Genomic DNA, 56,541 nt, shown 5'->3' with positions numbered 1-56,541 from the left:
AGAATTATTTAAAAATGCTAGATTTATAGAATCTCAAGAGCCAAGACACAAAAAGCCACATATAAAAAATTATCGCATTTATGAAAGCGATTTTGAAAAAGCAAAGGCGATTTTAAGCGTTCAAGAGAGAAAAGTAGGAGATGATATTGTTTATAATTGAAATCTTTGCAGCCTAGCGACAAAAGCACTTCAGCGATAGGCAAGTCGCAAGACCTAGATTTAGCAGTGGATAACCGAGCTTCCGCTGACACACTCCCGAGTGCTAAAACTGCTGACATTATACCACAAAAATAGCAAAAGCACAGAGAATCGCAAATATTTCAATGAAACAAGCCCAAACATTTACGAATCTAACGCACACATAGGAAGCGGAATCTTAGGGGGAAGCATAGCGGGATTTAGCCAGAACGAAAAAGGCGAGTTAGAATTTAATCCGCAAAACTTCCTCTTAGGACTTACAGGAGGAGCGATAGGAAGCAAGGCAATCGCACAATTCAAGGCAAAGCAAGAATCCCGAGTTTAAAGAGAAAGTTACAAAAGAGTTAGCCAATACTCTAAGCAAGGGTTGGGATTCTGCAAGTAAAGCTTACCCTATTTATCCACACTAGAGCCAAGATTGTGAAAAATGAAAGAGGTAGAAATTAAACCAATTCAAAATACTTTAGAAAGTTTGGAATCCACGCCGACACCGCAAAAATTGACAGAAGCACAAATACAAAAATTGCTTAAGGAAAAACCGCAAATCCAATACAAAAAGGATTCAAAGGATAAGTATTTGAAGAAGTATAAAAGCACAGGTAAAGAGCCTTACTTTTACTTGCTTGTAACACAAGATAGAGATAAAACATTTATCACACATTTCACAACTAGAGAATAAAGTATTCACGTAAGGAGATTGCAGATAGTGATGAGATTGTAAAAGGTGCTGATATTATAGAGGAGCTTAATCAGCGGACAGGCGACATTAAATCCTCAGCCTCCACAGATATTATAATAAACAAATCATTTAATATATTTTAAATATTTTTATAATTATTGAAATTTTATTTTAAAAGCAAATAAGAATGAAATCAAATGAAGTTTTAAAAATTCTAAAAATTAGTAGAGTAACACTTTGGAAATATGTTAAAAGATGTAGCACATTTATCGGGGAAATAGAGGCGGTTGTTGAGTATCAGATTTTACCAGCCTATATTGCAAATTTATAAACAAATGCAGTCTGAAAAACCTACAACAACGCAAACCCCCACTACATTGCGAGGAACAAGCGCAGTCAGAGACGAAGCAATCTATAAGTCAATGCAGACAAAAGAACCTGCGATGACAGAAAAAGCAACCCAAAAACCTACAAGACCGCCAAGCCTACAACAAGATTCCGCGCGAAAAATTTTGAAATTCAAATAAAAGTCATTTTTTAGCTTTTAGAAAAACTTGTTTTTTTGTTTTTGTTTGATAAATTGCTTTGTTTTTCTTGTTTTTTATAGGAATTGCCATAGGCAAAAATGGTAAAAGGGTAACAAATATCTTGCATTTTCAAAAGAATCTGAAATATTGTGTGCAAAAATCAATCGTGAATACGATGTGCGGGGATTTACAAGAGTTTGGAATTTATGATTTTTTGCTTGACAAATTTTCTAAAAAAGCTTAAAATTCTCTGATTCTTAGGTAAAGTCTAAGTGTTTTTTAAGGCTAAAATCAAGCGAAAAATAAAAGTTTGGGTTTTTTAACAATTTTTGACAAGCTTCAAATTCCTATTTTTAGGGCTACATACTGATTTTTTAGGGACATTTTTTAATGCAATCATAAAGAAGAGATGTAAAAACAATGTGAATAATGGATTAAAATCTTGTAAAATTACCAAAAATTAACCCTTGCATTCTCAAACTTTAATGCGCTAAAATTCCACCAAAAAAGGCAAAAAATGTCTAAGATTCCTTATGATTTTACTAACAAAAACACTACTTTAGTGCATATTTGCTGTAGCGTAGATAGCCACCATTTCTTAACACAACTGCAAGAAAAATACCCCACTAAAAACTTTTGTGGCTTTTTTTATAATCCCAATATTCACCCCTTTGAAGAATACCAAATGCGCTTACTTGATGTGGAACGCAGTTGCAAACAACTAGGGATTCCACTCATTGAAGGGGAATACAATCTTACAGAATGGCTAGAAGGAAGCAAGGGCTTAGAAGATGCTCCAGAAAAGGGTGAGAGATGTAGTTATTGCTTTGATTTTAGATTAGAAAGAAGCGCGCAAATTGCGCTAGATACGCATTGCGTGGAATTTACAAGCACCTTACTTGCAAGCCCTATGAAGTCCCAAAATGAGCTTTTTGCACAAGGTGAAAAAATCGCTACTAAGCACAACCTAGCCTTTTTGCCCATTGATGTGCGCAGTAACGGAGGCACACAAATCCAAAATCAACTTGCAAAAGAAGCAAATCTCTACCGCCAAAATTATTGTGGCTGCCTTTATGCCCTAAAAGCCCAGCGCGAAAAATCCCATAAAAATCCTTTAGAATTAATCTCTAGCTTAAGTCTCCCAAAAGAAGTGCGTAATCTCCCAGCCTTGCGTCTTAAAAACTTTCAAACACGCACACAACTAGAACAAGCACAAAAGCCCTACCAAATCATCAAGCGCAAAGTCTTGCAATACCGCCTATTAAAAGGCTTACTAAGCATAAAGGATTCCACAATTCCTAGCTTTATTTGTAGCTACTCAATGCTCAACAAACCCACAAAGGCAAAAATAGAATTTTGGGAAAAAGGAATTGGATATGGCAGCAAAGATGGAATCGTATTTTTAGAATTTCACACTTTTAAAGCTATGCTAGGGGTAACAGATTTTAAGAGTCTTTTAGAAGAAGGCTTAAGCGAAGAGATACAACTTGCCTTGCGCTATAAACTCTATCCTAGCGGATTTTTCACTTCGCCTATTGTGATTATAGAACATCCCTTTAATACAAACTTCACGCTAGAAATTACTTACATTATGCAAGAAGAAATCTTAGAAGATTTTATCCCAACCCAAATCCCTACATCCAATCAATGATTTTTGTAACTTCTTGTGCCTCATAACACTTAATTGCTAAGCTTTGCTTAAGTCTATTAGGCACGATGGCGTGCGTGATTCCAAGCGAAATTGCCTCTTTTAATCTTTGTTCTATATTTGACACATCACGCACATCACCCACTAAGCTCACCTCTCCAATAAACACGCTAGAATTTGACAAAGCACGATTCCTAAAACTTGATAAAATTGCTGCTACAACTGCTAAATCCGCCGCTGTTTCAATAATCTTAATCCCACCTGTAATATTAATGAACACATCATAACGATTTAATGGAATCTCTAATTTACGCTCTAAAAGTGCTAAAAGCATATTTAAGCGACTTTGATCAAACCCCGTGCAAGCACGCTTTGGCACACCATAAGCGCAATCACTAACTAAAGCTTGCACTTCAAGCACAAGTGCGCGCGACCCTTCCATCACCACGCTTAACGCACTCCCTGGACTTGAAGTTTTTTGTGAGAAAAAAATCTTAGAAGCCTCCTTTGCCCCCACCAAACCCTTGCTTTGCATTTCAAAAATTCCAATCTCACTTGTGTTTCCAAAACGATTCTTAAATCCACGCAAAAAGCGCAGCTCCCTACTTGAATCCCCTTCAAAATACAGCACGCAATCTACCATATGCTCTAAAATCCTAGGTCCAGCAATCGCCCCATCTTTTGTGATATGCCCAATGATAAACACACAAATCCCATATTCTTTTGCAAGACGCATTAGCTCAAATGTTACCTCACGCACTTGTGAAACGCTTCCCGGACTTGAAGCAATCCCATCACTATAAAGCGTTTGAATGCTATCAATCACAACTAAATGATAAGAATGCTCCCTAATCGCCGCTAAAATCTCTTCTAATTTAATAGCATTTAATAAATACAAATTCTTATCTAGCGCGTTTAATCGCTCCGCCCTTAGTTTAATCTGTGAAGCACTTTCCTCCCCGCTAACATATAAAATCTCTTTACCACTTTTTGCTAAATTGCTAGCGATTTTTAACAGCAGTGTGGATTTCCCAACGCCCGGACTCCCACCAACAAGATACATTCCTCCAAGCACAATCCCCCCACCTAGCACAATATCAAACTCACTCTCCCCTGAGCTAAAGCGCACAAACTCTTCTCTCTCCACTTCCGTAATGCGCTTAACTTTCACACTTTGAGATTCTAATCCCTTAAAAGCCTTAATTTGCTCCTCTTTTAACTCTAAAAAACTCTCCCAAGCCCCACAATTTGAACACTTTCCAAGCCATTTAAAACTTTGAAAACCACAATGTTGGCACTCAAAAACTTGCGCTTTTTTCTTCGCCATTTATCTACCCCTTATGTTTTGCCAAAAATCTTTATCGCACTTGCATTGCTAATTCCAACTAAACTTCACATTTCCAAGGCTTTTGGGTGGATTTTTAGCATTATAGATAAAATGCAATCCCTCATTAAAAGAAAAAACATTAAAATCCCTATCAATTCTTTTACACAATTTTCTCAACGCTTCTTGCGTAAAAATTGAAATATGCCCATTGCGCGGCATAATATACCACCACTTTACACCAAGCTCCCTTATGTTTTGGGGCTGCAAAAGTGTAGAAAACAAAAAGATTCCACCTTCTTGCAACATCCCTAAAATCTCTGTAAAAGCCCCATACACATCACTTAAATGCTCCACCACTTCAAACGCCACAATTAAAGGGAACTTCTCCTCTGACTTTTGACTAAACTCTGGCACAAAGGCGTCATAGCCTGTGATTGCATAGCCAAGATTCCGTAATGTTGCACACATTTTGCCATTCCCACAGCCCCAATCCAAAATACGCATTTCCTTTGGAATGCTAAAAGTCTGTGCAATAAGCATCGCATTTGCCCTTGGGCGAACTTCCACAAAATCCGTATCAAAATGCACATAATCGGAATTATAAATATGCTTAGAAAACCATACGCTATCAAGCTTGTAAAAATCCTGTGCGAAAATAAATCCACAACTTTCACAGCGATGGTAATACACAGGGATTCCACAAAGCACAGCTTCCACACCACCTTGATTAAAATCACAAACGCCAAAAATACCCCCCCCCAGCAACAACAAGGACAAATCGCTTTAGACTTTGGAAATGTTGCAAATGCCTTGCATAAAGCTTGTAAATCCTGTTTTTGTGTCATTTTAGATTCCAACTTTTCTAACCTTACTCGCTAAATATGGAATCCAAAAGTGTTTGGATATAATTATTCTCATCAAAAGCAATTAAATCCTCAGCTCCCTCACCCACACCAATGTATAAAATTGGCACACGCAGTGCATAAATCACACTAAAAATTGCCCCACCTTTGCTTGTGCCATCAAGCTTGGTAATAATCACGCCATCTATACCACCTAGTGTTTGGCTAAAAATCCTAGCTTGCTCCAAACTTGAACTCCCCTGTGTGCCATCTAAAATCAAAATTTTACGATGGGGAGCACCCTCTTTTGCCTTATTGCAAATGCGCACAATCTTTTCTAGCTCTTGCTGTAAATTGCTTTGATTATGCAAACGCCCAGCTGTGTCAATGATTGCTACATCTAAATTTTTTGCCACAGCAGAAGTGATTGTATCAAACGCCACAGCAGAAGGATCGTGCCCAGTTTGCGAAGCAATCACTGGAATTTTAAGCTTCTCTCCCCATAATTTAAGTTGTTCAATTGCTGCTGCCCTAAAAGTATCCCCAGCACCCAAAATTACACTTTTACCCTGCTTTTGATACAAATTTGCAAGCTTTGCAATGGTCGTTGTTTTGCCTGCCCCATTAACGCCCACAATCAAATCCACACAAGGCTTTGCACTCACTTCCTTAGCTTGCACCTTATCATAATAACTTTCCCCCCGAAACAAGCGTAGCAAAGCAACTTCTAACTCATTTTTGCTAATCTCATCACCTAAGGGTGATAAAATTAACTCCGCTAAATCATAATCCATATCTGTTGCAATCAAAATCTCTTCTAATGCTTCTTTGGGTAGCTTTTTTTGCGCCTTTGGGAGCAAATCGCGAATGTTTTGTGTGGTTTTTTCTAGCGTTTTTTTAAAGATTTGAAACATTACAGCCCCTTTTGCTCTAAATTTTGTGTCAAATCAAACTCAATCATTTCCTCTGGAATCGCCCCTAAGTAATGGATAATATACTCTCCGTTTTCCCCATATAACGCAATAAGCGGCACACCTTCAATCCCGCCAAGTGCTTTAAAAAGCTCCGTGCGATTCTCATCTAATATAAGGGGCATATTTAATAAATTTTCCACATTAAAAACCTGCACAGCACCTTTAAAATTTTCCACATCACCCACTAAATCATCAATAGGAATCCCAAAAAATGCAATTTTATCGCCAAATTGATTTTTTAAATTATCTAAATGCGGTAAAATCCCTTTACAAGGATCACACCAAGTGGTAAAAAATACTAAAATTTTAATATTTCTCATTCCGCTTGTAATACTCAAATTCTCTAAAATGCTTGGTTTTGACTCCAATAAAGCAAACTCTCCTTTCTCTTGCCTTTTTTGGTTAATGACTAGAACTTCTCCATTATTTGCTTGCAATGTCAAATTCTCTAAAAACTCTTGCTTTTTTTTCAATGGCATTGCTTCTTGTGTCTTTTCTTCACAGCCAGAAAACATCAGCAAACACATCAATAAGATTCCAAACCCAACTAATTGCATCATTATCCTTGCATCATTAAAAATTGGCAATTATAGCAAATTTTCTGACAATTTTCTCTACTTATGCTATGCTTTTAGATTCCATATCAGCACTGCAAAACTTATAAAAACCCTTGATTTTTTATTAAAGCAACGCTATAATTACACTCTCACTTTTATGCGGGAGTAGCTCAGTGGTAGAGCATAACCTTGCCAAGGTTGGGGCCGCGGGTTCGATCCCCGTCTCCCGCTCCATTTAAAAAATCATAAAAGTAACTTTCTAGCAATATGCCCGGGTGGTGAAATGGTAGACACAAGGGACTTAAAATCCCTCGGACATTGCGTCTGTGCCGGTTCAAGTCCGGCCCCGGGCACCATAAGTGGCGACATAGCCAAGTGGTAAGGCAGGAGCCTGCAAAGCTCTGATTCCCCAGTTCAAATCTGGGTGTCGCCTCCAAAATTTTTTGAAATTTACAGAGTTGCTTTAATTTAAGTGATGATTAATTTTAACTTCACAGAGCAAGTTAAGTTTTTTATCTGTCGGGAGATGGCTGAGTGGTCGAAAGCGGCGGTCTTGAAAACCGTTGAGGGTCACACCTCCGGGGGTTCGAATCCCTCTCTCCCGGCCAGCAAAAAAAGAAATTCCGATTCATTTTAAGAGACCCACAATAACTTCAAGCTACTTTAAGCTTAAAAAATATGATACAGAAAATGTCTTTTGCTTTTATTTCATCTTTTAATATTTACTTATTTTGCAGGAACAATGTATTGCAAAATTGGACTATCCTCCACAATGCAAAGTAAATTCATTCCAAAGTCAAAAAATTTGTAGCCTTTTAAAAAACTCTTAATCTTTTCCTTATCGCTTTTTATTATTTCAATGATGAGCAAGGGTTTGTGGCTTTTTATAGTCTTTTTAGCACCCTCTAAAACCTCCAACTCCATCTTTTCTACATCGATTTTTATCAAATCTACGCGTTGCAAGCCTAAGCTATCAATACTGATTAAAGGAACTTTTTGAGTATCTTGATAGTTTACTTTTTGTCCAATGAATTCATTTTGTGCATCAAATTTTAATTCCAAAGAGCCAAAAGAAGCCGCCTTTGTATAATCCACACTTGGAATCTCTAGCATTTCACCTTGCTTTTTAGCATTGCCCAAAGCCCCAAAGATAGCTTTCACATTAAAGCAATTATTTAATGCGATATTGCCACATAAGGCATAATAAATATATTCTTGTGCTTCAAAAGCAATCACTCTGCCTGCATATTGTCCAGAATCACCCCCCCCCCAACCTAACATTTCTAAACCCCATTCAATCGTGTGCGCACCAATATTTGCTCCACAATCTAATGCCACAACTCCATCACCAAAACGCTCTCTACACAATCCAAGCAGCTTTATAACACTAGAAATTTCATCCATATCAAAACCACCGGTTTGCAAAAATTGATAGCCCACACCATAACTTCCCATTGGCGTTTTGTGACAATCAAGATGGTTTAAAATCATCGCCCCAGTGTTTGTAGAAACTAAGACAAATGGATTTGGTTTATAAACTTTGCGCATTTGATTCCTTGTTATACCATATTACATAATTCTTACTCCATCCCCTTAGGAAAAAACCTAAAGAGAATAAAAAAGCAATGCGATGGCATAAGGTTAAAAGAAACTAGCCGTTGCGTTTTTCCATAATTTCTTTAGAAATATTATTTGGGACTTCACCATAGTGGTCAAATTCCATTGTGTATGTTCCACGCCCTTGTGTTGCAGAACGCAAATCTGTGGAGTAACCAAACATCTCTGCCAAAGGAACAAAGGCATTGACAATCTTTAATCCCATTCTATCATCCATAGAGTTGATTTGCCCACGCCTTCTGTTTAAATCTCCAATCACATCACCCATATACTCTTCTGGAACTTCTACTTCCACTTTCATCATAGGCTCTAATAAAACTGCCCCGGCTTTTCTACACGCATCTTTAAACGCCATAGAACCAGCAATCTTAAACGCCATCTCTGAAGAATCCACATCGTGGTAGCTTCCATCATAAAGCGTAACTTTGAAATCCACAACAGGATAACCCGCAAGCACACCATTTTGCATCGCCTCTTGGATTCCTTTATCCACTGCTGGGATATATTCTTTTGGAATCACACCACCACTAATGTTATTCACAAACTCATACCCCTTGCCCGGTTCTTGTGGTTCAAGCTTGATAAAGACATGTCCGTATTGCCCACGCCCACCAGATTGCTTAGCATATTTACATTCTTGCTCTACGCTTTGGCGGATTGTTTCACGGAATGCAACTTGCGGTTGTCCCACTTCCGCCTCCACTTTAAATTCACGCTTTAATCTATCCACGATGATTTCTAAGTGCAACTCACCCATACCTGAGATGATTGTTTGCCCTGATTCTTCATCTGTATGCACTCTAAAGCTTGGATCCTCTTCAGCAAGCTTTGCAAGGGCTAATGCCATTTTTTCTTGATCTGCCTTTGTTTTTGGCTCAACTGCGATAGAAATAACAGGCTCTGGGAATTCCATTCTCTCTAAAATCACAGAATCTTTTTCAGAACAGAGTGTATCCCCTGTTAGCGTTTCTTTTAAACCTACAAATGCGCAAATCTCGCCCGCATAAACTTCTTTAATATCTTCTCTTTTGTTAGAGTGCATTTTAAGCAATCTTCCCACACGCTCTTTTTTACACTTTGTAGAGTTAAGCACATAGCTACCAGATTCCAAACTTCCACGATACACACGCACAAATGTTAACTGCCCAACAAAAGGATCTGTCATAATCTTAAACGCAAGCCCTGCAAACTCACCATCATCAGTAGATTTTACACTAATTTCTTTTTCCTCATCTTTTGGATCCACACCACGAATGTCTGCAACTTCTGTTGGAGCAGGCAAATACTCCACAACTGCGTCTAATAGAGTCTGCACACCTTTATTTTTAAAGCTTGAACCACAAAGCATAGGAATCATTTCCATTGCTAAACAAGCTTTTTTGATTCCAGCTTTGATTTCTGTAATACTTAGTTCTTCTCCTCCTAAGTATTTTTCCATCATCACTTCATCTTGTTCTGCAACAGCTTCTAGCAATTTTTCTCTGTATTCTTGTGCTTTTTCCATTAATTCTGCTGGAATCTCTTCAATATCGTATTTTGCCCCCATAGACTCATCATTCCAAACAATCGCTTTCATTTGAATTAAATCCACAACACCCTTAAAGCTATCTTCTGCACCAATAGGAATAACAATAGGAACAGGCTTTGCCTTTAATCTTGTTGCAATTTGCGATTCCACATTATAGAAATTTGCACCAATTCTATCCATTTTATTTACAAAAACAATTCTAGGAACGCCGTATTTATTTGCTTGTCGCCATACCGTTTCACTCTGTGGTTGCACACCACCTACTGAACAAAACACTGCAACAGCACCATCTAAAACACGCATTGAACGCTCCACTTCAATGGTAAAATCCACATGCCCGGGGGTGTCAATCAGATTAATTTGGTAATCCTTCCAAAAACAAGTTGTTGCCGCTGAAGTAATTGTGATTCCACGCTCTTTTTCCTGCTCCATCCAATCCATTGTCGCAGCACCATCATGCACTTCTCCAATTTTGTGACTCACACCAGTATAAAATAAAATCCGTTCAGAAGTTGTTGTTTTTCCTGCATCAATATGTGCTGCGATTCCAATATTTCTAATCTTATTTAATGGAGTTTTTCTTGCCATTTTTTAATCCTTTGGGATAAGTAATTTGAGATTTTGTGAGTAGAGAGCATTTTAGGGAAGTTTTGAAAAATCCCTAAACGCATAAATTACCAACGATAATGTGCAAACGCCTTGTTAGCTTCCGCCATCTTATGCACATCTTCTTTTTTCTTAAAAGCTGCACCACGCTCATTTGCAGCATCAATGAGTTCATTTGCTAATCTTTCAATCATTGTGCGTTCATTCCTTTTTCTAGCAGAATCCAATAACCAACGAATGGATAAAGATTGCTGTCTTGCAGGACGCACTTCAACAGGCACTTGGTAAGTTGCTCCACCTACCCTTCTGCTTCTTACCTCCACAAGCGGTTTAACTTTTTCTAAAGCTTTTTCAAAGGTTTCAATGCCCTTTTCTTTTGTTTTCTCTTCAATTTTGTCAAATGTTGCGTAAATAATTTTTTCTGCAACACTTTTTTTGCCATCATACATCATTTTGTTAATGAATTTTGTTACAACAATGTTATTATAAATAGGATCTCCTAACACTTCCCTTTGTGGAGCTTTTCTTCTTCGCATTATTTTTTACCTCCTGCATCACCCTTTGCTTTTTTAGCACCATATTTGCTGCGTGAAACCGTGCGTTTTGCAACACCTGCTGTATCTAGCGCCCCACGAACAATGTGATACTTAACACCCGGTAAGTCTTTCACCCTTCCACCACGGATTAACACAATGGAATGCTCTTGTAGATTATGTCCCTCACCCGGGATATAGCTAATCACCTCAAATCCACTTGTTAATCTAACTTTTGCTACTTTTCTTAACGCTGAGTTAGGCTTTTTAGGCGTTGTAGTATAAACGCGCGTGCAAACTCCTCTTCTTTGAGGGCAAACCACTAAAGCAGGAGATTTTGACTTTTTAATAACCTTTTTTCGCTCTTTTCTAATCAACTGATTAATTGTTGGCACTTGTATTCCTTCTAAAAATTTTAATAAAGAAAATGAAGCGGATTATATGCAAATCACACTTTATTCTCACTTAAATTAAGGTTTAAATAACCTTAATCAACGCACTCTCTTGCAACACTAACAACTAATTTTCTTTAATCTTAATCTTTTTCCCTTTGTAAATCCCTGTTCCAACTGGAATCATACGCCCTAGAACAATATTCTCTTTTAAATCTTCTAAATGATCCACTTTTGCTGCAATGCTTGCTTCTGTAAGCACTTTTGTCGTTTCTTGGAAGGAAGCTGCTGAAATGACAGAATCACTCCCAATCGCTGCGCGTGTGATACCCAAAAGCATAGGCTCTGCAATTGCTGGGATTCCACCCATTTTAATAATGCGTGCATTCTCTTCTTTAAAATGACGCTTGCTCACAAGATCGCCTTCAATAAACTTCGTATTACCACTATCATAGATTCTAACTTGGCGCAACATTTGAGAAACGATAATCTCAATATGCTTATCTGCAATGCTAACCCCTTGGCGACGATACACTTGTTGCACTTCACTAACAATGTATTTATAAAGCTCTTTCTCACCGCCAATGCGTAAAATATCTTGACTCGCCACAACACCATCGGTGATTGCCTCACCTGCGTGCACAAACTCTCCTTCATGCACTAAAGTCTGCTTAGACTTATCAATCAAATATTCCGCAACTCTGCCATCATTTGCTGTAACAATAATCTTCTCTTTGCCACGAATTGGTTTTCCAAAACTTACGATTCCATCAATCTCTGCAAGCACTGCGGGATCTTTTGGCTTTCTTGCTTCAAAGAGTTCAGAAACTCTTGGAAGACCTCCTGTAATATCCTTAGATTTCACAAGTGCTTTTGGTGTTTTTGCTAAAATGTCTGCCATCTCAACTTTCGCACCATCTGCTACAAAAATCGCTGTTTTGGGATCTAACGCATAACGGATTAATCCGCCTTTTGGAGTAGATAACACAAGCATTGGCTTAAAAGCAGTAGCAATGTATTCATTCACTACTAATCTTGTTTGCCCTGTTAGCTCATCAGTTTGCTCAGAGACCGTAACTCCGGGGATAATGTCTTCAAACTTAATCGTTCCTGCCTCTTCTGCAATAATTGGATTAGAATAAGGATCCCAATCTGCAATTACAATATGCTCATCACTCTGTGGTTTAGCAATCAATGTGTTTTTGCTAACAGATTGATTATCCTCAACTTCAATAATGGAATCCCGTGCAATATAATGGCGTGCTGCTTCTTGTTCGTATGCATCAGCAATCACAGCAAATAAACCCTTTTCTGTTACTTTATCGCCTTTTTTGATTCCGTGATAACGCTCTAAATGATCCCCTTGCAAGTAGTAATATTTCACAATCCCTTCGTCTTTAGCAAAGATTTTTTGCGTAATGGGAGCATTATCCTCAACTTTTAACTCACTTGCATACGCAATACGATTAGGAATATTCCAACTATCTTTAATAATATCTACAATACTGCCCTCATCACGCACATAATGTCCGCTAGGATATGGGATATAGAATTTTCCTTCTATCTTCCCTGTAATCCCTGCAAGCTCATTAGGTTTTGCAACATCAGACTTTCTAAGTATAAATTTCGCAATTTCTTTCTCTCCAATCACAGAAACAATGACTTCATCGTGCACAACATCAACTTTTAGCTCACCCTCAAAAGGCGCTTTAATCTTTGGCTCAACAAGCAAGATTGCTGCATTTCTACGATTAGAAACAATGGTTTTGCCATCGCGATTCTTATAAGTTTTAACATTATAATAGCGAATAAAACCTTCTTTGTCTGCAACAACTTGTCTTTCCTCTTGGCTTCTGCTTGCTGTTCCACCAATATGGAATGTCCTAAGTGTAAGCTGAGTTCCAGGCTCTCCAATGGATTGTGCTGCAACAACACCTACTGCTTCTCCAATTTTAGAGATTTTTGACTCCCCTAAATTTAGTCCATAGCATTTGGCACACACGCCTTTTTCCGCCTTACAAGTTACAGGTGTGCGGATAATCACAGACTTCACACCTGCTTCTTTAACCTTGCGTGCTTTTTCTTCATCAATAAGAGTGCCATCGCTAATTAGAATCTCATTTGTAATAGGATCAATGATATTCTCTGCAATCACACGCCCAAAGATTCTTTCTTCTAAGGGTTCAATCAACTCACTCCCAACGGTAATGTCTGTAATCTCAACCCCTTCATTTGTGCCACAATCATCTATGACAACTTTAACATTCTGACTCACATCAATGAGCTTTCTTGTTAAATACCCTGCATTTGCAGTTTTAAGCGCGGTATCTGCTAGACCTTTTCTTGCGCCGTGTGTGGAAATAAAGTATTCCAACACATTTAAGCCCTCTTTAAAGTTTGAAGTAATGGGCGTTTCAATAATTGTTCCATCAGGCTTTGCCATCAAACCACGCATTGCAGAGAGCTGTCTAATCTGCCCTGCACTACCTCTAGCACCAGAATCTGCCATCATATAAATAGAGTTAAAGCCCTCTTTATCATTTTCAATAAGCTTCATCATCGTATTGCCTAAAGCATTATTGGTATCTGTCCAAACATCAATGATTTTATTATATCTCTCTTGCTCTGTTAATAAACCTGCTCCAAATTGTGCTTGAATATCTTTAACCTTTTTCTTAGCACCCTCTACAACTTTATTTTTACCATCTGGCACAATAATATCATCTGCTGAAATTGAAATTCCCGCTTTTGTTGCATATTTGAAACCTAGATTTTTTAGATTATCCAAAAAGCTTGCAGTAATTCCAACACCGCCTTCTTTATACACATAATCAATTAAATTTGCAATGTCTTTCTTTTTAAGCACTCTATTCCACAAATGTATCGGAACAAAATCTGGCAAAATAGACTTTAAAATCATTCTACCAATGGTTGTATTTATAATTCTATCTTCCACATAGGCGCGCACTTTGGAGCTAACCTCCACCACACCTGCTTCTAATGCAATATGGATTTGGTTAATGTTTGAAAACAACTTATGCTCCCCTTTAGAATCGTCTCTCTCTAAGGAGAGATAATACAAACCTAAAACCATATCTTGGCTAGGAACGGTAACTGCTTTACCGCTTGCTGGCAAAAGAATATTCATAGAACTTAGCATTAAAAGCTTACATTCTGTAATTGCCTCTTGAGAGAGTGGCACATGCACTGCCATTTGATCACCATCAAAGTCCGCATTAAACGCTGCACACACAAGCGGATGCAATTGAATCGCCTTGCCATCAATCAATTTGGGATGGAAGGCTTGAATGGACTGCTTATGCAATGTTGGCGCACGATTTAACATCACAGGATAATCTTCAACAATTTCTTGTAAGCATTCCCACACTTCATTGCTTTTTTGTTCAATCATTTTCTTAGCTTGCTTTAGCGTCGTAACATAACCCTTTTCTTCTAATTTTGCTAGAATGTGTGGCTTAAATAACTCTAGTGCCATATTTTTTGGCAACCCGCATTGGTCCATTCTTAAATTTGGTCCCACAACAATGACAGAACGCCCAGAGAAATCCACGCGCTTTCCAAGCAAGTTTTGACGGAATCGCCCTTGCTTCCCTTTAATAATCTCTGAAAGCGATTTTAATGGACGCTTGTTTGCCCCTTTAACCGCATTTGCATTTCTGCCATTATCAAAGAGAGCATCTACAGATTCTTGCAGCATTCTTTTTTCATTGCGCACAATAATTTCAGGAGCATCAAGCTCAATCAAACGCTTTAATCTTTGGTTGCGATTAATCACGCGGCGGTATAAGTCATTCACATCACTTACAGCAAATTTACCACCATCTAAGGCAACAAGCGGTCTTAAATCTGGCGGAAGCACAGGAAGCACTGTTAGCATCATCCACTCAGGGCGATTCTGCCCACCAGAAACTACAAAGCTTTCCACAACCTTTAAACGCTTAATGATGGTTTTTTTCTTAGCCTCAGAATTTGTTGCGCTAATTGCCTCTTTTAGCGTAGTAATTAAATCCACCAAATCTAAATCTTCAAGCAATTCTTTAACTACCTCTCCACCCATTTGCGCCACAAATCCTGTATGCTCAAACCTCTGCGCTAAACTTTGGTATTGCTCCTCATTTAAGACATCGTATTTTGCAACAGGTTTTGTGCCTTCATTATCATAAAATGCTTCTCCTGGTTGCTTAACAATATAGGCTTCATAATACAACACACGCTCTAAATCTTTCATTTTAACACCCAAAAGCGTTCCGATTCTACTAGGCAGGGAATTCACATACCAAATGTGCGCCACAGGCGTTACTAGCTCAATATGCCCCATTCTTGAGCGGCGCACTTTAGAGCTTGTTACCTCCACACCACATTTTTCACACACAACGCCTTTGTAACGCATTTTCTTGTATTTTCCACAAAGGCATTCATAATCCCTAACAGGACCAAAAATTTTTGCACAAAATAGCCCATCTCTTTCTGGCTTTAGTGTGCGATAATTGATAGTTTCTGGCTTTTTAACCTCCCCGTGACTCCAACTTCTAATTTTTTCTGGGCTAGCAAGAAGTAATTGAAAAGCATTAAAATCACTTGGACGATTCTCCTCTTTAATCATCACCTCTTCATTAACACCCTCTTGATTCTTTACAAAAACATTCACATCAAGTGCTAAACTTTGCAACTCTTTTGTTAAAACATAAAAAGTCTCTGGAATCTCAGATTCCTTAACGGCTTCTCCCCTTGTGATTGCCTTATAGGCTTTAACCCTACCTTCAACATCATCAGACTTAATGGTTAGCATTTCTTTAAGCGTATGTGCTGCCCCATAAGCCTCCAATGCCCAAACTTCCATTTCTCCAAATCTTTGCCCCCCAAAAAGTGCTTTACCGCCCACTGGCTGTTGTGTTACTAAAGAGTAGGGACCTGTGCTTCTTGCGTGCACTTTTTCATCAACTAAATGGTGGAGCTTTAGCATATACATATAGCCTACATTCACGCGTTCCATCATTTTTTCACCCGTGCGCCCATCATAAAGCTCTGTTTTACCATCTGCATCAATCTTTGCCAATGCAAAAAGTTTTTCAAACTCTTGCGCATTTACTCCTTCAAACACAGGCGTTGCAAACTTCACGCCATTGCTCCAATCTCTAGCAAAGCTTAATAAAGCTTCATCATCAAGTTTTTCTAAAAATGCCTTAGCAGATTTCATATTAGAATTTTCCGCAATTTCTAACATTTTAGTGCGCAATGTTAGAATCCATTTTTCCTTTTCTTGCTCAAAAATATTTGCAATTTGCTCGCCTAAATTCTTACCAACAAGACCTAAATGCACTTCTAAAATCTGTCCAATATTCATACGACTTGGCACACCCAAAGGATTTAGGACAATTTCTACTGGACGCCCATCTTTTGTATAAGGCATATCCACTTCTGGCACAATATTTGACACAATCCCTTTATTTCCGTGTCGCCCTGCCATTTTATCCCCAACTTTTAGCTTGCGTTTTGTTGCAACATAAATTTTTACAAGCTTCACCACACCGCTTGGCAAAATATCATCTTTTTCAATAATGGAGAGTTTCTCTTCGTGTTCTTGGCTTAGGTTTTTCTTTTGCTCTAAGAAATTTGCCTTAAGCGCATCATAAGCACTTTGAATCTCTTTTGCATAACTTTTAATCAGCGTTCCCATTGCAAAGCGATTGACATTTTCCAAATCCGCCTTTGGAATCACACTACCTTTTTTATACTCTTTATCACCAATTTTTGCAACACTTACTAGCTTCTCTTTAGACAAAATGGAACTAATGCGTAGAGATTCCTCTCTATCTAACATCAATAACTTATCGTGATGCTCTAAATCAAGGCGAGATTTTTCCTCCTCATAAGCAGCAATAGCCCTTTTATCTTTATCATAACCCTTTTTTGTAAAGATTTTTACATCAACAATAGTGCCCTCTAAACTTGGAGGACAATAAAGAGATTTATTCACCACATGTCCTGCCTTTTCTCCAAAAATTGCGCGCAACAATCTTTCCTCTGGAGTTGGTTTAACTTCTCCCTTTGGTGAAGCCTTCCCTACAAGAATCATTCCACCTGTTACATAAGTTCCAATTTTTACGATTCCACTCTCATCAAGATGCGCTAATTCTTCTTCTCTAATGTTTGGAATATCACGCGTAATTTCCTCAACTCCGTGTTTTAACTCTCTAGCTTCAATTTCTTTTTCATAGATATGAATAGAAGTAAAAGCATCATTGCGGATAAGCTTCTCACTCACAACAATCGCATCTTCAAAGTTATATCCATTCCAAGGCATAAAGGCTACACGGATATTCTTACCCAGTGCCAATTCTCCTTGATCCATATTTGGACCATCTGCAATCACTTGTCCCGCTTCTACTTGCTCACCCGCTTTCACAATAGGACATTGTGAAAAAGAAGTGTTTTGATTTGTTCTTAAGTTTTTTTGCAAAGAATAATGATCAATAAAAGCACCATTTTCATCTTCGCCCAAAACATAAATATTTTTAGCATCTACTTTTTCTACGATTCCGCTACGCAAAGCTTTTGTTGCTTCCCAAGAATCGCGTGCAACAATTTTTTCAATTCCTGTCCCAACTACTGGCGCATCTGGCTTAAGCAAAGGCACTGCTTGGCGCTGCATATTTGAACCCATAAGCGCACGATTAGCGTCATCGTGTTCTAAAAATGGAATCAAACTTGCAGCAACTCCAACAATCATTCTAGGGCTAAGATCAATTAAATCTACCTTTTTGGATTCCATTAAAACGATTTCACCATCTTTTCTCACTTCAATCATCTCTTCTTTAATTGTCTGATTGCTTGTTAAAATCGTGCTTGCAGGAGCAATCACTGCGCCTTCTTCTTGCGTTGCTGTTAAATACACAATTTCATCTGTTACCTTGCCATCAACCACCTTGCGATAAGGGGCTTCAATGAAGCCTAGCTCATTGACTTTTGCATAAGTTGAAAGCGTGTTGATTAAACCAATATTTTGCCCCTCTGGCGTTTCAATCGGACAAATTCTTCCATAATGCGTTGGATGCACATCACGCACTTCAAATCCTGCACGCTCTTTTACCAAGCCCCCTTCACCAAGAGCAGATAGCCTTCTTTTGTGCGTAACTTCTGAGAGTGGATTTGTTTGATCCATAAATTGCGAGAGTTGTCCGCCTGTGAAAAACTCTAAAATTGTGCCTGTAATCATCTTGGAATTGACCAAATCGTGCGGCATTAGCTCTTCTAAACCTGTGCTAATCGTTGTAAGCTTATCACGGATTGCCTTTTGCATTTTCACAAGCCCCGTGTGAAGTTCATTTGCTAGCAATTCTCCAATGGCACGGATTCTACGATTCCCTAAATGATCCCTATCATCAATTCTACCTTGCCCATTTTTCACGCGCATTAGATAACGCACGGTTTTAATAATGTCTTCGTGTGTCAGCACTGTAACATAGTCTGGCACGCCAATGTCTAATTTATGATTCATTTTCATACGCCCAACGCGCGTTAAATCATATCTTTCTGGATCAAAGAAAAGCTGCTGTATAAATTGTTTTGCCGCTTCTTTTGTAACAGGTTCCCCTGGACGCATCACCTTATAAATACGAATCATCGCCAAGTCATTTTCATTATCAATCTTTTCTGTTTGCTTTAATAGCTTTAAGGATTCCGCATCTGCAATAAATGCATTAATAATAGACGCATCCACACCAACTGCTAAGTCATTAGCAATGACAAAATCATTAATATTTAACTCCGCAAGCTTTTTAAGCTTGCTCTCATCCATTAGCGTAAGCGCATCAAAAAGCACTTCACCAGTGGCTTTATCTATGATTGGTTCTGCCAAATAACGATTAATGAGAATATCAAAGGGATACTCAATCATATTTAATTTTTCTTCCTTTAGGGTTTTTGCTTTTTTTGCAGTCAAGCGTTTTCCAGCGGCAATAATTAGATTACCTTTTGGATCTTTGATGTCAAATTCCACACGCCCAACGAATTCTTCCGGATCAAAAGGGATTAAATACTTTCCACTCTTAAACTTGATATTCAATAGCGGATAGAACATTTTTAAAATATCCTGCCTTGAATAACCAAGTGCTCTAAATAGAATCGTAACAGGCACTTTTCTGCGCTTATTAACACGCACAAATAAAGTATCCTTTGCATCGTATTCAAAATACAACCAAGAGCCACGATCAGGAATAATCTGTCCTGTATAAACAAGCTTATTAGAAGTGCTTGAAGATTCTTCCTCTTTAAAAATAACCCCTGGGCTTCTATGGAGCTGATTGACTACAACTCTTTCAACTCCATTAATAATAAAACTTGTGCGCTCTGTCATCAAAGGAATCTCACGCACAAAAATGCTTTGCTCCTTAATATCTTTAACGCCTAACTTTTCTCCTGTCTTTTCATCTCTCTCCCAAAGCACTAAACGGATTTTAATTTTTAGCGGAATTGAATAGGTTAAACCTCTCTCCATTGCTTCCCTAACTGTGTAGCGTGGTTTTCCAAACTCACAACCTGCATACTCCAAACTAATTCTATTTTGTGCATCGTGAATGGGAAAAATGGATTTGAAGACTTTTTCAAGCCCAGACTCATTTGCTTCACTTGTCATCAAAAAATTATCATAACTATTTCTTTGTAATTGAAGCAAATTAGGAACTGCAATGTTTTGAGGAATCTTTGTAAAATCAACTCTCAATCTATTTCCGGATTTTAAACTCACTGGCATATTTTACCTCTATAATAAATGTAGAATTTTGGAAGAAAAATGAAATGGGGACACAAGATCCCCAAAAATTATTTAATATCGACTTTTGCACCAGCTTCTTCAAATTTCGCTTTAATAGCATCAGCATCTTCTTTCTTGATGCCCTCTTTAATGGTAAAAGGAGTTTTCTCAACTGCATCTTTTGCTTCTTTTAATCCAAGTCCTGTTACTTCTCTTACAACTTTAATGACATTAATTTTCTTATCGCCACTCTCTGTAAGGATAACATCAAACTCAGTCTTTTCTTCAGCAGCAGCTGCTCCACCACCAGCAACAGCACCCGCAACAACCGTTGGAGCTGCTGATACACCAAACTTCTCTTCAAAGGCTTTTACAAGCTCTGAAAGCTCCATTACTGAAAGATTCCCAATATACTCTAATACCTCTTCTTTTGAAATTGCCATAATTTTCTCCTATTTATTGTGCTTCTTTTTCTTTGCGTAAATTATCCAACCCTGTAACAAAATAACGAGCAGGAGCAGTCCAAACAGACAACAACATACCAATAAGCTCTTCTTTAGAAGGTAGTTTTGAAACAACTTCAATATGCTTTGCATCCACAACTTCACCTTCAAAGCAGCCAGTCTTAATTACCAATTTTCCACCCACAGAGCTTGAAAATTTACTAATTACTTTTGCTAGGGAAATTTGATCTTCACTCCAAACAAAAATATTATTTTCTTTTAACTCTAATCCTTCAATACTAGAATTTTTTAAAGCAATGGATGCAAGCGTGTTTTTAATGACTTGGACTTTTGCATTTTGCTCTCTTGCATTTGCCCTTAAAGATTCCAATTCTTTAACCGATAAGCCTTTATAATCACAAATAATAATTGCACTAGATGCTTTAAATTCCGCAGTAAGATTCTCAATTAGAGTGGTTTTTTCCGCTTTTGTCATCATTAACCTCCTTTCAGACGAAAGACTTATATAGGGTAATTTTTAAGCCTTAAGCCCCCATAGTCATTAGCCTAAGATAAAAACAAGAATAAATTATTTCATATCAATGAGTTCTTGCGTGTCTAATGTTAGAGACGGACTCATTGTTAATGCTAGCGTTGCATTTTTAATGTATTTTCCCTTTGCGCTTGCTGGCTTTTGCTTATTAATATTTTTTACGAGTGCAATAATATTTTCTTCAAGTTTTTTTGCATCAAAACTTGCCTTGCCAACAGGAGCGTGAATAATCCCTTTTTTATCAACACGATAATTAACCTGTCCGCTCTTTGCGTTGCTTACGGCTTTTGAGATTTCCATTGTAACCGTGCCTGTTTTTGGGTTTGGCATTAAACCTTTTGGTCCTAGGATTCTACCTACTTTACCCACTAATGCCATCATATCAGGCGTTGCAATCACCATATCAAAATTCAAATCGCCATTTTTAATTTGCTCTGCTAAGTCATCATCGCCCACAACATCAGCTCCCGCCGCTTTTGCTTCATCAGCTTTCGCGCCTTTTGCAAAAACTGCTACACGCACACTCTTACCTGTTCCATTTGGCAACACAACTGCTCCACGAATCATTTGATCAGCGTGTCTTGGATCCACACCCAAACTTAACGCAACTTCAACCGTTTCATCAAACTTAGCCGATGCTAAAGACTTAACCATTGCAGAAGCGGTTGTAATATCGTATATTTTTGTGCATTCCACTTTATTAAGAAGATTTTGCATTCTTTTTGTTAATTTTTTTGCCATTCCTATACTCCAACGCGTCTTTTTAATCTACAACTTCAATGCCCATACTACGAGCACTTCCTTCAACAATTTTAATCGCCGCTTCTTCTGTGTTAGCATTCAAGTCGTCCATTTTAGTTTTTACAATCTCTAAAACCTGCGCTTTTGTTAATTTGCCAACTTTATTTTTTAAAGGATTATCAGAACCTTTTTGGATTCCAGCAGCTTTTTTAATCAAATCTGTAACAGGCGGTTTTTTTGTAATAAATGTAAAACTTTTATCTTGATAAACCGTGATGATGACAGGAATATTAAAATCCCCCATATCTTTTGTTTTTTCATTAAAAGCTTTACAAAACTCCATAATATTCACACCGCGTTGTCCTAAAGCTGGACCTACGGGAGGAGATGGATTTGCTTTTCCTGCTGGGATTTGAAGTTTAAGCTCGCCAACAATTTTTTTTGCCATAACTTATCCTTGTTTTTAATAATTAAACGATTTTTTCCACTTGAGAATAAAAGATTTCAATAGGAGTGCTACGCCCAAAAATAGAAACATTAAGTTTCAGTTTACGATGTTCCATATCGTATTCTTCAACAGTGCCTGTGAAATTAGCAAAAGGACCTTCAATAATTCTCACAACCTCTCCTGCTTCAAAAATAATTTTTGGTTTTGGAGCCGCACGATTCTGCACTTTTTCAATAATATGATTAATATCAGCTTCACTTAATGGCGTTGGTTTCTTGGATTCTCCAATAAAACGACTCACTTTAGGCAAGGATTGAATGGTATGCCACAATGCTGTATCTAAATCCACTTTTACAAAAACATATCCGGGATAAAGACTGCGCTCACTAATTTTTTTCTTATTGTTTTTAACTTCAATAATATCTTCCGTAGGGACAACAATATCTGTAATTCTTTCTTCTAAGTGATGTTCTCTTACGAGATTTTCAATCCCACGCTTTACAGCTTGTTCACTACCAAAATATGTTTGAATTGCATACCAATACAACGCCATAAACAAATCCTAATTTATAAAATACTAGAAACAAAACTACCAAGTATGAAATCAACTAATACCAAAAATAAAGCAATAACCGTTACAACAAGAACCACAGAAATAAAAGCATTCCTCACCTGTTCTTTTGTAGGAAAAATGACTTTGGATAATTCTTCTTTGGATAATTTATAATAGGTAATTAGTTTCTTCATTGCTAAATTGTCTCTCTTTATTCCAAAATGGCAGGCCAGGAGGGACTCGAACCCCCATCACTCGGTTTTGGAGACCGACGCTCTACCATTGGAGCTACTGACCTACATAATACTAGCCAAGGAAAGGAATCCTTAGCTTTTTAGCTTTATTTCTTTATGAATTGTATGTTTATTTAGTCTTGGGCAGAACTTTTTAAGCTCCAGTTTTTCTGTAGTGGTTTTAGCATTTTTCATTGTGCTGTAATTAATATCACCACACTCAGAACATTTAAGTCCAATTTTTATGCGATTTCCTTTAGCCATTTGTTAAGCCTATTCAATAATCTTAGTCACAACACCCGCACCAACAGTTCTACCACCTTCACGAATCGCAAAGCGTGTTCCTTCTTCAAGTGCAATCGGATTGATCAGTTCAACCGTGATTTTAATGTTATCGCCGGGCATTACCATTTCTACACCATCTGGCAATTGGATAGAACCTGTGATATCTGTTGTTCTTACATAAAATTGTGGTCTATAACCATTAAAAAATGGAGTGTGTCTTCCGCCTTCCTCTTTTGAAAGCACATAGATTTCACCTTCAAACTTTTTATGTGGCGTGATAGAACCGGGCTTACATAAAACCATACCTCTTTCCACTTCCTCTTTTTTTGTTCCTCTTAGAAGCACACCAACATTATCCCCTGCTTCACCCTGATCAAGTTCTTTTCTAAACATCTCAACGCCAGTTACCGTTGTCTTTTGCGTATCACGGATTCCAACAATTTCAATTTCATCACCAACTTTTACAATTCCTCTTTCAATTCTTCCTGTAACAACTGTTCCACGACCGGCAATGGAAAATACATCTTCAATTGGCATTAAGAAAGTCTTATCTGTTTCACGCACAGGAGTTGGAATATAGTCATCTACTGCATCCATAAGCTTCATAATTTTCTCACTCCACTCCCCAAGATTACCACCTTTTGCCTCTTCAAGAGCTTTAAGCGCAGAACCTGCGATAATAGGGGTATCATCACCCGGGAATTCATAACTTGACAACAACTCTCTAATTTCCATTTCTACAAGCTCTAGTAATTCTTCATCATCTACCATATCTTGCTTATTCATAAATACCACGATATAAGGAACACCCACTTGACGCGATAATAAAATGTGCTCCCTTGTTTGTGGCATAGGACCATCTGCCGCTGAAACAACAAGAATTGCTCCATCCATTTGTGCAGCACCTGTAATCATATTTTTAACATAATCAGCGTGTCCGGGGCAATCTACATGCGCATAGTGTCTTTTCTCTGTTTCGTATTCAATGTGAGAAGTTGCAATGGTAATCCCACGCTCTTTTTCTTCTGGAGCATTATCAATATTGTCATAGTCTTTTAACTCTGCTAAACCTTTTTGTGATAGAACAGCAGAAATTGCAGCACTTAGCGTTGTTTTGCCGTGGTCAACATGCCCGATTGTCCCAACATTTACATGAGGTTTGTTTCCTCTGTTAAATTTTTCCTTAGCCATAAGCCTCTCCTAAAAATTTGTAAGTTTAAAATAGCGGATATTCTACACTATTTTTACCGATTTTAAAATTAAGAATCGTACATTTTCTACAATTCCATCATAACTTTTGTAAAATTTAAAAATTGTGCAATCTGCACCCTTTGAAAAACTGGAGCCCATAAGCGGGATTGAACCGCCGACCTCTTCCTTACCAAGGAAGTGCTCTGCCACTGAGCTATATGGGCATAAATAAAAATACATAAATTTATTTTAAAGTGTTCTGCTGATAAAGAAAAATGTAGAATCAGCTCCCAGTATGGAGCGGGAAACGGGGCTCGAACCCGCGACCCTCAGCTTGGAAGGCTGATGCTCTAGCCAACTGAGCTACTCCCGCACGGCTATGGTGGTGAGACGTGGATTCGAACCACGGAAGTCGGAGACAGCAGATTTACAGTCTGCCCTCGTTGGCCACTTGAGTATCTCACCCCAAAAATTATTACATATAGACTGGTCAAACACTGAAAAAATTTAGTAAATTCTATGGAGCTGGCAAAGGGACTCGAACCCCCGGCCTGCTGCTTACAAGGCAGCTGCTCTACCAACTGAGCTACGCCAGCATATTTTAAAACTCTTAAAAAGAGAGTTGGAATTCTACTCTTTTTTGCTTTTATTGTCAATACTTTAGCTAAAAAATTATATAATAAAAAGAGCTTAGAAAAACCTAAAAAATTCTTAAAACACGGAATCCAAAAGGTTTTTTAATGTTTTCTGAAACAAAAATTTAAGGAGCTTTTCACAAAATGAAAAAAAATCACAAAAATCTTTGTCCAAAAGGATTTAGAAAGAAGTATTTTTCCCTTGCGGCGATTTTGGCACTACACACTGCATTGCTTGCACAAAGCCAAAATACCGCATTGCTTGAAAAATCAGATTCTGCCAATAAGAATCTTAAACTTTCTGTAATCTTAGCTGAAGAGTTTGTGGAGAATGGGGATTTTAAAGAAGTGTTTGACACACAAAGCATTGCACTCTCTAATGCCCAAAACATCTACGACTTTTTAAACACAAATTCCCTACTTACAATCCGTTCTAACTATGGCAACCCTTACACGCAAAACATTGACTTGCGCGGCTTTGGGCAAAACGGACATAAAAACCTTGCCATTGTTGTAGATGGAATCCTATTTGAAAACATAGATTCCGCACCTATTTCGCTTAATAGCATTCCGCTAGATTCTATCCAAAAAATAGAAATTATCCGTGCAAAAGGCACAACAAAATACGGAAATGGGGCGATTAGTGGAATCTTAAAAATCACAACAAATCGCAAAAATGGCGGCGCACTCAATCTCAACTATGCAAGTTATGGGACGCTAAATTCACAATTTTTCACACGCTCTATAAGAGATACCTTCAATATTGGAGTGTATGGGCAATACCAACACACACAAGGAGAGCGTTATCTAAGCAATCTAGGCGATGAGAAAAGCGGAAGCTATAACAAAAATGGTGGAATCACGGCGTTTTTCTATCCTAGCAATGATTTGCTCTTAAAAACAAATTTAAACTACGCAAAATACGGAATCAAATACGCAAACCCAATTTCTAAAGATGCCTTTGCACTCAATCCAAGTCTAGCAGGTAATGGACACACGCATCAAAAACGCTGGGACTTGACTTATTCTACTGGCTTTACAAACTTTAGTGATTTAGGCGTAGTAACAGATGTTAATATCGGTGGAAGCCGCAATGTAAGCAATTATGTCAATTATAATTCTAAATATGAAGGCAAGGGGCTTTTTTCTAATTTTAATTCACAATTTAAAAGCACTTCCTATTTGGCAGAAATTGGTGGAGAGATTCGCCAAAACACACGCCAAAATCTAGGGCAAAAAGCAGAAGTGGAATCACTACTTTTGTATCTCAATGGTGAAAAATACATTAACGATTCCACATTTAATGCCGGCGTTTCAACACAGCGCATCATCACAAAGCAAAGCGATATTTACAGCAAACAATACAATCTCTTTGGCGGAGAGCTAGGCTATAATTACGCACTGAATAGTCAAATCTCACTTTTTGCATCCTATGCACGCAGTTTTAATGTGCCAAATGTGGATTGGTTATTGTATTATGACCCTATAAACTTCACACCTGTTGCTAATCCTTACCTTGATGTCGCCACTTTTGATACTTATCAAATCGGCACAAAAGGAATCTTTAAAATCCACACCATTAGTGCAAATGCCTTTGTGATTCAAGGCAAAGATGAAGCCTTTTTTGGATTTAGCAAGCTTACAGGGGTTAGTGCAAACCAAAGCTTAGGCAAAACACAAAGAATAGGCGGAGAGATGAAATTTACCACGCAATATAGCGCATCGCTTTACTCTACACTAAGTTATGCCTATGTTAATGCCAAGATTAAAAGTAGCGAATATAAGGATAAAAAGATTCCGGGCGTTTCTAAGCATACATTCACTGCAAGTCTAAACTACTTACCCCTTACAAACCTTAATCTAGGCGTGCATTATAAATATGGCTCAAAAATGTATGATTACAACGATTTTAACAACACGCAAGATAAAACGCCAAACTACCAAAGCCTAAATCTTAGTGCAAGTTACGCCTTTAAGGACTTTGAAGTGTATGCGTCTGTGAATAATCTTACAAACCACAAAAACGCTGTTGTTGTAAGTGGTGCGTATTATCCTTATGAGTTTGAACACACCTTTAGCGGGGGCGTGAAATACACTTGGTAATGCGCACGATACATTTACGATTCTATCTTTTATACAAGCTTTTAAACTCCCTGTTTTTAGGCTGTTCTTTAGGGAGCGTGTTTATCATCTATGCTCCCTTAAATCCTAAAATCTACTCCCTAGGTGGAATCGCACTTGCGCTTGGGGCTTGGATTTTGACCTTTTTTTACACAAAAATCCTAAAAGAAAAGCCTTATAAGGCAATTCTCTTAGGTATTGAGTTGATTCCTTTTTGCTACATTTTAGCATACTTGCTCTTCCCAAACACATTTTTTGGAGCACTTTTAGTGTATTGCCTGTATCAAATCACCTTTATTTTTGGGGATTATTTAGGACGGGCTGAAACATTAATTTTTGTCAAAAAATCTGTGCTATCTTGGCTTGATAAACGCAAGCAAATCGGCTATTTAATAGGACTTGGAATGGCTTTTGTATTTTATGCGATTTTAGATTCCAATAATACCACACAAAAGGAATCGCAAATTTATCTTATGCACTTTTTGTTATTTTTGCTACAATGTGGCGTGTTTTTCACACTTTTTTATGCCTTCACAAAGAGAAAAAATGTCTGATTTAAAGGCAAATTACCGCAAAATCTTTAAAGCAAATCTTACAAAAATCGCACGCAAAAACAACGCATTGTGGCTAGATTATAAAATCCAAAATTCCCTAAAGACAGAGCTTGAACGCTTATTTTCTACCCATAAAGGCAAACGCCCTATTAATCTTTTATTGTATTACCCCTTACCCATAGAATTTGACAGCAGAAAACTTTTGCACATCTACAAAAGAAAAAAGGGGGTGCAAATTTTTTTACCTTTTATGCAGGGTATCAGTTTTAAAATTGTAAAATATAGACTTCCAATACAGAGAGGGGCTTTTGGCGTTTATGAATCTTACGATTCCTCTTTTAAACTTTTTAAACTTGATTATGCAATTGTCCCAGTGATTGGAATGGATAAAACATTTAAACGCATAGGATTTGGCAAAGGAATGTATGACAGATTTTTTAGCACTTTAAAAACAAAACCACAAACAATTTTTATATGCCGTGCATTAAATCTTACACACCAAAAAATCACGCAACCTTATGATTTACAAGCAGATAGTTTTATTTCTCCCTTTGCTACCCTAAAACTTAAGGATATTTACAATGTTAATATGGGTTGTTACAAGTTCCATTATCTCCGCAGTTGTCGCTGGAGGGGGTAGTTATCTTATAGCGCGCAAACTCTCACGCACAAAACTAGAAGCCCAGCTTGAACAAGCAAAGGCAGCATCAAAAGCAATTACATACGAAGCAGAAAAACTTTTGCAAGAATCTAAAATCAAGGCTAAAGACATTGAACTAGAAGCGAAACTTCACGCTGATAAAGAAAGCAGTAGAATCTTAAAAGAATACGAATCCAATTTACTACTCTTTGAAAAAGAAAAACATTTGCTAAATAAGAATCGCAATGCACTTTTACAAGAACAAGAATCCCTAAAACAATTAAAAAAAACCTACAATGCAAAGCTTGAGGAACTCACACAAAATCTAACAAAAATAACAAACCTCACAAAAAATGAAGCCAAACAAATGTTTTTAGAGCACATCAAAGAGGAATCCAAACTAGAAGCAGCCAAAATTATAAGAGAGCAAGAAACACAGGCAAGAGAAATTGCTAAGAAAAAGGCAAATTATATTCTAGCATTGGCGACTTCACGCTTTGCAGGAGAATTTGCAGCAGAGCGGCTTATCCAAAGCATCACGCTTCCAAGCGATGATTTAAAGGCACGCATTATTGGAAAAGAAGGTCGCAACATCAAAACTTTAGAAATGCTTTGTGGCGTGGACATTATCATTGATGATACACCAAATACAATTCTTGTAAGTTCACACAATCTTTACCGCCGCGCAATTGCAGTAGAAACAATTAAACGCTTACTAGAAGATGGCAGAATCCAACCTGCACGCATTGAAGAAATTTATCAAAAATGCTTTAAGGAGTTTGAAGAAAATGTGTATAAAGAAGGTGAACAAGTTGTGCTTGACTTAGGGCTTAATGGAATCCATCCAGAAGTCAAAAAACTCATAGGAAAACTCCGATACCGCGCAAGCTACGGACAAAACGCCCTTGCGCACTCCCTAGAAGTTGCCAATTTAGCCGGAATCATCGCTGCAGAGCTTGGTGGAGATTGCCTACTTGCCACAAGGGCTGGACTACTCCACGACATCGGCAAGGCACGCACACACGATTTTAAAGGCACGCACACAGAGCTTGGGCTAGAGATTGCAAGGCGATATAATGAGCCTTCTGTGGTTTTAAACGCGATTCTCTCTCACCACGGCTTAGAAGAGATAAAAAGCATTGAAGCAGCGGCAGTTTGTGCAGCAGATGCACTCTCAGCAGCACGCCCCGGAGCAAGGCGCGAAGTGCTAGAGAACTACCTAAGGCGCGTCAGCGAGATAGAAAAAATCGCCACTTCCAAAATAGGTGTTTCACACGCCTATGCAATCAACTCTGGACGGGAAGTGCGTGTGATTGTAAAATCCGAAGACATTAACGATGATGAAGCCTATCTCTTAGCAAAGGACATCGCAAAGGATATAAAATCTAGCGTGCAATATCCAGGCGAAGTGAAGGTAAGCGTTATCCGTGAAACTAGAGCCTATGCCATAGCAGAATAAGGACATATAATGATTGTAAGATTAATGGGTGGATTAGGGAATCAAATGTTTTGCTATGCTTTTGCAAAAGCTCTTAGTTTGCAGAAAGAAGCTCAAGTGTTTTTAGATTATCACGATGAAGATTTAAAAAAAGCCACACCCCAAAGAAAATTTGAAATCAATCGCTTTAATCTTACTATTCCAATCACTTATGATTTCAAAATTCCAAAAAATCAATTCGCTAGAATTATTAACAATTTTTTACCCAAAAAATATCGCTTACAAAAATATAAATTTCCTCTATTATAAAGATGCTGATTTGACTTATGAACATTTTATAAAAAATAACTTTGATGAAAACAGCTACTTCTTGGGACTTTTTCAAAATGTAAAATACTTCATTACCATTGAACAAATGCTAAAAAATGACTTTACTCTTAAAACTCCATTAAACTCAAAGAATCAAAACATTAAAGATTATATTTTATCTACGAAAAATTCCTGCTTTTTACACATTCGGCGTGGGGATTATTTAAACAATCCCTTATTTATAGATTTATGCCAAACAAACTACTACAATAAAAGCTTAAAAATCATCAAAAATAAAATAGAAAAACCTCACATATTTATCTTTAGTAATGCTATACAATGGTGCAAAGATCATTTTTTAGAAACGCTTCATCCTGAAATCACAAATGCCGTAGTTTTTGAATTTATTGAAAGTAATGACGAAGGGGATGCTGTTGAAGAAATGGAGCTTATGCGGAGCTGCCAAAATGCTATTATTGCAAACTCCACTTTTAGTTGGTGGGCTGCTTTTCTTTTAGACAACAAAAATAAAATAGTGATTATGCCAAAAAAGTTTTTTACAAAAAAGATAGAAGAAGTGGATATTGAAAATCTTATCGTAAAAGATTGGATGGCTTTAGATTTTCTTAATAATATGCAAATTCCAAACTCACTTTAATAAATCCATCAAATTCCACATTTTATTCTTATTTTTCTTCTTAGCGCAAAATACCTTTGAAAGAAAAATCGCTCCAGCTTATCCAAAACACACAATCCCCCCTCCATAGATTTAATTTTTAAGGCAGTCTTTTGTAATTCATCTTTTAGCAACAAAAAATATAAAGACGCGATTTTTTTATTTTTGCTAGAATGGTTTTGTATCGTGTCTAAGACAAATTCTAAATCTTTATAATTTTCCTTTATTTTTTTAATATTTTTTGTATGCGATGTAGAATGTGGATTAAAGCGATAATAATATAAAACATTAGATAAATTTAAAAATCGCTCGCATTCACAAATTAAGAAAAAATTAACCAAAACATCTTCTGCCATTAAAATTTTACTTGGATTAAAAAAGTTTATCGCCTTTAAATATTTCTCTTTTTTAACTAACTTTCCCCAAATAGATTGATTAGGATATTTTTGCCCATACAACCAATTAACATAATCCTCCAAGCTTAAAAACTCCTGCTTCTCAAAAGTAAAAAACTCCTGCTTATCCCCACCATCATAAAACTGAAATGCTCCAAAAGCAATATAATCAAACCCATCTTGTAATGCTAGCTCACACGCATTTAAATCTAAAAAATCATCAGAGTCTAAAAACATTATATAATCTGCTTTTGCTTCCTTTGCTCCTTCAAAGCGTGCTAGCATTAGCTTTTGATTTTCTGCATTTTTGATGATTTTAATCCTAGAATCCCTACTTGCATATTCCCTTGCAATTTCTATGCTTCTATCACTTCCACAATCATCAACAATAAGGATTTCAATCTCTTTTAAAGTTTGATGTATGCAAGACTCTAAGCATTCTGCAATGTATTGTTCCACATTAAAAACAGGGATAATAATAGAGATTTTAGGCTGCATTTTTCAACACTTTATACCAAACATATAAAAATCCATAGTGCAAACATTGCTTAAAATTCCCCTGCTGCAATGCTTCTTTAAACTTAACCTTTGCTTGACGATAGGGTAAGAATTCCTTAATATTGCACTTTAAATTTTGCGCAATTTCCTTAGGAATAAAATTATCCAATGCACCAAACCATTCATAAGTGCGGATAATATGGTAATTTTGTGGAAAATTTCTAGCACACCATAAAAGCAAAATTTGATCATCATCAAAAATATTAAAAGAAATAAAAGCCCCTAATGCTTTTTGAAAATGCTCTTTAAAATTAAGCCAATTCTCCTTATTAGCATACAATGCTCCACCCATTAAAACCACTTCCATAGAATAATATAAATCAATAATTCTATCGTTATTAGATTCTATAAGCTTAAAGCAATTGATTTTATCATTACAAATACAATCCTGCGGACTTAAAACAAAATCAAATTGCTTAGAATCTGTATAAAACTCACCCCCGTGATTAAACCCAAAATCAAGCCATAAAATCCCATCATTAACGATTCCCCGCTCAATCGCATCGCAAATAAAATAAGGCTTGCAATACACTAAATAACAATATTCTGCACTTAAGCATTCTATGTTTTTAGGATTTTTGCGCCCCTTTGCTTGATTAAAATCTTGAAAAACTTTTGTGATTTTCTCTAAAGCATTAGGTGCAAACTCTCTCAAAGGCTTCACAATCACCTGCGTTAAATCCTCTAAGCCCTTTGCTTTTCTAATCTGTAAAATGGCTTCCTTATGCTCTTGTGTGGTATAAATGATTAAAGGATTCTTAACTCCTGCCCAAAAGGCGAAGTAATCATAATACTTTGTATAATCCCTTTGAAAACTATCTAAATGTTCCCTTTTAATATCATAAAATGCTGTTACTATTGTCATTACTTGCCCTGTAAAACTTTATCTACCATAGAATTTTGTGGCAAATTCTTAAAATAAGTGAGCTTATGCACTGCTGATTTTTCTTTAATGCTATCCCATAATGCTGCATTATAAGGATTTTTTGCATAAAACTGCAACAAGTGCATTGCAGTATCGCCAAATGCAGTGTCTCTGCAATGCAAAAATTGCTGATTTTGCACCAAAAGCTCAAAAAAGATTTGAAAAATAAAATAATGTTTTAGCTCTTTTTCTCTCTGCCAATACGCCAACATACAATCCAAAAGCGCGCAACATAAACTTTGCTTTTGCCTTGCTAGCATTAAAGAGCTACTAAACTTCACCTTAAAATTAGTATTCCAACTAAAATAACAATAATCAAAGTTTATCCACTGCTTGTAATCCTGCGGTGGAGTTTGTGAGCGACAAAAGGCAAAAAATTCTTTCTCTAAAATCTCTTGGGGAATCCTAGCACTTAAAAATATCGTAGCATCTAGCCAAACTCCCCCATAAGTTGCTAGCAACACAACACGCAATAAATCCGAAAAAAAAGTTTTGCTAAAAATACCCTTTTGCAGTCTTTCTAACACAAAAGGTGGAAAATCTATATAATCTGCAATGCTTTTTTCATCTAAAACAATAATTTTATGCGTATTCCCCATTTGTTTTTTCACAGAATCCAAACAAGCTTTAACAATTTTAGGTGCTTGCTCCTCTCCTTGAAACCATAATTGCCAAATGATATTTTGCGTCCCTAAAACTTGCTTTTGCCCAAACTCCCACCGCTTTAACTCCCCCTTAAAATAAGGAATCACATAATGCACATTTAAATACTCTGCCACTTCTTTATGCTCGTAATTTGCAATTTTTAACCCCTTAATGCGTCTCCTTAAAACTTTGATTGGAATGCACTCTGCTAAAGTATAGAAAATCTTATGCATAATCTCTTAATCCCTTAAAGCTTGGAATCAAAAATAATATTTCTTTTTTAAATCTTTTAAGATATTTGCGCCATTTAGGACGCTTTTTTGTGCGATTTGCATTGGTTTCTTGCACAGAGGTTTCCCTGCCAAAAATAGAATCTGTTTCCACCACAACAGGATAAAGCGCATAAACATTTACCACTTTATCATCACTTGTGCTATGATCATAAGGAACAAATATTTTTTCTAAATGCCTAAACATCTTTTTAGCCCCTTTAAGCTTCCAATACAATGCGTGTGTCCCAAAGCCACCTCCAACAAGCCGCTTTAAATGAAATGTGGAATCCAAATTTAAGTCAAACCTCCTTGAAAAAGGCGACTCTACACGGAATCCATCGTCTAAATACACTTGCCTATAATGCCCAAGCAATAACACTTCTAAATCTTTAGGAAGCTTGTTACGCAAGCTTAAAAGATACCCAAGTCTCTCATCAAACCACGCATCATCTTCTAAAATCACACACTCCTCTAATCCAAGTGCAAACATTCTCTCAAATGCTTTTTTATGGCTTAAAGCACAGCCAATCTCCCCTTGCGTCAGCGTCCTTCCAAGCAACTGATGGCTTCTCTTAGCATCACTAACACGCTCTATCTCCTCTCCACTTAGCTCCCTGCCATTTACCGCCTCTATGATTTCATAATCTAGCTGATACTTCCTACAAAGCCTAGAAATATACTCCCTCCGCTCCTTCGCACTTGCTAAATTGATAATAAAAAATTTTAAACCCTGCATTACTGCTTCCATAAGACTTCTAACACCGCTAAGGGATACAAATAATGCTCTAGCTTATGAATCCTAGCTTCATAGGATTCCAAACTTTCTTTTTGCTTCTTTACAAGCACGCCTTGTGCGATTATCTCTCCGCTATCAAGCTCATCGCTGACATAATGCACGCTCACACCCCCTAACTTCATTTGACTTTGATAGGATTCCATCATTCCATTTGCGCCTTTAAAAAGCGGCAAAAGTGAAGGATGGATATTAACCGCTTTAATAGAGTTTGTAAAAATAGGGGTTAAAATCCGCATAAAGCCCGCTAACACGCATAAATCTAACTCTAAAGGCTTTAAAATCAAAACAAGCTCCCTATCAAACTCCGCCCTATCTTTAAACGCTACACTCCCTAAAACCTGCGTTTTAATCCCAAGATTTTTAGCACGCACCAAACCATAAGCGTCTTTTTTATTGCTAAGTGCTAGCACGACTTCAACCTTAAATGCGTCTTTTTGGAATGCGTCTTTTTGAAACGCGCCTTCCTTCAAATCTCCTTCCTTCAAACCGCCCCCAACACAATCACACTCCACAAACGCATTTGTGATTCCACTGATTAAAAATTCCTGTGCTTCTAAATTCTGTAAATTCTGTAAATCGCTAGCACAAAAACATTTATTATGCAAGGCATTAATCAGTGCTTCTAAATTGCTTCCATTTCCACTAAATAAAATCGCAATGCGCTTTACTTGCACACCTTAGCCTTATTAAACAACGCAGGGTGCGTAGCTTTTAGATTCTCAATATTTTGTAAAATCTCTTTGATTCCATATTCCACACTCTCATCATCAAGATTATCAATATACGCATCTAACGCATTTTGAATCTTTTCTTCCTTCACTCCACTTAAAAGCAACGCCACACAAAGCATATCACTAAGCTGAATGGATAACTCTTCAATCTCTTCTTCTAATTCTTTAATCTTTTCCATTGCTACTCCAAAGTCTCTAAAATATTTTGCACACTTGCCTTAATATCCGCATACACAAAACTTTCCTTAAAGCCCTCAATCTTACCCCCACTTGCATTAGGATGCCCGCCACCATTAAAACATTGCTTGGCTAGCAAACTCACATCACACGCATTATTTGCGCGCAAACTCACATTCCCCCTAGCACTTAAATCCATAAAAAAATGAAACTTAGGGTTATTCTTTAAAAACAAGTTTGCTAGCACTGAAATATTCCCAATGCTATAACTCAAAAACCCCCGATACTCTCCCCAATACACACTACAAGATTCCGCCTTTTGCGCTAAAAGCTCACATTGATACCTTGAAACCAAATTATCTAGCGTATCACTAAATAAACTCCCTTTTAAAAAGCATTTTTTCATCTCTAAAATCGCATTATCTAGCAAAATATGCCCATTTTCCTGTGAGAGAAACCTTACTGACGCACTAAGCAAAGCAAGTTTATATTCCCTATCTTCATCATCAAACATAAAGCGATTAAATTCTTTTGCTTCCACAATCAAACGCATCGCCACCTTGCCAAACTCAAAGGCAAACCCATTTTCAAGCCACAAATCAATGCTATTAACCATCTCAACCATAGGTTCTAACCACGCCTTTGTGGAATCGCTTAGCCCATAACGCTCCAAAAGCGTATCATACACGATTTTTGTCGCACAGCGTTTAGTATCTAGCACATACCAAGGGTATTTTAAAGCACATTCTTGCCCACTTTTATGATGGTCTAGCAGCTCAAAAGTTACGCTAAATCCATTTAAATTAAGCTCTAGCACAGCTTGTGTAAGTTTCTCACACTCTTCTAAAGTTAAATTTAAATCACTCACTAAAATATGCGCCTTGCTCCCAACGCTTTGCGCTTTAATGTCTTTATAAATCTGCTCCAAACGCGCTCCCACTTCCCTGCCATAATTTGCATTATAAAAATGCAATTTGCAATCCTTAAATGCCTGCTTATAAAACGCATTACTTACCATTTGACAGCCATAGCCATCTAAATCAATGTGCGATAAATGATACACTTCCATATTTTACATCCTTAAATCGGAAAATCCACTGCACCTAGCACTTCGTATTTTGCTTGATAATCAATCTCTGCCACACTTAAAGCCACCATATTTCTCCCAAATCCATACTGCTCCATAAATGTTGCCAAAGGCTTTCTTAAAACCATAGGAATCCCACCAATAATCGTAGGTACTGCACCAAGGGACGCCCCTTTTTGTTGTGCAACATTAATTGCATCTAGCAAACTTTGCGACTCTGTGGGACTTAAACGCAAGCGTTGCCCCATTTTCTGCCCATCTGGCAAGCGTTCAAGCAAAAATTGCTCTAAAGTCGGCGAGAGAACAAAATAGCGCAAGGCTCCATCATCACTTTGAAAATTATGCGTAATTAAGCGTTTTAAACACGCCCTTACATATTCTGTAAGTGTCGGTAAATCCCCCTTGTATGCAGGATAACCATCAGCAATTGCTTCTGCAATACTTAGCATATCTTTAATGGGAATCTGTTCGTGCAACAACTCTTTTAAAATATGCTGAATCGTGCCTACACCCACGCCCTTAATCTCTTCAGCAAGCACAGGATAATCCTGCCCTAACTTGCCTAGTAAATTATGCACTTCTTGGCGCGTTAAAAGCTCTTCAGCGTGGCGTTTGATAAGCTCTTGGATGTGCGTGCTAATCACGGTTGCGCCATCAATAATTGTATAACCTTCAATAATCGCATCTTCTTTTTTATCCTCACTAATCCAATACGCATCTAACCCAAACACAGGCTCTTTTGTAGGCACTGCATCTTCTAGCTCCCCTGCAAAACCACTAGAAGCAATCGCTAAATACTTATCCACCATAATTTTTCCGTGCCCAATCTCAATTTCTTTAAGCAAGATTTGATACTCATCAGGGGGCAAATTTAAATCATCCCTTAAATGCACCATAGGCACTAGGATTCCATATTCTGTTGCCATTGCTTTTCGGATTTGACGGATTTTATTCACAAGCTCTCCCCCTTGTGCAGGATCAGCAAATTTAATGAGTTGATACCCAAGCCCCACACGTAAAATTTTAACCTTCAAAGCATTATCAATCTCTGCCTCATCACGCTTTTTACGCTCTTCTTCATTTTCTTTTGGTGGCTGTTGTTGTGCAGCATTTGCAGCGGCTTGTTGCGCTGCTTTTCGTTGTGGTAGATTCTCTGCATCCATTCCGTATTCAAGCTTTGTTTTATCCTCTTTTTTGATTTTTTTCAAAAAGGATTCCACATATTTCCAAGCCTCACCATCTTTTTGCTTATTTAAAAGCAATGCAAGTCCTAAAAATAATAAGCCCACAAAGCCTAAAGATAGCGTTGGCAAACCCGGCACCATTGCAAAAAGAAGCAAAATACAACCCACAATGAGCAATGTTTTTGACTCATTAAGCAATTGATCAATAATCCCTGAAGCAAAATTATCCCCTTCTTTGCTAAAGCGCGTTACAATAATACCTGTTGCAGTGGAAACAATGAGTGCTGGAAGTTGTGAAACAAGCCCATCACCAATGGTTAGAATCGTAAAAGTTGATGCCGCATCGCCCAAAGTCATATCACGCTGAAACACACCAATTAAAAACCCACCAATGATATTCACTAGTGTAATGATGATTCCTGCAAGCGCATCGCCTTTAACAAACTTATTAGCTCCATCCATTGCGCCATAAAAATCTGCTTCAGCTGTCAGAGCATCTCGCCTTGCCTTTGCCTCCTCTTGTCCAATAACTCCAGAGTTTAAATCCGCATCAATTGCCATTTGCTTACCTGGCATTGCATCTAAAGTGAAGCGCGCTTTAACCTCTGAAACCCTTGTAGAACCATTTGTTACAACCATAAAATTAATGATCACTAGAATAATAAACAAAATGATTCCAATAACATAATTCCCCCCCACAACAAACTGCCCAAATGCTGTGATAATATCGCTAACTGATTCAGGTCCTAAATGCCCATTGCTTAAAATCATTCTTGTAGTAGCAATATTTAGCGAGAGTCTAAAAAGTGTGATAATGAGCAAAAGCGTAGGAAAAGCAGAAAAATCTGTAGGCTTTTTCACATACAAAGCAATTAAGATAATGAGGGCAGAAAGCGCAATGGAGACTGCTAAAAAAAAGTCTAGTAATGCACTAGGCAGGGGAACAATGATAATTGCCAAAATTGCAATGATAAAAAAGACAACCGTTAAATCTTTTGAACCTGTTAAAAAACCCAAAAAGGGTGCAATTTTACCAAGAAGTGAAGTTTTTTTCTCTGCCGTTGCCATTCTACTCCAGCTACTTAAATTAATCTGCAATTTTAATCGTTTTTAACCCATAAAATCAAGAAATTTACACAACTTTAGCGGATTTTTACTTTTTTATGCTAGAATTCTGCCTTTTAATTTTATACCAATCAGGAGGTCAAAATGGCTCAAGATTCGGCGAAAAAAAGAGAAATTGTTTCTGCTTTTGCTAGAAATCCCAAAGACACAGGTTCCACAGAAGTTCAAGTTGCACTGCTTAGTGATAGAATTAAATCTTTAACAGAGCATTTAAAGGCTAATAAAAAAGACCATTCAAGCCGTTTAGGTTTAAGAAAACTTGTTTCTCAAAGAAAAGGCTTGCTCTCCTACCTAAGACGCACAGATTTTAAGCGCTATGCAAGTTTAATTGAAAAGCTAGGCTTAAAAGATAGGGGCTAGTGATTAAAATGATGCCGGCAAAGGAGCGTGGTTTAGTGCTTCTTTTGCCATTTTTATAATTTTCTCATCTTGGCTTAAATCTATCCAATGAAATTGCTTTCCGCTTTGATTAATCCCACTTAGCAAATCCCCGCTGTTGCGATATTCCAAGTCAAGTTGTGCAATTTCAAATCCATTTTGTGTTTTTGCAAACTTCTCTAACCGCTCTGTAATCTTTTGTTTTGTAAATAAAAAACAATATCCTTTTAAACCATTGCGACTAACCCTTCCACGCAACTGATGGAGTGTTGCAAGCCCCAATCTCTCCGCTCCTACAATCACAATCGTGCTTAAATTGGGCAATGAGATTCCAACTTCAATCAGCGTTGTTGCAAGCAAAATGCTGCCCTTTTCCCTAAACTCCTCTAGCACGCTTTCTTTATTCTTATCCCTGCCGTGCGTGCTATACACTGCCTTAAATTGCCTTTTCCAAAACAGCTCCCCATCTTTTAACGCCGTGTAATTTAACACTTCACTCTCTTCTACCAAAGGATACACAATAATAATTTGATGCCCTTTCTCAATCTCTTTATTAATGTGTGCGAGCAAATCTTTAAAATCTTCTTGGTGGATAATTTGCGTTATAATCTCCTTTTTAAAAGGCGCATCTTGAATAAAACTAAAATCTACAAAATTTGATGCAATCATTGCTTGCGTGCGTGGAATGGGAGTTGCAGAAAATTGTAAAATATGCGCCCTTTGCGATTGTGTGTTAAACATTTTTTCTAACTTGCTCCTTTGTGCAGTGCCAAAACGATGCTGCTCATCAATCATTACTAAAGCTCTACTGCTTAAATCTTGATGCAACAAAGCGTGCGTGCCAATTAAAAAATCGCAATCCTGCACATTGATTTTACTGCCTTGCGTGAGCAGTCCGACTTTTAGCATCTTTGGTAAAAACTTCTCTGCCTCACTAAAAAGTTGCTTTGCAAGCACAGAAGTAGGAGCCATCAACACACTTTTGCTAGGATAGGCAATTAATACAGAGGCTAAAATCACCATTGTTTTACCACAGCCCACATCTCCTACAATCACGCGCCTTGTGGCAAATTCTCCTTTTAAGGAATCTTGAATGTCTTTAATGGCTTCCTTTTGTCCTTGCGTGAGTGTGAAGGGCAAAGATTTTATCCATTCTTCCACACCGCCATTTAATTGCTTTAAAGCTCTAAAATAGCGTTTTTTATAGCGCAAAAGGCGCATATACTCATAGATTTCCATAAATTTTATCGCCTCTAAATACTGCCCAAAATAACCTCCATTTGCATTAAAATTTTTAAAAAAATCAAGATCTGGATGATAAATTTTATAAAGAGATTCCAATAGAGAAGGTAAAATATTAGGATAAAATTCCTTTAAAGGCTCTAGCGCAACAGATTCTGCAAACTCTCTAAAAGAGCATTCCCTGCCACCACCAAAGTTTAGCACAATAGAACCTGCTGTTTTTAATATTTTTGGCTGGAGAAGGGAAAAAGCGATTCCATATTTTTGGACTTTTCCGCTTACAATCAGTTTAGTTGAAGGCTTAAATTGACTCCTATGGTAAGGCTTTGCGTGGAAAATAATTAACTCTAATTGGCATTCAAACTTTGGTGCATAACATAGCACGCGCACTGGATTTGTCATTTTAAAATTTAGAATCTCAACTTCTAGCACTGCATCGTGATTGACTTCTAAACTCTTGCTAAGAAAAGTATTTGTATAGCCTTTTGGCAAAACTTTTAACATCGTTTCAAAAGGCGTTTTGCCATACTTCTGCCAAAACTCCAATGCCATTATTATTCTATATCAGCACTCACTATGGCAAAGGTTAAGTCTTTTATTTCACTATGTGCCTTGATATACGCATTCACATCACTAAGCTTTAAAGTAGAAATCTCTTTTAACACTTGCGCATTAAAATCTAATGGAAATCCATCATAATAGTTTATATAAGCCGTGCTTAAGCGTTGCGATAGCGTTTCATTGCGCAATGGCTCACTGCCTAGTAAATAGCGTTTTGCTTCCTCTAATTCTTCTTGCGTGATTCCCTTTTTTACAAAATCATCCACCACTTCCACGACAAGTTTTTGCGCCTCTTTTTCATTTTTTAAACTTGTTTGCAAATACCCTAACGCATAAGCTTGGTTATTTGTTGCGCTAAGGCGCATCACAGCAGAATATGCAAGTCCTCTTTTTACACGCACTTCCTCCATCATACGGCTACCAAATCCACTCCCTCCAAGCACAAAAGAAGCCACCTTAATGTAAGCTAACTCTTTTTGTAAATTTTCAACTTTTAAAGGCGCACCAAAATAAATATAAGCCTGCTGTGTATCTTTTAATACGCGTTCATAAGCTTTAGAGTGATTTGCTTCCCTTTTGGCAATTGCTTGCCTTTGCCCCTTTGGAAGTTTGCTTAAAGCCACTTCTAATTCCTTAGCAATCCCACTAAACTCTACATCTCCGCCCACAACTAAAATTAATGATTCTAAATTTACATATTGTTTATAAAACTTCTCCACATCACTTAAGCTAATCTTTGCGATAGAATCCTTAGTGCCGCTTAAAGGATATTCTAACGCCGTGCCTTTAAAAAGCAGAGACTGCAATAAGCGATTTGCTTGATAGTCATAATTGTTTTCTTTCTCTAAAATTCCAATCAAAGCATTTTCCTTCACTTTATCCAGTGTAGCTTGCGTAAAATTAGGATCTTGCAACAAATCTTTTAAAAAAAGGATTCCGTCTTTTTGCATACTTTGCATTCCACTAAGCGTAAAACTTAGTGTTTCTAAACCACTTCCAACATTTAAAGAAAGTGCTTGTTCCTCTAACCTTTGCGCAAACTTTGTTACACCTAGCTTTTTTGTGCCTTCATTCAAAAGAGAGCTTGTAACATCGGCTAATCCTAGATTTTCGCCATCACTCACGCCCCCAGCACCCTTAAAAACAAGCTGCACAAAAAAAAGCGGTAACTGCGTATTTTGCTCAAAAATCACCGGAATCTCAATGCCATTTACCTGCAAACTTTTCATTTCAACTGCCATCAAAGTCCCCTTTATCATAAAAAAAGTAAATAGTAATGCAAATATTTTTTTCAAAACTGCTCCAAAATATTATAAGCTGTATCTCTCTTTGCAGGAATCTCACCCACATCACGGATTAGACTAATCATTTCTTGCTGATTCATAGAATTTCTAGCTCCTGCTGCTGCAACAACATTTTCTTCCATCATTGTGCTACCTAAATCATTTGCTCCAAATAGTAAAGCCAATTGCCCAATGTAAGAACCTTGCGTTACCCAACTGCTTTGGATATTTTGAAAATTATCCAAAAAGATTCTACTGCAAGCAAGCAAGCGCAAATAGCGGTTTGATGAAGCTTTATGTAAAGTTGGAATCTCTTTTTGTAAGGGCGTAAATGCAGGCTGAAAACTCCATAAAATAAACGCTCTAAAGCCATTTGTGACATCTTGAAGGCTGCGGATTCTCTCCCAATGCTCCACAATATCCTCATCACTCTCCACACTTCCAAACATCATTGTTGCCGTGCTTTTAATCCCAAGTTTATGTGCTTCTCTATGCACTGCAATCCATTCATCAGAATCTAATTTTTTAGGCGCAATCACATCACGCACCCTATCGCTTAAAATCTCAGCTCCAGCCCCGGGGATTGAAGCAAGCCCACACTTTTGAAGCCTTTGTAAGACTTCAGCAATAGAGATTTTAGAAATTTTTGCAATGTAATTAATCTCAATGGCGGAAAACCCGTGAATAGTAATTTGTGGATATTTCTTTGCAATGTGGCACACTAAATCTTCATACCACTCTATTTTAAGGCTTGGATGCACACCGCCTTGAAACAAAATCTGTGTGCCGCCAATGGCTAAAAGCTCGTCAATTTTTTTATCAATCTCTTCAAAACTTAAAATATAGGTGTCCTCTTCATTAATGCGTCGCTTAAACGCACAAAATTTACAATCCACCCAACAAATGTTTGTATAATTAATGTTTCTATCCACAATAAAAGTCGTTAAATTATCAGGATGCAATTTGCGTTTAATTTCTAAAGCCATCTTGCCAAGCTCTTTTAAAGAAGCATTTTGCATTAAATGTAAAATTTCCTCTGCACTAACACGCGGCAATTTTGTCTTAACAACAGCGTTTTTCTCCCTAGAGTTCCTAGCAAAAACTTCTTGCATTGTGTGTAAATTAATATTAGACATTAGAATCTCTGCCCCATTGTAAATTCAAAAGAAGAAGTCTCATCCCCCTTTTTATCGTCTAATGCTCTAGGGAAAATAAAATTAATTAAACCAATTGGCGAGACCCATTCAATTCCTATACCAGTAGAGCTTCTTTTTATCTCACCAAAGCTATTCTCTCCAATCATTCCATAATCATAAAATGCTGTCAAACGCATTTGTATGGTTTCAAAAGGATTATAACTTAACTCAGCAGTGTTATAAAAATATTGCTTACCACCAATTCTTAAGCCAAACTGATCGCGCGGAGTGATAGAACGGCTCTTAAACCCACGCACACTATTAATACCCCCTAAATAAAATTTTTCACTAATTGGCAATAACCCTGCGTTTTGGATATACCCAGCCCTTGCGCGGTATCTAAAAATCAAATCAATATCCACCCAATCCTCAACAGATTTATAATAATTAAAACTTGTTTGGTATTTGATAAATTCTGCATCTCCACCAACTCCAGCATACTCTACACTTCCACTTGCTCTAATTCCATTTCTAGCAAAAAGATACGCATCTGTGCTATCATAACTAAAACCGGGGATGATAGAAGATTTTGTGTAAGTCCCATAATAATACTGGCTATAAAGCTTTTGTAATGCTGGGCTATTAAAGTCTTTTAACTTCGTTTCTTGAAATGTATAACCTAGCGTCAAATCTAACTCATCCCAAATCCTTCTGCCACCAACAACGCTAAAGCCCGTTGCTGCCTCTGTATAGTCATAGTTTTCATAATCGCTTTGATAAATATCTGCCCCTAGCGAATAATCGCTATCTAAAACTGCTGGATTATAAAGATTAAAACGATAAGATGTAGAAACCTCACTTTTATCTAAATACACCCCAGCAGTTAGCCCTGTCCCAAAAATATTGCGATCTTTAACAGAAATGCTCCCCATTACACCATCATAGCTTCCATACCCTAACCCAAAGGCAAACTCTCCTGTTTTTCCTTCTTTAACCTGAACAAGCAAATTTACATTTTCCTCATCCACGCGCTCTTCTTGAATTTCTACATTTTCAAAATTTCCTGTTCGCATAATGGCATTTTTAGAACGCTTAATTTTGCTCATCTCATATTCTTCACCCGGAGTTAAAAGCACATTTCTACGAATAACCCTATCTAGCGTTTTATTATTTCCTGAAATGAAAACATCTTTAATGCGCACTTTTTTACCCGATTGCACATAATAGATAAGCCTCACTTCTCCGTTATCTTGATTTTTATCTAAATCTGGAGTTACACGCACAAACGCATAACCTAAATCTCCAATTTTATAGCGGATGGAATCAATATCATTGCGCATTTTTGCAACATTATAAACTTTTCCTTCTTTGAGTTTAAGCCCATCATAAAGCTCTTCAAGTGCAATCACATCCTCTTCTAAAACAATTTCCACTCCAGAAACCCTATAACGCTCCCCCTCATCAATGTGATAATCTAAAATTGCATTATAAGTTGTGAAATCTGTTTTTAAAAAAGGCGTGCTAACATCTACATCTAAATAACCCTTTTGTAGATACAAATCACGGATTCTTAAGCGATCAGATTCCAACTCATTAAGCTGCAATTTTCCATTATTAAATCCCCACATCCAACCGATAAAATCTTTCTCTTTATTTGCTGTTGCTGCTTCAATGCGTGAAGTAGAAATACGCTTTCTTCCGTAATAATTAGCTTTTTGGATGATAATATTCTCACCCTTATTAATCTCTAAAGTAACTTTTAGTGCATTTTTTGAAATCTCTTCTGTCTTAACTTCAACAATGCTATCATAAAACCCCTGCGCTTCTAACAAACGGATAATCCGACGACGCACATTTGCAATCTTATTTTCATCATACACATCACCCTTTTTTAAGCCAATCTCTTTATCAAGCTGTTGCTGCTCTTTTCCAGCACCGTATCCGCTAACAATTAAGCTTGCAATTACAGGCTTTTCTACAAAATGATAAGTTAGGATTCCATTTTCCTCAGTAACCCACACATCTTTAAAATACCTTTGCGCATAAAAATCCCTCACAGAAGCATCTACGCGATTAATATCTAAAGGCTCTCCTACACGCACCTTTGCAATCTCATTTGCGATAAGCGGAGAGATAGAATTTAACCCTTCATAACGGACTTCTTTAATCATTGGCAACTCTGCTGCAAGCACACCTGTGGATAAAAACAACACCGCTGGAGTCAAAAAGGAAACAAACTTTGAAAAACGCATTATTGACCTTGAAACAATTGATTTTTAAAAAGTTTTGGATTCTAACCTTTTATAGATAAAACATAGTTAAAAATATTATAATGCAACCAAAATTTCTACATTTTAAAGGTTATTATGCAAGCAGGAATCATCGGACTAGGATTAATTGGAGGCTCTTTAGGATTAGCACTTAAAGGCACGCAAATGTTTAAAAGCATTGTAGGATTAGACAATAATCCTATACATCTGCAACAAGCACTCTCTTTAGGGCTTGTAGATGAAGGCGTAAGTTTAGAGGAGATTAAATGCTGTGATGTGATTTTCCTAGCAACACCTGTGGAGGCAATCTTGCATCTACTTCCAGAGCTTGTAGGTATTGCCCCCCATTGCACAATCATTGATTTAGGTAGCACGAAGCATTTAATTGCCACAAGCATTCCTAGTGAGATTCGTAAAAACTTTGTTTGCGCTCACCCTATGAGTGGCACAGAAAACTTTGGACCAAAGGCTGCTTTTAAAGAACTTTTACCTAACCACATTATTGTTTTAACAGATTTAGAACAAAGCGGGGAATTGCAAGTGGCGATGGCAAAGGAGATTTTTGTCGCTTTAAAAATGCACATTATCAAAATGGATTCCAAATCCCACGATAACCACGCAGCTTTCATTAGCCACTTACCCCATATTATTAGTTATGCGCTTGCCAATACCGTGTTATCCCAACAAAATCCAACAGACATTCTAGCCCTTGCAGGCGGGGGATTTAAGAGTATGGTAAGGATTGCAAAAAGCTCGCCTAGAATGTGGAGCGATGTTTCTAAGCAAAATAGAGAGGAGATTTTAAAATCGCTTGATTGTTTTGAAGCAGAATTAGCCTTTGCAAAATCTCTTATCCAAGAGAAAAAATGGCAAGCATTAGAAGAATGGATGACAAAGGCAAACTCCCTTTATGAAGTGTTTTAACATTGCGCTTTACAAGCAAAAACTTCTATACATTTATATTAGCAGGGTTTTTAATTTAAATCAATAACAAAATATAAAACTTTTAAATCTTAAGTTGCCACAAAAACACACTTTTTTACACTACAAATTTAAGAATCCCAAGGGATGCTTAAAATTAGATTCCAACTTTTTAGATTTTCCTTTCTTAGCTAAAAAATTTTCCAAGCGCATCCCATATCCCTTTGCCAACTTTTTTAATCGTGCTTAAAACTGGTATATGATCCGTCACCACATCAACTAAATCTATCACATAGTCTAAAAAGCCCTTTCCCCCTCCACTTGCCTCTTCGCTTTCCTCGGTGGTTTGCACCACCCTTTTATGCTTTGGGAGCTTGTCTAAAATTAACTTCTCCAATGCCGCGATATTATAAGGCTTATCTTGCTTGCTTCCATCATAAAATCCAGCACTATACCATACAATATCATCCGTATTTAATCGCAAGCCCGTGTCTCTTTGAATGCGCATTTGTAAATCTGCAACCTTTTCTTGTAAAAACTGCTCTTGCTCTTTGCCTGGCATATTATTTTCTCTATCAAAAAACCGCTCACTAAGAGCACAATCGCATTTATTAAGTCCAATTAGAATGCGCTTAGTATCCCCTAGCATCTTTAATAAATATGTAATAGTCGCATACTCTTGTGAAAGCCCCTTCACTGAAGCATCTATAACCACAAGGGCTAATGAGATTTTCGCATAACCATCGCTATCCTTTTCTTGCAAAAGAGCATTGATTTTACTCATATGTTGTTTATCTTTTTCACTACCTTCGCCAAGCCCTGGTGAGTCATAAAGTGTGATATTCTTAGAGATTTTAAATTCCTTAATCTCTTGTGTTTCTGGGTTTGCATGTAAGCCAACTTTTGCTTTATTTTCCCCATAAAGTGCGTTGATTGTAGAGCTTTTCCCAACGCCTGTTCCACCAATAATCAAAAGCCCCAAAGGCATATCAATATCATCAAGTAGGATTTTCATTAATTCCCTTTGCTGACTTTCTGTTTTATCGCGCATTTCATAAAATGTTTTTAAAATATCTCTCCACTCTGTTTCGTCTTTACCATAAAATCTGGTATCTGCCATTTTTGTCCTTTTTTGTGAATTGAAAGCACATTCTACAAAAAAACGGCAAGTCAAGCCCCAAAGTCTAAAAGTTGGAATCCATTTTAGATTCCAACTTTACGCATACCATTTGCGTAATCTTTCATCAAGTGGGGCTAAAATCTTATAAAACGCTGGCACAACAAGTAAGCTTAACACCATTGCTACAAGCAATCCCCCAATCATCGCAATGCCCATTGGCGATTTTATCCCACTTCCAGCCCCACTAGCAAGTGCCAAAGGCAGCATTCCAAAGACCATTGCAAGGGTTGTCATTAAAATTGGACGCAATCTAAGCACACCTGCTTGTAAAATCGCGCTATCAAGCTCCATTCCCTCTGTGCGCTTTTCATTTGCCACATCAACAATAAGTGTTGCATTTTTCCCAACAAGCCCCATTAAAAGCATAAGCCCCATAATGCTAAATAAACTCAAACTCGCCCCACTTAAAAACAACGCCAAAAACGCCCCTGTAAAGCTCAAAGGCAAGGTTATCATAATAATTAAGGGCTGTAAAAGCGACTCATACAAAGACGCTAAAATGAAATAAATCAAAAACAAAGCCCAAACCATAGCCACAATAAACGCTGCATTAGTCTCTTGCATAAATTTCGCATAACCTTCAATCTTGTAATGCACGCCATTTTCTAGCCATTGTGTTTTGTTTTGCTCTAAATAATTTACGCCCTCCCCTAAACTTACATTTTCACTTAAATTTGCATACACCATCACACTGCGTTGCCTATCATAGCGTTTAACATTTGTAACTGCCCCCACCTCTTCAATCTCCACAAGCCCTTCTAAAAAGACATTCTGCCCTTGTGCGTTTCTTAGACTAAGAGAACGCATATCAATAATGGAATCCTTTTTAGCGCTTAATAGCACAATATCATACTCCTTGCCATTTTCTCTATAATACGACACTTCTTGTGCGCCACTAAAGGCACTATTTAAAGCAAACGCAATCTCTTTAGCACTAAAGCCATATTGTGCGGCTAAAATGCGATTGATTTTAAGACGGATTTGGGGAGTTTTTGCCTTAATGTCTGTGTGAATATCGCGGTATTTGCCACTTTGCTCCATTAGGTTTTGAATCTTTTGCACACTACTTGCAAGTGCGTTTGGATTTTGTGAAAAAATTGCTAGCTGCAAGGGCGAGTCATCTTCACCTAAGCTAACTTGTGGAATCTCAATAATGGCAATCCCCATTTTAAACTGCCTAGAAAAAGGCTTATAATCCTCCCTTAAAGACTCTATAATCTCTTTAAGTGAGCGTTTGCGTTTATTATAAGGGCTAAGGCGCACATAAATCTTTGCTTCATAGACTTTTTGTTCTGCTGTAAAACCAATGTTTAAAATGCTATATTCCACTTCAGGCACTTGTTGTAAATATTCTTGGATTGCTAAACTTTGCCGCTGCATTTCTTCTATTGTAATACCGGGCTTGCTTATGAGTTTAATATCAAACTCTGCCTTATCTTCTGAGGGTAAAAACTCAATACCTAAGCGTGTAACTAGAAACAAAGATGCAACAAATGCGCTTAAAATACCGCTAATTACAAGTGTTTTATGTTCTAGCACCCATTCTAATATAGCCAAGTAAAATTGCTCTAAAGCCTTAAAGTATTTTTCACTCCAACGATAGAAGCTTCCAACTTGTGTGTTGATAATGCGCGCACTTAACATAGGAATAAAAGTAATCACAACCAAGTAAGAAATCACAATTGCTCCAGCTAGTGTAATCCCAAAAGAAGTGAAAAATCGCCCCGTTATTCCACTCATATTTGCAATAGGAATAAACACAGCAAGCAACATACAAGAAATTGCAACAAGTGCAAATCCAATTTCTTTTACCCCATCATAAGCTGCTTTTCTACGCTCTTCCCCATTTTCAATTTTTTTATAAATATTTTCAATCACCACGATGGCATCATCAATAATGATTCCAATTGCAAGTGTTATGGCAATCATTGTTGCAAGATTTAGCGTCATATCAAAGGCATACATCAGGGCAAAAACGCCCATTATGGAAGTAGGAATGCTAAGACTTGCAATAAAAGTAATGCGCAAATTCCGCAAAAACACAAACACCACAAATACTGCTAGAAACGCTCCTAAAATCAAATCAAATTCCACAGCAGCAATGGAGTCTTTAATATAATTTGTTGTATCGCGCACAAGTGATAAATCGTATTTTTCATTTCCTGCTTGAAGCTCTGGCAAAATGGCTTTGATAGAATTTGCAATTTCAATTTCATTTGCTCCTGTGATTTTCTGCACTTCTAGTAAGATTCCACTATGGCTGCCTTGTGGTGTTGCAAGATTTGAAAAGCTGCGTTGTTCCTTTGTGGAATCAATAATTTGCGCAATATCACTAAGTTTAATGCCTTGTGCAATGATAATGTTGCCTAAGTCCTGCACGCTTGTAGCATCCGCTTTTGTTAGGATTTTCCATTCTTTTTTTTCGCCAATTAATCTTCCCCCATCAATTTCAATGTTTTGCACATTAATTGCGCGCGCAACATCACTAAAGCTAAGATTGTATTTGTTTAACGCGCTAGGATTTGGAAGAATCTTAATCTCTCTTTCTAAATACCCCACCAAATTCACTTTTCCCACGCCTTTAATCCGCTCAATTAAGGGCTTAATGTTTAAATCTGTGTGTAAATTTAAATCTAGCAGTTCTTGCGTGGTTTTTATGGGGGTTTTTGGAGTGATAAAGAGTGAAACAATCGGCGCACCACCTACATCAAATTTTTCAACAATGGGGGATTTCACTTCACTTCCAAAACTGATTGTAGAAATCTTATCACGCACATCATTTGCGGCAATGTTAATGTCTTTTTCTAAATCAAATTCCACAGCAACAAGGCTCACACTATCTGCGCTAATAGAAGTGATTTTCTTTAGTGCGTCAATGCCACTGACTGCCTCTTCAATCCTGTCTGTAACCTTGCCTTCCACAATTTCAGGATTTGCGCCGGGATAAATGGTAGTAATCGTAATCACAGGCACATCAACATTAGGATAGAGAGATACACTTAAACGCCTTAGCGCATCACTTCCAAAAAACACAAGAGCTAGCACAAACATTAAGGCACTGATTGGATGCGTGATAGCAAATTTTGACATCACAGCACTCTTTTTGTCTTTTTAGGTGAGAGATAAATCCTTCCATCGCCAAAAATACCTGATGGGATTTTGGATTCCTTTATTAAGCTCTCCGCTGTTGCCTTTTTTGTGTTTTTATCCACACTAGGATAGATTTTGTGAAGTGTGAGTTTAGAATCTTGTAACACGCCATCAATCTTATAGGCAAATGTATCGCCCACTTGCACCGCTTCAAAATAGCGCGAATCAAAATGGATAATCGCCTTTTTCTCTAGCGATTCTAGGGCAAAAGCCTTGCTTGAAATAGCCCCCACTCCATCGCCCACTTCTACAAACTTTTGGGTTATCACTCCACTAAAAGGCGCATAAAGAATCGTGTTTTCTAGCAACTCTTTTTGTAAGGCGTAGTTTGCCTCTGCGCGTTGAAGTTCAAAAACACTTGCTTGAAACTCTGCTTGAATCTTTTCAAATGTGTTTAAATCTAGCGCGTCTTTAGACTTTTCATAGCGTTTAAATTGCTTGGATAAAAAGCTATGCTTAACCTTCAAGGCTTCTAAACTTGCCTTAGCCACTTGTGCATTTTCTTTTAAATCCTTTGCCCTTAACTCTAAGAGTTTATCCCCCTTTTTAACCACACTGCCTATTTCTACATAAATTCTATCCACAACTCCATTAGCACTAAGCGTTAAAAGTGCGCTTTGGACTGCTTGTACTTCAAAAGTCGCATACACTTCCTTTTGCACTCCTTCTTGTGGAATCTGCACTCCCATTTGCGCACCGCTTTGCACTTGTAACTCCGCCTTTAATCCAAGTGCTAAAACAACACTAGCAATTAAACACATCCAAGCTTTCAATCTCAATCCTTTATAAATTCTACTAGCGCATTTCCGTTTTTATAAAGAAACTCTGCCTTTTTAATCTCATAAAGAAAACGCGCTTCATCATAAAAACTCTGCGCATTTAAAAGCGAACTTAACGCATTTAAATATTGCGTATAATCAATAAGTTGCGCATTAAATTTCTCTTTTGCATAAGAATACGCAATAGAAGAAGACTTCACGCCCGATTTTGCCCAAGTGATTTTCTCTTTTGCACTCTTTAATGCTTCTTTTGCGATGATTAGCTCTTTATCTTGTGAGTCTTTTAAATACGCATATTCAAGGTTTTCTGCTAATGCGTTTAGCCTTGCACTCTCTCTTGCCCTTAAGGTTGCAAGGCTATCAAATAGTGTGAAGCTTATAGAGATTCCAAACATATTTTGATGGCTTGGGTCGCTAAAAGGAATCGCAAAAGGCAAAAGTGGAATATTGCGATTGTGAGAGTTATAGCGCGTGTAGCGGTTAGTTAGTGCGATTTGTGGTAAATAAGTGTATTGCGATTTTGCACTCTCCCTTGCCTTTAGGGCATAAAAATTTGCTTGCAAATCTTCTCTTTGTTGTTTTTTAGTCTCTAAGGAAACTTCTTGCAACTTGGCGTTAGCATTGAGTGAAACCACTTGCACACCACTTAAAAGTGAAAGCTGCTCTAAATGCACTTTATAGGCAAGCTTTAGGGATTCTATCGCATAAGAATTTTGATAGCTTTGTGCCTTAATAGCTTCTAATGTGCCTAGTGTCGCAAGCCCTACTCCGTAGAACTTTTCATACTTAGCAATGCTTTCTTCAAGCTCTTTTTGCTGATGCTTTAGTGCATTTAGCTTGCCTTCTACACTTAAGGCATTAAAATATTCCTGTATGATTTTTAGCTCTAGCTTGTCTTTTGTGCTTTTTGCCTCTGCTTCCTTAGCTTTGATTTTATAATCTGCTATCTCTAGCTTACCTTCACGCTTTAATCCATCAAAAAGCAACCATTGCGCTTCTAAAAACATTCCATCCACACGCTCTGGGTAGAAAATATCAGGGTTTAGTGTGTTTTGATAAGCATAGCCTAGCGCAACCTTTGGCAAATACTCTGCAAAAAGTGCCTTTTTCTTAAGCCTCAACGCTTTGGATTCCATATTTCTAGCTTCAATGAGTGGATTTTCACGCACATTTTGCAAAAGTGCTTTTAAATGTATGGAATCCAAAACGCTATCCCCACGCACAAAAGAACAAAAGCACAGCAACAAAACACAGAGTTTTTTCAAAATCACACTCCTAAAAATTACACTTCTAAAGAAAACTTCATTAAAATTTTATTTTACAAAACCTTAAATTAATAAAGATAACTTGTTATAATAGAATCCATTTTTTACAGAAGGATTGGTATGTTTAATGGCAAAAATATTCTTATCACAGGGGGGACTGGGAGTTTTGGCAAACGCTACATTAAGACTCTATTAGAACGCTATAAACCCAAAAAAATTGTGGTTTTCTCCCGCGATGAATTGAAGCAATATGAAATGGCACAAATTTACAATGCCCCTTGTATGCGCTATTTTCTAGGTGATGTGCGCGATGAAGCACGCTTAAGGGAAGCTACAATAGGAATAAATTATATTATCCACGCTGCCGCCCTTAAACAAGTCCCAGCGGCTGAATACAATCCTATGGAGTGCATTAAAACAAACATTAATGGTGCACAAAATGTCATCAGTGCCTCCCTTGCAAATGGAATAGATAAAGTCATTGCTCTATCCACTGATAAAGCAGCAAATCCTATTAATCTCTATGGTGCGACAAAACTTGCAAGTGACAAACTCTTTGTTGCGGCAAATAATATTGCAGGCAAGCGTAAAACACGCTTTTCTGTGGTGCGTTATGGAAATGTGATTTGCTCGCGTGGCTCTGTGATTCCCTTTTTTCAAAAGTGCATTAAGGAGGGTGCAAAGGAGCTTCCTATTACTGACCCTGAAATGACGCGTTTTATGATTACTTTGCAACAAGGAGTGGATTTTGTGTTAAAAAATTTTGAAAGAATGCAAGGGGGAGAAATTTTTGTGCCTAAGATTCCTTCAATGAAAATCACAGAAGTTGCAAAAGCCCTAGCCCCAAATTTACCACACAAAATTATTGGAATCCGTCCAGGTGAGAAAATCCACGAAACAATGTGTCCAAGCGATGATAGCCATATCACTTATGCTTTTAGCGACCATTATGTGATTGCTCCTACCATTCAATTTAGCTTCCTAACAGACTTTAGCAAAAACGCACTAGGTGAGATAGGAGAGCTTGTCCCGCGCGGATTTTCCTATGATTCTGGCTCAAACACGCAATGGTTAAGCCCACAAGAACTTTTGGAGTTACTATGATTCCTTATGGCAGACAAGAAATTTTAGAAGAAGATATTAATGCAGTTGTAGAAACGCTAAAATCCCCCTTCATCACGCAAGGACCAAAGGCACAAGAGTTTGAAACACAAATTTCAAAGAAAGTCAAAGCAGAATTTAGCATAAGCTTTAATAGCGCAACTTCTGCCTTGCATTGTGCTGCCCTTGCACTTGGATTAAAAAAAGGCGATTGGCTATGGACTAGCACAAATAGCTTTGTTGCAAGCGCAAATTGTGGAATCTATTGTGAAGCAAAAGTGGATTTTGTAGATATTAATCCTAGAACTTATAATCTTAGCGTAGAAGCTTTGAGCCTTAAACTTAAACACACCAAAAAGCACAAGCTCCCTAAAGTGCTTGTTGTGGTGCATTTTGCAGGGCAGAGCTGTGAGATGGAAGGTATTTTTAAACTCTCACAAAAATATGGCTTTAAAATCATTGAAGACGCCTCCCACGCACTTGGTGGAAGTTATCGTAACCATCCTATTGGAAGTTGCGCCTTTAGCGATATTACCATTTTTAGCTTGCACCCTGTAAAAATCATTACCGCAGCAGAAGGTGGAATCGCAACCACAAATAACGCAAAATACGCAAAGAAAATGCAAATGCTAAAAAGCCACGGAATCACAAAGGATTGCAATGATTTTGAATACAAAAAGCAAGGGGCGTGGTATTATGAACAACAAATCATAGGTTTTAACTACCGCTTAAGCGAGCTTCACGCCGCACTTGGACTCTCACAACTTTCCCGCCTTGAAAGCTATGTGGCACAGCGCAACGCCCTAGCTAAAATCTATGATGAAAACTTAAGGGATTTAGAGCTAACCTTGCCCTTTGTGGAGGCGCATAATTACAGCGCATTTCATCTTTATGTCATTGTGCTTAATAAAAAAAGTGGAATCAAGCGTAAAGACCTTTTTGAAAAACTCATAAACGCAGGCATTGGCGTGCAAGTGCATTATATCCCTATCCATTTGCAACCCTTTTATGCGCGTTTTGGATTTAAAAAGGGGGATTTTAAAAATGCGGAATCTTATTATAAAAACACAATCACACTGCCGCTATTTCCAACTTTAAGCAAGCAAGAACAGCAAAAAGTGATTCATCTTCTAAAAGATTCCATTCAAAAAAGGGCGTAAAATGTGTCTTTGTGTGATTCCAGCGCGTGGTGGGAGTAAGCGGATTTTGCGCAAAAATTTAAAAGAGTTTTGTGGTAAGCCAATTATTGCTTATAGCATTCAAAACGCTATTAATTGTGGAATCTTTTCTCAAATCATTGTTTCAAGTGATGATTTAGAAATCTTAGATTATGCAACAGCACTAGGCGCAACTGCACTAAAACGCCCAGAGTCTTTAAGCGATGATTATACAGGCACTAGAGAAGTGGTTTTACACGCCATAGAAGTTTTAGATTTAAAGGCGGAATCTTTTGTATGTTGTTTATATGCCACAGCACCGCTTTTAGATTCCAACACGCTTAAAAACGCCTTTTTACAAGCAAAGCAAAAGGCGCAAGATTGCTATTGCTTTAGTGTTGTAGAGTATGATTATTCCCCATTTCGCGCCTTCACAATCACAGAGGATAGAAATGCAATGCTTTTTAAAGAGCATTTTAACAAACGCTCCCAAGACTTGCAAAAAGTCTATCACGATGCGGGGCAATTTTATTTTGCGCAAACAAAAACTTGGAAAGAAAAAGAAAATATTTTTGAAGGCTCTTACAGCTTTATCTTACCCAAATCCCAAGCACAAGACATAGACACGCTTGAAGATTGGAATCTTGCGGAGTTAAAATACAAAATTAAGACTCTTGACAATGCGGACAGATTCCAAACATTGCAATAGAGCTTTCTCTGATTGTATAATGCGATTTCTTCGCACACTCTTTTTTGAAAGCCTCTAAATGCTCCATCTCCATATCTGTAATACTTCCACACTTCTCACACACAAGATGGATATGAGGATTTTTCACAAGTTCATAACGTTGCTTTTGATTAGGCAGCTTTACCTCATCAATGATCCTTGCTTCCTGCATAAAGGTAAGATTTTTATACACCGTTGCTAGCGACATTGAAGGGTTACTCTCTTTGATGTTTTCATAAATCTCATCAATACCAACATGTCCAAACTTTTGGATTTGCTTTAAAATCGCAAGGCGTTGGGGTGTTATTTTTAGATTATTCTCTTTTAATAACTTTTCAAACATTCATTTTCCTTAAACCTTATAAATTTCAATTTTGTCAAAAAGTCGCTTATACTACAAAAAATATTTTTGTTTGTCAATAAAAATTATTAAATACACTCTAACAATCCACGATTCCATTAATGCCTTAATTGT

49 protein-coding genes, 9 tRNA genes and 1 pseudogene are annotated in these 56,541 nt (G+C 37.4%); 20 read left to right on the top strand and 39 right to left on the bottom strand.

Translation table 11 applies throughout. The annotated features are described in order from the left end of the window. Positions 1-259 precede the first annotated feature (259 nt). From MRZ19_RS01470 to MRZ19_RS01450, 5 genes and pseudogenes are all read left to right on the top strand, one after another. Complete coding sequence (locus MRZ19_RS01470; protein WP_291029610.1) at positions 260-523, top strand: hypothetical protein; 264 nt, start codon at positions 260-262, stop codon at positions 521-523. Positions 524-625: 102 nt separating this feature from the next. Beyond that, positions 626-877: a hypothetical protein gene (locus MRZ19_RS01465; protein WP_291029608.1), complete on the top strand. Its 252-nt coding sequence runs from the start codon at positions 626-628 to the stop codon at positions 875-877. 187 nt (positions 878-1,064) lie between these two features. Next, a pseudogene (locus MRZ19_RS08515) lies at positions 1,065-1,130 on the top strand (IS607 family transposase); the annotation flags it as partial. 37 nt (positions 1,131-1,167) lie between these two features. Beyond that, positions 1,168-1,404 (top strand): hypothetical protein, encoded by a 237-nt coding sequence (locus tag MRZ19_RS01455; RefSeq protein WP_291029603.1) that lies wholly within the window; start codon positions 1,168-1,170, stop codon positions 1,402-1,404. Between the two features lie 517 nt (positions 1,405-1,921). Further along, complete coding sequence (locus MRZ19_RS01450) at positions 1,922-3,055, top strand: epoxyqueuosine reductase QueH (protein ID WP_291029601.1); 1,134 nt, start codon at positions 1,922-1,924, stop codon at positions 3,053-3,055. Here MRZ19_RS01450 and radA read toward each other — a convergent pair. From radA to MRZ19_RS01430, 4 genes are all read right to left on the bottom strand, one after another. After that, on the bottom strand, positions 3,039-4,379 hold the full coding sequence (radA, locus tag MRZ19_RS01445; protein ID WP_291029600.1) for a DNA repair protein RadA: 1,341 nt from the start codon (positions 4,377-4,379) through the stop codon (positions 3,039-3,041). The genes MRZ19_RS01450 and radA overlap by 17 nt on opposite strands. Before the next feature lie 48 nt (positions 4,380-4,427). Continuing rightward, entirely contained in the window at positions 4,428-5,144 is a 717-nt protein-coding gene (locus MRZ19_RS01440; protein ID WP_291029598.1) for a class I SAM-dependent methyltransferase, read from the bottom strand. 103 nt (positions 5,145-5,247) lie between these two features. Next, the gene (gene ftsY, locus MRZ19_RS01435) at positions 5,248-6,135 is read right to left on the bottom strand and encodes a signal recognition particle-docking protein FtsY (RefSeq protein WP_291029596.1); all 888 of its coding nucleotides are present in this window, start codon (positions 6,133-6,135) and stop codon (positions 5,248-5,250) included. Beyond that, the gene (locus MRZ19_RS01430) at positions 6,135-6,755 is read right to left on the bottom strand and encodes a TlpA disulfide reductase family protein (RefSeq protein WP_291029594.1); all 621 of its coding nucleotides are present in this window, start codon (positions 6,753-6,755) and stop codon (positions 6,135-6,137) included. Before MRZ19_RS01430 ends, ftsY begins: the two co-directional genes overlap by 1 nt. A gap of 156 nt (positions 6,756-6,911) precedes the next feature. Here MRZ19_RS01430 and MRZ19_RS01425 point away from each other — a divergent pair. The 4 genes from MRZ19_RS01425 (at position 6,912) to MRZ19_RS01410 (ending at position 7,360) form a co-directional block, all read left to right on the top strand. Continuing rightward, positions 6,912-6,986 (top strand) — tRNA-Gly (locus tag MRZ19_RS01425). Positions 6,987-7,021: 35 nt separating this feature from the next. Further along, a tRNA-Leu gene (locus tag MRZ19_RS01420) sits at positions 7,022-7,108 on the top strand. A gap of 5 nt (positions 7,109-7,113) precedes the next feature. Next, positions 7,114-7,188, top strand: a tRNA-Cys gene (locus tag MRZ19_RS01415). 84 nt (positions 7,189-7,272) lie between these two features. Beyond that, positions 7,273-7,360: transfer RNA gene (locus MRZ19_RS01410), tRNA-Ser, on the top strand. 118 nt (positions 7,361-7,478) lie between these two features. Here the strand turns inward: MRZ19_RS01410 and MRZ19_RS01405 are convergent. The 18 genes from MRZ19_RS01405 to MRZ19_RS01320 all read right to left on the bottom strand — a co-directional run bounded on the left by MRZ19_RS01405 (position 7,479) and on the right by MRZ19_RS01320 (position 25,244). Continuing rightward, positions 7,479-8,300 (bottom strand): FkbM family methyltransferase, encoded by an 822-nt coding sequence (locus MRZ19_RS01405; RefSeq protein WP_291029593.1) that lies wholly within the window; start codon positions 8,298-8,300, stop codon positions 7,479-7,481. Positions 8,301-8,403: 103 nt separating this feature from the next. Further along, positions 8,404-10,485, bottom strand: coding sequence for an elongation factor G (gene fusA / locus MRZ19_RS01400; RefSeq protein ID WP_291029592.1), 2,082 nt, complete (start codon positions 10,483-10,485; stop codon positions 8,404-8,406). Between the two features lie 86 nt (positions 10,486-10,571). Beyond that, the gene (rpsG, locus tag MRZ19_RS01395) at positions 10,572-11,039 is read right to left on the bottom strand and encodes a 30S ribosomal protein S7 (RefSeq protein WP_006655945.1); all 468 of its coding nucleotides are present in this window, start codon (positions 11,037-11,039) and stop codon (positions 10,572-10,574) included. Beyond that, positions 11,039-11,431, bottom strand: a complete 393-nt coding sequence (gene rpsL, locus MRZ19_RS01390) for a 30S ribosomal protein S12 (protein ID WP_291029585.1) — start codon at positions 11,429-11,431, stop codon at positions 11,039-11,041. Before rpsL ends, rpsG begins: the two co-directional genes overlap by 1 nt. Positions 11,432-11,555: 124 nt before the next feature. Next, positions 11,556-20,201 carry a DNA-directed RNA polymerase subunit beta/beta' gene (locus MRZ19_RS01385; protein ID WP_291029583.1) on the bottom strand — a complete coding sequence of 2,882 codons (8,646 nt, stop codon included), beginning with the start codon at positions 20,199-20,201 and terminating at the stop codon, positions 11,556-11,558. 68 nt (positions 20,202-20,269) lie between these two features. Beyond that, the gene (rplL, locus tag MRZ19_RS01380) at positions 20,270-20,644 is read right to left on the bottom strand and encodes a 50S ribosomal protein L7/L12 (protein WP_291029581.1); all 375 of its coding nucleotides are present in this window, start codon (positions 20,642-20,644) and stop codon (positions 20,270-20,272) included. A 13-nt stretch (positions 20,645-20,657) separates the two neighbouring features. Then, the gene (gene rplJ / locus MRZ19_RS01375) at positions 20,658-21,140 is read right to left on the bottom strand and encodes a 50S ribosomal protein L10 (protein WP_291029618.1); all 483 of its coding nucleotides are present in this window, start codon (positions 21,138-21,140) and stop codon (positions 20,658-20,660) included. A 93-nt stretch (positions 21,141-21,233) separates the two neighbouring features. Further along, on the bottom strand, positions 21,234-21,938 hold the full coding sequence (gene rplA, locus MRZ19_RS01370; RefSeq protein WP_291029579.1) for a 50S ribosomal protein L1: 705 nt from the start codon (positions 21,936-21,938) through the stop codon (positions 21,234-21,236). 22 nt (positions 21,939-21,960) lie between these two features. Next, complete coding sequence (gene rplK / locus MRZ19_RS01365; RefSeq protein WP_291029577.1) at positions 21,961-22,386, bottom strand: 50S ribosomal protein L11; 426 nt, start codon at positions 22,384-22,386, stop codon at positions 21,961-21,963. Positions 22,387-22,408: 22 nt separating this feature from the next. Beyond that, a complete protein-coding gene (gene nusG / locus MRZ19_RS01360) occupies positions 22,409-22,933 on the bottom strand; it encodes a transcription termination/antitermination protein NusG (protein ID WP_291029616.1) in 525 nt (174 codons plus the stop codon). A gap of 20 nt (positions 22,934-22,953) precedes the next feature. Then, positions 22,954-23,133, bottom strand: a complete 180-nt coding sequence (secE, locus tag MRZ19_RS01355) for a preprotein translocase subunit SecE (protein ID WP_291029575.1) — start codon at positions 23,131-23,133, stop codon at positions 22,954-22,956. Between the two features lie 28 nt (positions 23,134-23,161). Next, positions 23,162-23,237 (bottom strand) — tRNA-Trp (locus MRZ19_RS01350). A gap of 28 nt (positions 23,238-23,265) precedes the next feature. Further along, positions 23,266-23,436, bottom strand: coding sequence for a 50S ribosomal protein L33 (rpmG, locus tag MRZ19_RS01345; RefSeq protein ID WP_291029573.1), 171 nt, complete (start codon positions 23,434-23,436; stop codon positions 23,266-23,268). Positions 23,437-23,445: 9 nt separating this feature from the next. Further along, positions 23,446-24,648 (bottom strand): elongation factor Tu, encoded by a 1,203-nt coding sequence (tuf, locus tag MRZ19_RS01340; protein WP_291029572.1) that lies wholly within the window; start codon positions 24,646-24,648, stop codon positions 23,446-23,448. A 149-nt stretch (positions 24,649-24,797) separates the two neighbouring features. Next, a tRNA-Thr gene (locus MRZ19_RS01335) sits at positions 24,798-24,872 on the bottom strand. A 72-nt stretch (positions 24,873-24,944) separates the two neighbouring features. After that, positions 24,945-25,021 (bottom strand) — tRNA-Gly (locus tag MRZ19_RS01330). 7 nt (positions 25,022-25,028) lie between these two features. Next, positions 25,029-25,113 (bottom strand) — tRNA-Tyr (locus MRZ19_RS01325). 55 nt (positions 25,114-25,168) lie between these two features. Next, positions 25,169-25,244 (bottom strand) — tRNA-Thr (locus MRZ19_RS01320). A gap of 183 nt (positions 25,245-25,427) precedes the next feature. Here MRZ19_RS01320 and MRZ19_RS01315 point away from each other — a divergent pair. From MRZ19_RS01315 to MRZ19_RS01290, 6 genes are read left to right on the top strand one after another with little or no spacing between them, the layout of a single operon-like run. Next, complete coding sequence (locus MRZ19_RS01315; protein WP_291029571.1) at positions 25,428-27,386, top strand: TonB-dependent receptor; 1,959 nt, start codon at positions 25,428-25,430, stop codon at positions 27,384-27,386. Further along, positions 27,386-27,958 carry a hypothetical protein gene (locus MRZ19_RS01310; RefSeq protein ID WP_291029570.1) on the top strand — a complete coding sequence of 191 codons (573 nt, stop codon included), beginning with the start codon at positions 27,386-27,388 and terminating at the stop codon, positions 27,956-27,958. The genes MRZ19_RS01315 and MRZ19_RS01310 overlap by 1 nt, the downstream gene beginning before the upstream one ends. Then, a complete protein-coding gene (locus MRZ19_RS01305) occupies positions 27,951-28,598 on the top strand; it encodes a 5-formyltetrahydrofolate cyclo-ligase (RefSeq protein WP_291029569.1) in 648 nt (215 codons plus the stop codon). Before MRZ19_RS01310 ends, MRZ19_RS01305 begins: the two co-directional genes overlap by 8 nt. Continuing rightward, entirely contained in the window at positions 28,540-30,057 is a 1,518-nt protein-coding gene (gene rny, locus MRZ19_RS01300) for a ribonuclease Y (RefSeq protein ID WP_291029568.1), read from the top strand. The genes MRZ19_RS01305 and rny overlap by 59 nt, the downstream gene beginning before the upstream one ends. 9 nt (positions 30,058-30,066) lie before the next feature. Continuing rightward, positions 30,067-30,345 carry a hypothetical protein gene (locus tag MRZ19_RS01295; RefSeq protein ID WP_291029567.1) on the top strand — a complete coding sequence of 93 codons (279 nt, stop codon included), beginning with the start codon at positions 30,067-30,069 and terminating at the stop codon, positions 30,343-30,345. A 10-nt stretch (positions 30,346-30,355) separates the two neighbouring features. Continuing rightward, positions 30,356-31,003 carry an alpha-1,2-fucosyltransferase gene (locus tag MRZ19_RS01290; protein ID WP_291029566.1) on the top strand — a complete coding sequence of 216 codons (648 nt, stop codon included), beginning with the start codon at positions 30,356-30,358 and terminating at the stop codon, positions 31,001-31,003. Between the two features lie 8 nt (positions 31,004-31,011). Here MRZ19_RS01290 and MRZ19_RS01285 read toward each other — a convergent pair whose 3' ends face one another. Genes MRZ19_RS01285 through flhA form a run of 8 tightly spaced genes read right to left on the bottom strand, consistent with a single transcriptional unit; the run spans position 31,012 to position 38,859 of the window. Continuing rightward, a complete protein-coding gene (locus tag MRZ19_RS01285) occupies positions 31,012-31,914 on the bottom strand; it encodes a glycosyltransferase family 2 protein (protein WP_291029565.1) in 903 nt (300 codons plus the stop codon). Continuing rightward, positions 31,904-32,839, bottom strand: a complete 936-nt coding sequence (gene yibB, locus MRZ19_RS01280; RefSeq protein WP_291029564.1) for a protein YibB — start codon at positions 32,837-32,839, stop codon at positions 31,904-31,906. The genes MRZ19_RS01285 and yibB overlap by 11 nt, the downstream gene beginning before the upstream one ends. Beyond that, positions 32,839-33,777, bottom strand: a complete 939-nt coding sequence (locus tag MRZ19_RS01275) for a capsular polysaccharide synthesis protein (RefSeq protein ID WP_291029563.1) — start codon at positions 33,775-33,777, stop codon at positions 32,839-32,841. Before MRZ19_RS01275 ends, yibB begins: the two co-directional genes overlap by 1 nt. Further along, on the bottom strand, positions 33,770-34,552 hold the full coding sequence (locus MRZ19_RS01270; RefSeq protein ID WP_291029562.1) for a glycosyltransferase family 25 protein: 783 nt from the start codon (positions 34,550-34,552) through the stop codon (positions 33,770-33,772). Before MRZ19_RS01270 ends, MRZ19_RS01275 begins: the two co-directional genes overlap by 8 nt. Then, a complete protein-coding gene (locus tag MRZ19_RS01265) occupies positions 34,552-35,286 on the bottom strand; it encodes a phosphoribosylglycinamide formyltransferase (RefSeq protein WP_291029561.1) in 735 nt (244 codons plus the stop codon). Before MRZ19_RS01265 ends, MRZ19_RS01270 begins: the two co-directional genes overlap by 1 nt. Continuing rightward, positions 35,277-35,522, bottom strand: a complete 246-nt coding sequence (locus MRZ19_RS01260) for a hypothetical protein (protein ID WP_291029560.1) — start codon at positions 35,520-35,522, stop codon at positions 35,277-35,279. Before MRZ19_RS01260 ends, MRZ19_RS01265 begins: the two co-directional genes overlap by 10 nt. A gap of 2 nt (positions 35,523-35,524) precedes the next feature. Next, positions 35,525-36,589, bottom strand: a complete 1,065-nt coding sequence (locus tag MRZ19_RS01255; protein WP_291029559.1) for a 3',5'-cyclic-nucleotide phosphodiesterase — start codon at positions 36,587-36,589, stop codon at positions 35,525-35,527. Positions 36,590-36,600: 11 nt separating this feature from the next. Next, positions 36,601-38,859 (bottom strand): flagellar biosynthesis protein FlhA, encoded by a 2,259-nt coding sequence (gene flhA, locus MRZ19_RS01250; RefSeq protein ID WP_291029614.1) that lies wholly within the window; start codon positions 38,857-38,859, stop codon positions 36,601-36,603. Positions 38,860-39,000: 141 nt separating this feature from the next. On the opposite strand from flhA, the gene rpsO reads away from it, so the two are divergent. Beyond that, positions 39,001-39,276 carry a 30S ribosomal protein S15 gene (rpsO, locus tag MRZ19_RS01245; protein ID WP_291029558.1) on the top strand — a complete coding sequence of 92 codons (276 nt, stop codon included), beginning with the start codon at positions 39,001-39,003 and terminating at the stop codon, positions 39,274-39,276. 3 nt (positions 39,277-39,279) lie between these two features. Here the strand turns inward: rpsO and recG are convergent, their stop codons facing one another. The 4 genes from recG to bamA are packed head-to-tail and all read right to left on the bottom strand — an operon-like array spanning position 39,280 to position 45,768. Continuing rightward, positions 39,280-41,088, bottom strand: a complete 1,809-nt coding sequence (recG, locus tag MRZ19_RS01240) for an ATP-dependent DNA helicase RecG (RefSeq protein WP_291029555.1) — start codon at positions 41,086-41,088, stop codon at positions 39,280-39,282. 2 nt (positions 41,089-41,090) lie between these two features. Continuing rightward, positions 41,091-42,338: a pitrilysin family protein gene (locus MRZ19_RS01235; RefSeq protein ID WP_291029553.1), complete on the bottom strand. Its 1,248-nt coding sequence runs from the start codon at positions 42,336-42,338 to the stop codon at positions 41,091-41,093. 50 nt (positions 42,339-42,388) lie between these two features. Continuing rightward, complete coding sequence (locus MRZ19_RS01230; RefSeq protein WP_291029612.1) at positions 42,389-43,492, bottom strand: dehypoxanthine futalosine cyclase; 1,104 nt, start codon at positions 43,490-43,492, stop codon at positions 42,389-42,391. Between the two features lie 23 nt (positions 43,493-43,515). Further along, a complete protein-coding gene (gene bamA, locus MRZ19_RS01225; protein WP_291029551.1) occupies positions 43,516-45,768 on the bottom strand; it encodes an outer membrane protein assembly factor BamA in 2,253 nt (750 codons plus the stop codon). Between the two features lie 114 nt (positions 45,769-45,882). Here bamA and MRZ19_RS01220 point away from each other — a divergent pair, with 114 nt between their 5' ends. Then, positions 45,883-46,710, top strand: a complete 828-nt coding sequence (locus tag MRZ19_RS01220; RefSeq protein WP_291029548.1) for a prephenate dehydrogenase — start codon at positions 45,883-45,885, stop codon at positions 46,708-46,710. A 184-nt stretch (positions 46,711-46,894) separates the two neighbouring features. Here the strand turns inward: MRZ19_RS01220 and MRZ19_RS01215 are convergent, their stop codons facing one another. The 4 genes from MRZ19_RS01215 to MRZ19_RS01200 form a co-directional block, all read right to left on the bottom strand. Next, positions 46,895-47,827 (bottom strand): GTPase, encoded by a 933-nt coding sequence (locus MRZ19_RS01215; RefSeq protein ID WP_291029546.1) that lies wholly within the window; start codon positions 47,825-47,827, stop codon positions 46,895-46,897. A 96-nt stretch (positions 47,828-47,923) separates the two neighbouring features. Further along, positions 47,924-50,977, bottom strand: a complete 3,054-nt coding sequence (locus MRZ19_RS01210) for an efflux RND transporter permease subunit (RefSeq protein WP_291029544.1) — start codon at positions 50,975-50,977, stop codon at positions 47,924-47,926. Further along, entirely contained in the window at positions 50,977-51,810 is an 834-nt protein-coding gene (locus MRZ19_RS01205) for an efflux RND transporter periplasmic adaptor subunit (RefSeq protein WP_291029542.1), read from the bottom strand. Before MRZ19_RS01205 ends, MRZ19_RS01210 begins: the two co-directional genes overlap by 1 nt. Positions 51,811-51,812: 2 nt before the next feature. Further along, positions 51,813-53,081, bottom strand: coding sequence for a TolC family protein (locus tag MRZ19_RS01200; protein ID WP_291029540.1), 1,269 nt, complete (start codon positions 53,079-53,081; stop codon positions 51,813-51,815). 120 nt (positions 53,082-53,201) lie between these two features. On the opposite strand from MRZ19_RS01200, the gene pseB reads away from it, so the two are divergent. Genes pseB through pseF form a run of 3 tightly spaced genes read left to right on the top strand, consistent with a single transcriptional unit; the run spans position 53,202 to position 56,048 of the window. Further along, complete coding sequence (gene pseB / locus MRZ19_RS01195; RefSeq protein WP_291029538.1) at positions 53,202-54,185, top strand: UDP-N-acetylglucosamine 4,6-dehydratase (inverting); 984 nt, start codon at positions 53,202-53,204, stop codon at positions 54,183-54,185. Further along, positions 54,182-55,342: a UDP-4-amino-4,6-dideoxy-N-acetyl-beta-L-altrosamine transaminase gene (gene pseC / locus MRZ19_RS01190; protein WP_291029536.1), complete on the top strand. Its 1,161-nt coding sequence runs from the start codon at positions 54,182-54,184 to the stop codon at positions 55,340-55,342. Before pseB ends, pseC begins: the two co-directional genes overlap by 4 nt. A gap of 1 nt (position 55,343) precedes the next feature. Then, on the top strand, positions 55,344-56,048 hold the full coding sequence (gene pseF, locus MRZ19_RS01185) for a pseudaminic acid cytidylyltransferase (protein ID WP_291029534.1): 705 nt from the start codon (positions 55,344-55,346) through the stop codon (positions 56,046-56,048). Here pseF and MRZ19_RS01180 read toward each other — a convergent pair. Next, complete coding sequence (locus tag MRZ19_RS01180) at positions 56,005-56,409, bottom strand: Fur family transcriptional regulator (RefSeq protein WP_291029532.1); 405 nt, start codon at positions 56,407-56,409, stop codon at positions 56,005-56,007. The two genes, pseF and MRZ19_RS01180, sit on opposite strands and share 44 nt — an antisense overlap. Between the last annotated feature and the right edge of the window lie 132 nt (positions 56,410-56,541).

The sequence above is a fragment of the Helicobacter sp. genome (assembly GCF_022770205.1).
GTDB lineage: Bacteria > Campylobacterota > Campylobacteria > Campylobacterales > Helicobacteraceae > Helicobacter_D.
This window is presented reverse-complemented; position numbering and strand designations above follow the sequence as displayed.

Bases quoted from the DNA above. Each gene is read 5' to 3' on its own strand.
- MRZ19_RS01405 (WP_291029593.1), bottom strand. From the start codon at position 8,300: ATGCGCAAAGTTTATAAACCAAATCCATTTGTCTTAGTTTCTACAAAC.
- rplJ (WP_291029618.1), bottom strand. From the start codon at position 21,140: ATGACAAAAGCGGAAAAAACCACTCTAATTGAGAATCTTACTGCGGAA.
- fusA (WP_291029592.1), bottom strand. From the start codon at position 10,485: ATGGCAAGAAAAACTCCATTAAATAAGATTAGAAATATTGGAATCGCA.
- MRZ19_RS01180 (WP_291029532.1), bottom strand. From the start codon at position 56,409: ATGTTTGAAAAGTTATTAAAAGAGAATAATCTAAAAATAACACCCCAA.
- rplL (WP_291029581.1), bottom strand. From the start codon at position 20,644: ATGGCAATTTCAAAAGAAGAGGTATTAGAGTATATTGGGAATCTTTCA.
- MRZ19_RS01305 (WP_291029569.1), top strand. From the start codon at position 27,951: ATGTCTGATTTAAAGGCAAATTACCGCAAAATCTTTAAAGCAAATCTT.
- recG (WP_291029555.1), bottom strand. From the start codon at position 41,088: ATGGCATTGGAGTTTTGGCAGAAGTATGGCAAAACGCCTTTTGAAACG.
- rpsG (WP_006655945.1), bottom strand. From the start codon at position 11,039: ATGCGAAGAAGAAAAGCTCCACAAAGGGAAGTGTTAGGAGATCCTATT.
- MRZ19_RS01275 (WP_291029563.1), bottom strand. From the start codon at position 33,777: ATGCATAAGATTTTCTATACTTTAGCAGAGTGCATTCCAATCAAAGTT.
- MRZ19_RS01295 (WP_291029567.1), top strand. From the start codon at position 30,067: ATGATTGTAAGATTAATGGGTGGATTAGGGAATCAAATGTTTTGCTAT.
- pseC (WP_291029536.1), top strand. From the start codon at position 54,182: ATGATTCCTTATGGCAGACAAGAAATTTTAGAAGAAGATATTAATGCA.
- ftsY (WP_291029596.1), bottom strand. From the start codon at position 6,135: ATGTTTCAAATCTTTAAAAAAACGCTAGAAAAAACCACACAAAACATT.
- pseB (WP_291029538.1), top strand. From the start codon at position 53,202: ATGTTTAATGGCAAAAATATTCTTATCACAGGGGGGACTGGGAGTTTT.
- MRZ19_RS01310 (WP_291029570.1), top strand. From the start codon at position 27,386: ATGCGCACGATACATTTACGATTCTATCTTTTATACAAGCTTTTAAAC.
- flhA (WP_291029614.1), bottom strand. From the start codon at position 38,859: ATGGCAACGGCAGAGAAAAAAACTTCACTTCTTGGTAAAATTGCACCC.
- MRZ19_RS01215 (WP_291029546.1), bottom strand. From the start codon at position 47,827: ATGGCAGATACCAGATTTTATGGTAAAGACGAAACAGAGTGGAGAGAT.
- MRZ19_RS01270 (WP_291029562.1), bottom strand. From the start codon at position 34,552: ATGCAGGGTTTAAAATTTTTTATTATCAATTTAGCAAGTGCGAAGGAG.
- rpmG (WP_291029573.1), bottom strand. From the start codon at position 23,436: ATGGCTAAAGGAAATCGCATAAAAATTGGACTTAAATGTTCTGAGTGT.
- MRZ19_RS01385 (WP_291029583.1), bottom strand. From the start codon at position 20,201: ATGCCAGTGAGTTTAAAATCCGGAAATAGATTGAGAGTTGATTTTACA.
- rny (WP_291029568.1), top strand. From the start codon at position 28,540: ATGTTAATATGGGTTGTTACAAGTTCCATTATCTCCGCAGTTGTCGCT.
- MRZ19_RS01465 (WP_291029608.1), top strand. From the start codon at position 626: ATGAAAGAGGTAGAAATTAAACCAATTCAAAATACTTTAGAAAGTTTG.
- radA (WP_291029600.1), bottom strand. From the start codon at position 4,379: ATGGCGAAGAAAAAAGCGCAAGTTTTTGAGTGCCAACATTGTGGTTTT.
- MRZ19_RS01255 (WP_291029559.1), bottom strand. From the start codon at position 36,589: ATGGAAGTGTATCATTTATCGCACATTGATTTAGATGGCTATGGCTGT.
- MRZ19_RS01450 (WP_291029601.1), top strand. From the start codon at position 1,922: ATGTCTAAGATTCCTTATGATTTTACTAACAAAAACACTACTTTAGTG.
- pseF (WP_291029534.1), top strand. From the start codon at position 55,344: ATGTGTCTTTGTGTGATTCCAGCGCGTGGTGGGAGTAAGCGGATTTTG.
- MRZ19_RS01230 (WP_291029612.1), bottom strand. From the start codon at position 43,492: ATGCAAGAAGTTTTTGCTAGGAACTCTAGGGAGAAAAACGCTGTTGTT.
- MRZ19_RS01235 (WP_291029553.1), bottom strand. From the start codon at position 42,338: ATGGCAGTTGAAATGAAAAGTTTGCAGGTAAATGGCATTGAGATTCCG.
- yibB (WP_291029564.1), bottom strand. From the start codon at position 32,839: ATGACAATAGTAACAGCATTTTATGATATTAAAAGGGAACATTTAGAT.
- MRZ19_RS01285 (WP_291029565.1), bottom strand. From the start codon at position 31,914: ATGCAGCCTAAAATCTCTATTATTATCCCTGTTTTTAATGTGGAACAA.
- rplA (WP_291029579.1), bottom strand. From the start codon at position 21,938: ATGGCAAAAAAATTAACAAAAAGAATGCAAAATCTTCTTAATAAAGTG.
- rpsO (WP_291029558.1), top strand. From the start codon at position 39,001: ATGGCTCAAGATTCGGCGAAAAAAAGAGAAATTGTTTCTGCTTTTGCT.
- MRZ19_RS01260 (WP_291029560.1), bottom strand. From the start codon at position 35,522: ATGGAAAAGATTAAAGAATTAGAAGAAGAGATTGAAGAGTTATCCATT.
- tuf (WP_291029572.1), bottom strand. From the start codon at position 24,648: ATGGCTAAGGAAAAATTTAACAGAGGAAACAAACCTCATGTAAATGTT.
- MRZ19_RS01220 (WP_291029548.1), top strand. From the start codon at position 45,883: ATGCAAGCAGGAATCATCGGACTAGGATTAATTGGAGGCTCTTTAGGA.
- MRZ19_RS01430 (WP_291029594.1), bottom strand. From the start codon at position 6,755: ATGATGCAATTAGTTGGGTTTGGAATCTTATTGATGTGTTTGCTGATG.
- bamA (WP_291029551.1), bottom strand. From the start codon at position 45,768: ATGCGTTTTTCAAAGTTTGTTTCCTTTTTGACTCCAGCGGTGTTGTTT.
- MRZ19_RS01210 (WP_291029544.1), bottom strand. From the start codon at position 50,977: ATGTCAAAATTTGCTATCACGCATCCAATCAGTGCCTTAATGTTTGTG.
- secE (WP_291029575.1), bottom strand. From the start codon at position 23,133: ATGAAGAAACTAATTACCTATTATAAATTATCCAAAGAAGAATTATCC.
- rplK (WP_291029577.1), bottom strand. From the start codon at position 22,386: ATGGCAAAAAAAATTGTTGGCGAGCTTAAACTTCAAATCCCAGCAGGA.
- MRZ19_RS01315 (WP_291029571.1), top strand. From the start codon at position 25,428: ATGAAAAAAAATCACAAAAATCTTTGTCCAAAAGGATTTAGAAAGAAG.